Origin of the sequence: uncultured Winogradskyella sp. (assembly GCF_937958655.1) — a bacterium.
In the GTDB taxonomy this organism is placed as follows: domain Bacteria; phylum Bacteroidota; class Bacteroidia; order Flavobacteriales; family Flavobacteriaceae; genus Winogradskyella.
The window spans coordinates 1-42,167 of the sequence record NZ_CALGNH010000060.1 but is presented as its reverse complement, the minus strand read 5'-3'; the positions used below and the strand labels follow the sequence as shown (position 1 = coordinate 42,167).

General features: G+C 34.6%; 51 protein-coding genes and 1 pseudogene. 11 read left to right on the top strand and 41 right to left on the bottom strand.

Annotation, left to right across the window (positions count from 1 at the left end; all coding sequences use genetic code 11):
• Positions 1-9: 9 nt before the first annotated feature.
• The 33 genes from carA to rpsL form a co-directional block, all read right to left on the bottom strand.
• Complete coding sequence (carA, locus tag Q0800_RS11275; protein ID WP_299129644.1) at positions 10-1,113, bottom strand: glutamine-hydrolyzing carbamoyl-phosphate synthase small subunit; 1,104 nt, start codon at positions 1,111-1,113, stop codon at positions 10-12.
• Positions 1,114-1,357: 244 nt separating this feature from the next.
• Entirely contained in the window at positions 1,358-1,831 is a 474-nt protein-coding gene (rplQ, locus tag Q0800_RS11270; RefSeq protein ID WP_299129640.1) for a 50S ribosomal protein L17, read from the bottom strand.
• A gap of 149 nt (positions 1,832-1,980) precedes the next feature.
• Positions 1,981-2,973: a DNA-directed RNA polymerase subunit alpha gene (locus Q0800_RS11265; protein ID WP_299129638.1), complete on the bottom strand. Its 993-nt coding sequence runs from the start codon at positions 2,971-2,973 to the stop codon at positions 1,981-1,983.
• A 101-nt stretch (positions 2,974-3,074) separates the two neighbouring features.
• Positions 3,075-3,680 (bottom strand): 30S ribosomal protein S4, encoded by a 606-nt coding sequence (gene rpsD, locus Q0800_RS11260; RefSeq protein ID WP_299129635.1) that lies wholly within the window; start codon positions 3,678-3,680, stop codon positions 3,075-3,077.
• A 199-nt stretch (positions 3,681-3,879) separates the two neighbouring features.
• Complete coding sequence (gene rpsK / locus Q0800_RS11255) at positions 3,880-4,263, bottom strand: 30S ribosomal protein S11 (RefSeq protein ID WP_299129632.1); 384 nt, start codon at positions 4,261-4,263, stop codon at positions 3,880-3,882.
• Between the two features lie 104 nt (positions 4,264-4,367).
• Positions 4,368-4,742: a 30S ribosomal protein S13 gene (gene rpsM / locus Q0800_RS11250; protein WP_218546990.1), complete on the bottom strand. Its 375-nt coding sequence runs from the start codon at positions 4,740-4,742 to the stop codon at positions 4,368-4,370.
• A 100-nt stretch (positions 4,743-4,842) separates the two neighbouring features.
• The gene (gene ykgO / locus Q0800_RS11245) at positions 4,843-4,959 is read right to left on the bottom strand and encodes a type B 50S ribosomal protein L36 (protein WP_008269159.1); all 117 of its coding nucleotides are present in this window, start codon (positions 4,957-4,959) and stop codon (positions 4,843-4,845) included.
• Positions 4,960-5,014: 55 nt separating this feature from the next.
• Positions 5,015-5,230: a translation initiation factor IF-1 gene (infA, locus tag Q0800_RS11240; protein WP_007094967.1), complete on the bottom strand. Its 216-nt coding sequence runs from the start codon at positions 5,228-5,230 to the stop codon at positions 5,015-5,017.
• An 83-nt stretch (positions 5,231-5,313) separates the two neighbouring features.
• Positions 5,314-6,678 carry a preprotein translocase subunit SecY gene (gene secY / locus Q0800_RS11235; RefSeq protein WP_299129629.1) on the bottom strand — a complete coding sequence of 455 codons (1,365 nt, stop codon included), beginning with the start codon at positions 6,676-6,678 and terminating at the stop codon, positions 5,314-5,316.
• A gap of 10 nt (positions 6,679-6,688) precedes the next feature.
• Positions 6,689-7,141, bottom strand: a complete 453-nt coding sequence (rplO, locus tag Q0800_RS11230) for a 50S ribosomal protein L15 (RefSeq protein WP_299129627.1) — start codon at positions 7,139-7,141, stop codon at positions 6,689-6,691.
• 16 nt (positions 7,142-7,157) lie between these two features.
• A complete protein-coding gene (gene rpmD / locus Q0800_RS11225) occupies positions 7,158-7,337 on the bottom strand; it encodes a 50S ribosomal protein L30 (RefSeq protein WP_114300031.1) in 180 nt (59 codons plus the stop codon).
• A gap of 96 nt (positions 7,338-7,433) precedes the next feature.
• Positions 7,434-7,958 carry a 30S ribosomal protein S5 gene (gene rpsE, locus Q0800_RS11220; protein ID WP_299129625.1) on the bottom strand — a complete coding sequence of 175 codons (525 nt, stop codon included), beginning with the start codon at positions 7,956-7,958 and terminating at the stop codon, positions 7,434-7,436.
• Positions 7,959-7,964: 6 nt separating this feature from the next.
• Positions 7,965-8,321 carry a 50S ribosomal protein L18 gene (rplR, locus tag Q0800_RS11215; RefSeq protein WP_299129623.1) on the bottom strand — a complete coding sequence of 119 codons (357 nt, stop codon included), beginning with the start codon at positions 8,319-8,321 and terminating at the stop codon, positions 7,965-7,967.
• A 10-nt stretch (positions 8,322-8,331) separates the two neighbouring features.
• Positions 8,332-8,874: a 50S ribosomal protein L6 gene (gene rplF, locus Q0800_RS11210; protein ID WP_299129622.1), complete on the bottom strand. Its 543-nt coding sequence runs from the start codon at positions 8,872-8,874 to the stop codon at positions 8,332-8,334.
• A gap of 12 nt (positions 8,875-8,886) precedes the next feature.
• Positions 8,887-9,285: a 30S ribosomal protein S8 gene (gene rpsH / locus Q0800_RS11205; protein ID WP_299129620.1), complete on the bottom strand. Its 399-nt coding sequence runs from the start codon at positions 9,283-9,285 to the stop codon at positions 8,887-8,889.
• Positions 9,286-9,387: 102 nt separating this feature from the next.
• Positions 9,388-9,657, bottom strand: coding sequence for a 30S ribosomal protein S14 (gene rpsN / locus Q0800_RS11200; RefSeq protein ID WP_076620346.1), 270 nt, complete (start codon positions 9,655-9,657; stop codon positions 9,388-9,390).
• A gap of 2 nt (positions 9,658-9,659) precedes the next feature.
• Positions 9,660-10,211: a 50S ribosomal protein L5 gene (gene rplE / locus Q0800_RS11195; protein ID WP_299129617.1), complete on the bottom strand. Its 552-nt coding sequence runs from the start codon at positions 10,209-10,211 to the stop codon at positions 9,660-9,662.
• A gap of 2 nt (positions 10,212-10,213) precedes the next feature.
• Positions 10,214-10,525, bottom strand: a complete 312-nt coding sequence (gene rplX, locus Q0800_RS11190) for a 50S ribosomal protein L24 (protein ID WP_299129615.1) — start codon at positions 10,523-10,525, stop codon at positions 10,214-10,216.
• A 13-nt stretch (positions 10,526-10,538) separates the two neighbouring features.
• Positions 10,539-10,907, bottom strand: coding sequence for a 50S ribosomal protein L14 (gene rplN, locus Q0800_RS11185; protein WP_155089961.1), 369 nt, complete (start codon positions 10,905-10,907; stop codon positions 10,539-10,541).
• A 2-nt stretch (positions 10,908-10,909) separates the two neighbouring features.
• Positions 10,910-11,167 carry a 30S ribosomal protein S17 gene (gene rpsQ / locus Q0800_RS11180; RefSeq protein WP_008269174.1) on the bottom strand — a complete coding sequence of 86 codons (258 nt, stop codon included), beginning with the start codon at positions 11,165-11,167 and terminating at the stop codon, positions 10,910-10,912.
• A 12-nt stretch (positions 11,168-11,179) separates the two neighbouring features.
• Positions 11,180-11,371 carry a 50S ribosomal protein L29 gene (gene rpmC / locus Q0800_RS11175; protein ID WP_299129611.1) on the bottom strand — a complete coding sequence of 64 codons (192 nt, stop codon included), beginning with the start codon at positions 11,369-11,371 and terminating at the stop codon, positions 11,180-11,182.
• Positions 11,372-11,383: 12 nt separating this feature from the next.
• Positions 11,384-11,803 (bottom strand): 50S ribosomal protein L16, encoded by a 420-nt coding sequence (rplP, locus tag Q0800_RS11170; protein WP_299129609.1) that lies wholly within the window; start codon positions 11,801-11,803, stop codon positions 11,384-11,386.
• Between the two features lie 111 nt (positions 11,804-11,914).
• On the bottom strand, positions 11,915-12,628 hold the full coding sequence (gene rpsC / locus Q0800_RS11165; protein WP_299129607.1) for a 30S ribosomal protein S3: 714 nt from the start codon (positions 12,626-12,628) through the stop codon (positions 11,915-11,917).
• Positions 12,629-12,637: 9 nt separating this feature from the next.
• Positions 12,638-13,045, bottom strand: coding sequence for a 50S ribosomal protein L22 (rplV, locus tag Q0800_RS11160; RefSeq protein WP_299129605.1), 408 nt, complete (start codon positions 13,043-13,045; stop codon positions 12,638-12,640).
• Positions 13,046-13,050: 5 nt separating this feature from the next.
• Positions 13,051-13,329, bottom strand: a complete 279-nt coding sequence (rpsS, locus tag Q0800_RS11155; RefSeq protein ID WP_008269180.1) for a 30S ribosomal protein S19 — start codon at positions 13,327-13,329, stop codon at positions 13,051-13,053.
• A 10-nt stretch (positions 13,330-13,339) separates the two neighbouring features.
• Complete coding sequence (gene rplB / locus Q0800_RS11150) at positions 13,340-14,167, bottom strand: 50S ribosomal protein L2 (RefSeq protein WP_299129603.1); 828 nt, start codon at positions 14,165-14,167, stop codon at positions 13,340-13,342.
• 79 nt (positions 14,168-14,246) lie between these two features.
• Positions 14,247-14,537: a 50S ribosomal protein L23 gene (gene rplW, locus Q0800_RS11145; RefSeq protein WP_073085351.1), complete on the bottom strand. Its 291-nt coding sequence runs from the start codon at positions 14,535-14,537 to the stop codon at positions 14,247-14,249.
• A gap of 7 nt (positions 14,538-14,544) precedes the next feature.
• Positions 14,545-15,174, bottom strand: coding sequence for a 50S ribosomal protein L4 (rplD, locus tag Q0800_RS11140; RefSeq protein WP_299129598.1), 630 nt, complete (start codon positions 15,172-15,174; stop codon positions 14,545-14,547).
• Positions 15,174-15,791 (bottom strand): 50S ribosomal protein L3, encoded by a 618-nt coding sequence (gene rplC / locus Q0800_RS11135; RefSeq protein WP_299129595.1) that lies wholly within the window; start codon positions 15,789-15,791, stop codon positions 15,174-15,176. The genes rplD and rplC overlap by 1 nt, the downstream gene beginning before the upstream one ends.
• Before the next feature lie 199 nt (positions 15,792-15,990).
• Positions 15,991-16,296, bottom strand: coding sequence for a 30S ribosomal protein S10 (gene rpsJ, locus Q0800_RS11130; protein WP_007650482.1), 306 nt, complete (start codon positions 16,294-16,296; stop codon positions 15,991-15,993).
• A gap of 11 nt (positions 16,297-16,307) precedes the next feature.
• On the bottom strand, positions 16,308-18,434 hold the full coding sequence (gene fusA / locus Q0800_RS11125; RefSeq protein ID WP_299129592.1) for an elongation factor G: 2,127 nt from the start codon (positions 18,432-18,434) through the stop codon (positions 16,308-16,310).
• A 6-nt stretch (positions 18,435-18,440) separates the two neighbouring features.
• On the bottom strand, positions 18,441-18,917 hold the full coding sequence (rpsG, locus tag Q0800_RS11120; protein ID WP_299129588.1) for a 30S ribosomal protein S7: 477 nt from the start codon (positions 18,915-18,917) through the stop codon (positions 18,441-18,443).
• Between the two features lie 91 nt (positions 18,918-19,008).
• Positions 19,009-19,383: a 30S ribosomal protein S12 gene (rpsL, locus tag Q0800_RS11115; RefSeq protein WP_296355478.1), complete on the bottom strand. Its 375-nt coding sequence runs from the start codon at positions 19,381-19,383 to the stop codon at positions 19,009-19,011.
• Between the two features lie 274 nt (positions 19,384-19,657).
• Here rpsL and Q0800_RS11110 point away from each other — a divergent pair, with 274 nt between their 5' ends.
• From Q0800_RS11110 to Q0800_RS11085, 6 genes are all read left to right on the top strand, one after another.
• Positions 19,658-21,247: a hypothetical protein gene (locus tag Q0800_RS11110; RefSeq protein ID WP_299129584.1), complete on the top strand. Its 1,590-nt coding sequence runs from the start codon at positions 19,658-19,660 to the stop codon at positions 21,245-21,247.
• A gap of 48 nt (positions 21,248-21,295) precedes the next feature.
• Positions 21,296-22,936, top strand: a complete 1,641-nt coding sequence (locus tag Q0800_RS11105) for an aryl-sulfate sulfotransferase (protein WP_299129581.1) — start codon at positions 21,296-21,298, stop codon at positions 22,934-22,936.
• 64 nt (positions 22,937-23,000) lie between these two features.
• The gene (gene rlmB, locus Q0800_RS11100) at positions 23,001-23,744 is read left to right on the top strand and encodes a 23S rRNA (guanosine(2251)-2'-O)-methyltransferase RlmB (RefSeq protein ID WP_299129578.1); all 744 of its coding nucleotides are present in this window, start codon (positions 23,001-23,003) and stop codon (positions 23,742-23,744) included.
• Between the two features lie 140 nt (positions 23,745-23,884).
• A complete protein-coding gene (locus Q0800_RS11095; protein ID WP_299129575.1) occupies positions 23,885-27,127 on the top strand; it encodes a SusC/RagA family TonB-linked outer membrane protein in 3,243 nt (1,080 codons plus the stop codon).
• 9 nt (positions 27,128-27,136) lie between these two features.
• The gene (locus tag Q0800_RS11090) at positions 27,137-28,822 is read left to right on the top strand and encodes a SusD/RagB family nutrient-binding outer membrane lipoprotein (RefSeq protein WP_299129573.1); all 1,686 of its coding nucleotides are present in this window, start codon (positions 27,137-27,139) and stop codon (positions 28,820-28,822) included.
• A 12-nt stretch (positions 28,823-28,834) separates the two neighbouring features.
• Positions 28,835-29,689, top strand: coding sequence for a hypothetical protein (locus Q0800_RS11085; protein WP_299129571.1), 855 nt, complete (start codon positions 28,835-28,837; stop codon positions 29,687-29,689).
• Positions 29,690-29,833: 144 nt separating this feature from the next.
• Here the strand turns inward: Q0800_RS11085 and Q0800_RS11080 are convergent, their stop codons facing one another.
• Positions 29,834-30,526, bottom strand: a complete 693-nt coding sequence (locus Q0800_RS11080) for a rhomboid family intramembrane serine protease (RefSeq protein WP_299129568.1) — start codon at positions 30,524-30,526, stop codon at positions 29,834-29,836.
• A 109-nt stretch (positions 30,527-30,635) separates the two neighbouring features.
• On the opposite strand from Q0800_RS11080, the gene Q0800_RS11075 reads away from it, so the two are divergent.
• The gene (locus tag Q0800_RS11075; RefSeq protein WP_299129565.1) at positions 30,636-31,913 is read left to right on the top strand and encodes a replication-associated recombination protein A; all 1,278 of its coding nucleotides are present in this window, start codon (positions 30,636-30,638) and stop codon (positions 31,911-31,913) included.
• Here Q0800_RS11075 and Q0800_RS11070 read toward each other — a convergent pair.
• The 4 genes from Q0800_RS11070 to radC all read right to left on the bottom strand — a co-directional run bounded on the left by Q0800_RS11070 (position 31,910) and on the right by radC (position 35,505).
• On the bottom strand, positions 31,910-32,683 hold the full coding sequence (locus Q0800_RS11070) for a hypothetical protein (RefSeq protein WP_299129562.1): 774 nt from the start codon (positions 32,681-32,683) through the stop codon (positions 31,910-31,912). The genes Q0800_RS11075 and Q0800_RS11070 overlap by 4 nt on opposite strands.
• A gap of 9 nt (positions 32,684-32,692) precedes the next feature.
• Complete coding sequence (locus Q0800_RS11065) at positions 32,693-33,379, bottom strand: YjjG family noncanonical pyrimidine nucleotidase (RefSeq protein WP_299129558.1); 687 nt, start codon at positions 33,377-33,379, stop codon at positions 32,693-32,695.
• Positions 33,376-34,671, bottom strand: a complete 1,296-nt coding sequence (locus tag Q0800_RS11060; RefSeq protein WP_299129555.1) for a polysaccharide deacetylase family protein — start codon at positions 34,669-34,671, stop codon at positions 33,376-33,378. The genes Q0800_RS11065 and Q0800_RS11060 overlap by 4 nt, the downstream gene beginning before the upstream one ends.
• A gap of 135 nt (positions 34,672-34,806) precedes the next feature.
• Positions 34,807-35,505 carry a DNA repair protein RadC gene (radC, locus tag Q0800_RS11055; RefSeq protein WP_299129552.1) on the bottom strand — a complete coding sequence of 233 codons (699 nt, stop codon included), beginning with the start codon at positions 35,503-35,505 and terminating at the stop codon, positions 34,807-34,809.
• Positions 35,506-35,556: 51 nt separating this feature from the next.
• Between radC and Q0800_RS11050 the strand changes: the two genes are divergently transcribed.
• From Q0800_RS11050 to Q0800_RS11035, 4 genes are all read left to right on the top strand, one after another.
• Positions 35,557-36,000 (top strand): DUF1569 domain-containing protein, encoded by a 444-nt coding sequence (locus Q0800_RS11050; protein WP_299129550.1) that lies wholly within the window; start codon positions 35,557-35,559, stop codon positions 35,998-36,000.
• 55 nt (positions 36,001-36,055) lie between these two features.
• On the top strand, positions 36,056-36,646 hold the full coding sequence (locus Q0800_RS11045; protein WP_299129548.1) for an FMN-binding negative transcriptional regulator: 591 nt from the start codon (positions 36,056-36,058) through the stop codon (positions 36,644-36,646).
• Positions 36,647-36,716: 70 nt separating this feature from the next.
• On the top strand, positions 36,717-38,558 hold the full coding sequence (locus Q0800_RS11040; RefSeq protein WP_299129545.1) for a PLP-dependent transferase: 1,842 nt from the start codon (positions 36,717-36,719) through the stop codon (positions 38,556-38,558).
• A gap of 50 nt (positions 38,559-38,608) precedes the next feature.
• Positions 38,609-38,929: a hypothetical protein gene (locus Q0800_RS11035; protein ID WP_299129542.1), complete on the top strand. Its 321-nt coding sequence runs from the start codon at positions 38,609-38,611 to the stop codon at positions 38,927-38,929.
• A 103-nt stretch (positions 38,930-39,032) separates the two neighbouring features.
• Here Q0800_RS11035 and Q0800_RS11030 read toward each other — a convergent pair whose 3' ends face one another.
• The 3 genes and pseudogenes from Q0800_RS11030 to Q0800_RS11020 all read right to left on the bottom strand — a co-directional run.
• Entirely contained in the window at positions 39,033-40,385 is a 1,353-nt protein-coding gene (locus tag Q0800_RS11030) for a Mur ligase family protein (protein ID WP_299129539.1), read from the bottom strand.
• Positions 40,386-40,536: 151 nt separating this feature from the next.
• Positions 40,537-41,940 carry a TolC family protein gene (locus tag Q0800_RS11025; RefSeq protein WP_299129537.1) on the bottom strand — a complete coding sequence of 468 codons (1,404 nt, stop codon included), beginning with the start codon at positions 41,938-41,940 and terminating at the stop codon, positions 40,537-40,539.
• A gap of 2 nt (positions 41,941-41,942) precedes the next feature.
• Positions 41,943-42,167: pseudogene (locus Q0800_RS11020) on the bottom strand (biotin attachment protein); the annotation flags it as partial.

Genomic DNA, 42,167 nt, shown 5'->3' with positions numbered 1-42,167 from the left:
ATTTTTCAATTAGTTATTTTTAATATTCTCTATAAATTGATCAAATAGATACACCGAATCATTAGGCCCAGGACTTGCCTCTGGGTGATATTGTACTGAGAAACAATTCTTATTCTTTATCTTAATACCTGCAACGGTATTGTCATTAAGGTGCACATGTGTAATCTCAACATTGGCATTTGCCTCAGTTTCTTCTCTATTTATAGCAAAACCATGATTTTGTGATGTAATCTCACCTTTTCCTGTTATTAAATTTTTTACAGGATGGTTAATACCTCTATGTCCGTTGTGCATTTTGTAAGTAGAAATACCATTAGCCAAAGCAATGACTTGGTGGCCTAAGCATATACCAAATAAAGGTTTATTTCTTGAAATAATTTCTTTTGCAACGGCTTGAGCTTCTACGAGTGGTTCTGGATCACCAGGTCCATTAGAAATAAAATAACCATCTGGATTAAATGCTTCTAAATCTTCAAACTTAGAATTATGAGGAAAGACTTTTATATAAGCATCACGATTTGCTAAGTTCTCAAGGATATTCTTTTTAATACCTATATCTAAAGCAGAAATCTTATGTGTGGCATTTTCATTACCATAGAAATATGGCGCTTTAGTTGATACTTTTGAAGCCAACTCTAAACCTTCCATATTTGGTTGTTCTGCTAATTGCTTCTTTAAGCTTTCTATGTTATCTACTTCAGTAGATATTACTGCATTCATTGCTCCATTATCTCTTATATAGCTCACCAATGCTCTCGTGTCTACATCAGAAATGGCCAATGTATTATGCTTTTCAAAATAGTCTTCTAAAGAAGCATCACCAGCTGGTCTAGAGTATTCGAAACTGAAGTTCTTACAAATTAATCCAGCAATCTTTACAGTATTTGATTGATTTTCTTCTTCCTTAGTACCATAATTACCGATATGTGCATTTGTTGTGACCATAAGTTGTCCATAATACGATGGATCTGTAAATATTTCTTGGTAACCTGTAGTACCTGTATTAAAACAAACCTCACCAAATGATGTACCCTCTTTACCTATAGATTTACCATAGAATATTGTACCATCCGCTAATAAAATCAGTGCTTTTTTTCTTTGTTTGTATTTCATAGTTTAAAATTTCTCATTTTTTTAAAACACCCCTAAAATCCCCTCAAGGGGACAATCTAATCAATAATAATTCATTTAAGTTTTCGCAAAAATCCAAAAAAAAAGGATAAACTTAAAAAGTCTATCCTCTATATTTATTAATCGTTATTAACACTCGATAATCGCGATTTAAATAACGCAATGGAAAGTATCAAATTTTTATCATTAGTGATTTCAAAATCTGTTGGCTTTCCTAGTTTCATTATTATTCTTCTTCGTTAGTAGCTTTAGTTTCTACTGGTGGTACAGCTGTTGTACTTTTCTTACCACCTCTTCTACTTCTACGTGTCTTCTTCTCAGGTCTTCCTGCAGTATAGAGCTCATTATAATCTACAAGCTCTATCATTGCCATATCAGCGTTATCACCTAATCGGTTTCCTAACTTAATGATACGTGTATAACCACCAGGACGATCAGCAACCTTAGCGGCGACATCTCTAAACAATTCTGCTACAACATCTTTTTGCTTTAATCTAGACATCACAACTCTTCTATTGTGTGTTGTATCTTCTTTAGATTTAGTAATTAAAGGCTCAACAAATTGCTTAAGTGCTTTAGCTTTTGCAGTTGTTGTGTTAATACGCTTATGTTCAATTAAAGAGCATGCCATATTAGCTAACATTGCTTTTCTATGCGCTGATTTTCTACCTAAGTGATTGAATTTTTTTCCGTGTCTCATGACTCTTGTTTTATCATCTTGCTACCAAATTCTAACTGTGTATGTCAGAAGAGCAAAATATGATTATTATTAATTTTCGATTTAAAATTCTAGGATTACGCTTAAACAATTTAAAAAATCATCATTCGTAAATCTACAATCTTCAATCGTTAGTCTTTGTCTAATTTATATTTGCTTAAATCCATTCCGAAGTTAAGCCCCTTTACATTCACTAATTCTTCTAGCTCAGTTAAAGACTTCTTACCAAAGTTTCTGAATTTCATTAAATCGTTTTTGTTAAATGATACTAAATCCCCTAAGGTATCTACTTCTGCTGCTTTTAAACAGTTTAATGCACGTACTGAAAGATCCATATCAACTAATTTAGTTTTTAATAGTTGTCTCATGTGAAGTGATTCTTCATCATAAGTCTCTGTCTGTGCAATTTCATCCGCTTCTAAAGTGATACGCTCATCTGAGAATAACATAAAGTGGTGAATTAATATTTTAGCTGCTTCTGTTAAAGCATCTTTAGGATGTATAGATCCATCTGTTAAGATTTCGAAAACTAATTTTTCGTAATCCGTTTTTTGCTCAACACGGAAGTTTTCAATACTATACTTTACATTCTTTATTGGAGTGTAAATGGAATCTGTGAATATAGTTCCTATTGGAGCTGAAGCTTTTTTGTTTTCTTCAGCAGGTACATATCCTCTACCTTTCTCTATAGTTAATTCCATATTAATGTTTACTTTAGGATCTAAGTTACAGATCACTAAATCTGTATTTAATACTTGGAATCCTGAAATAAACTTCTGAAAATCACCAGCCGTGATTTGATCTTGTCCAGAGATTGAAATCGTAACTGTTTCGTTGTCTACTTCATCAATCTGACGTTTAAAGTTTACTTGCTTTAAGTTAAGGACTATTTCAGTAACATCTTCTACGACTCCTGAGATTGTAGAAAATTCGTGATCTACACCTTCTATTCTTAAAGATGTAATTGCAAAACCTTCTAATGAAGATAATAACACACGTCTTAATGCGTTACCAACTGTTAAACCATAACCTGGTTCTAATGGTCTGAATTCGAATTTACCTTCGAAATCAGTAGAATCAATCATGATTACTTTGTCTGGTTTTTGGAAATTTAATATTGCCATATCGTTGTCTTCGTTTTAATTGTTATTTGGTTGCGCAGTCTAAAGGTTTGAAGCGATCCTATAAACCCTTTGGCCAAATACCAATGTTGATTATTAAACTATTATTTAGAGTAAAGTTCTACAATGAACTGCTCGTTGATTTGTTCTGGAATCTGAATTCTTGCAGGAACAGATACATACGTTCCTTCCATTGTATCATTATTCCAAGTTATCCATTCGTAAACATTGCTAGAATTAGCTAAGGAACTCTGAATAGCCTCTAATGATTTAGATTTTTCTCTAACGCTTACAACATCACCTGCTTTTAGTTGGTAAGAAGGAATATTTACCTTTTCACCATTTACTGTAATGTGCCTGTGAGATACTAACTGTCTTGCACCACTACGTGATGGAGAAATACCCATTCTAAAAACCACATTATCTAAACGCGATTCACACAATTGTAGTAAAACTTCACCTGTAATACCTTGAGCGGCTGTTGCTCTTTTAAACATGTTTCTGAATTGACGTTCTAAAATACCATAGGTATATTTAGCTTTTTGCTTCTCCATTAACTGGATTGCATATTCAGATTTTTTTCCACGACGACGGTTATTACCGTGCTGTCCTGGAGGATAGTTTCTTTTTTCGAAAGCTTTATCATCTCCGAAAATAGCTTGCCCGAATTTACGAGCGATTTTAGTTTTAGGACCAGTATATCTTGCCATTTTTAATTGTTTTTGAGAGTAGTTAAAGAATTAAGGTCTTAATCTTATCCTTCTGTAACCGGTTATCTCTCGTTGATACTTGTTATTTAAAAGTTTGCAAATTTACGCAAAATAAACTAACATCAAACATTTAGAATGATATTAGTTTATTATAATTTAGCATGGTATAGTGAGATCCTGAACCAAGTTCAGGATGACATTACACACGACGTCTCTTTGGCGGACGACAACCATTATGTGGCATTGGAGTTACGTCGATTATCTCTGTTACTTCAATTCCGGAATTATGTAAAGATCTAATAGCAGATTCTCTACCATTACCAGGACCTTTTACATAAGCTTTAACTTTCTTTAGACCTGCTTCTTTAGCTACACCTGCTGCGTCTTCAGCGGCTAATTGTGCGGCATATGGTGTGTTCTTTTTAGAACCTCTAAAACCCATTTTACCTGCAGATGACCATGAAATTACATCACCTTTTTTATTTGTTAAAGAAATGATGATGTTGTTAAATGAAGCTGTGATGTGTGCCTCACCAATTGCATCAACAATTACTTTACGCTTTTTTGAACTTGACTTTGCCATATTTTATAGTTTCTAGTTGTTAGCTTTTAGTTGTTAGAATCCTAAACCTTCCGATTTCGAACAGATTCATCTAACGTCTAATTACTAATGACTGATGTCTGTTATTATTTAGTTACTTTTTTCTTGTTAGCAACTGTTTTTCTTCTACCTTTTCTTGTACGTGAGTTGTTCTTAGTACGTTGCCCTCTTAAAGGAAGACCAGCCCTATGACGAATACCTCTGTAACATCCAATATCCATTAAACGCTTAATGTTTAATTGAGTTTCAGAACGTAATTCACCTTCAATTTTAAAATTACCAACAGCCTCACGGATTGCTCCAATTTCGTCGTCTGTCCAATCTTGTACTTTAGTGCTCTCATCTACCTTAGCCGTCTCTAAGATTTCTTTAGCTCTACTTCTACCTATACCATAGATATAAGTTAAGGATATTACTCCTCTTTTTTGTTTTGGTATGTCTACACCTGCAATTCTTGCCATATTAATTTAGTGTTTAGTGTTAGCTTTTAGTTGTTAGAATCCTAAACCTTTCGATTTCGAACAGATTCATCTAACGTCTAATTACTAATGACTTTTTCTTTTATCCTTGTCTTTGTTTGAATCTAGGATTCTTTTTGTTAATAACGTAAAGTCTACCTTTACGACGCACTAATTTACAATCAGCACTTCTCTTTTTAACTGATGCTCTTACTTTCATCTGTTTCTTTTTATTTGTTTATAACGGTCAGATATAATCTTTCGATTTTATCTTACTAGTATCTATATGTTATACGAGCCTTAGTTAAATCGTAAGGACTCATTTCTAATTTTACTTTATCACCTGGTAACAGTTTGATATAATGCATACGCATTTTACCAGAGATGTGAGCCGTTACTATGTGACCATTTTCTAATTCTACACGGAACATAGCATTAGATAATGCTTCTATAATTGTACCGTCTTGTTCTATTGCTGCTTGTTTTGCCATAAATTATTTTTAGTGTTCATTGCTCAATTAACAAATATCTTGCCGAATTTTTTACCAATGAACTTTCTAAACTGTGTTTATAATTATGCGGTAACAGATTTTCTGTTTTTACCTGTCTTCATCAAGCCATCATAATGCTTATTTAGTAAATAAGAATTGATCTGTTGCATTGTATCAATAGCCACACCTACCATAATTAAAAGTGATGTTCCTCCAAAAAACAATGCCCATCCTTGCTGTACATTTACCAATTGGTAAACAAAGGCAGGGAAAATAGCTACTAATGCCAAGAAGATAGATCCTGGTAATGTAATTTGGGACATTATTTTATCTAAATACTCAGCCGTTTCAGTACCTGGACGAATGCCTGGTATAAATCCACCACTGCGTTTTAAATCATCTGCCATTTTATTTGTTGGTACTGTAATTGCCGTATAGAAATATGTAAATATTATTATTAATAATGCAAATACGAGATTATACCAAAATCCAAAGATATCTTGGAAATTAGCTTGCATCCATTGTCCTACACTACTTTCTGGACCAAATAACTTTCCTACATAAGCAGGTGCGAACATTATAGCTTGTGCAAAAATGATTGGCATTACACCAGAAGCATTTAACTTAAGTGGTAAAAATTGACGAGATCCAAACACATTTTTTTCATAACCGCCAGAAGCTGTTCTTCTAGCATATTGAACTGCTACTTTACGTACAGCCATTACTAAAAATACAGACGCTAGTATGATTACGAACCAAATTACTAATTCTATAAGAATCATCATAAAACCACCATTACCACCGTCTAATCTAGACGCAGCATTCTGTAAGAATGATTGCGGTAAAGTTGCAATGATACCAACCATAATTAATAATGATATACCATTACCAATACCTTTATCCGTAATTTTCTCACCTAACCACATTGCAAATACACAGCCTGTGACTAATATTATTACCGAAGATATATAAAATGTTGTCTCCGGAAACCCAGGTACTAACATTTGGCTAACGGATTGCAACCCTGATAAAGATGGAATTGTACCTAAGTAGGCTGGCGCTTGAACCAAACAAATACCTATAGTTAACCAACGTGTTATTTGGGTAATTTTCTTTTGCCCACTAGCTCCTTCTTTCTGAAGTTTCTGTAAATAAGGAATCGCAATACCCATTAATTGAACCACAATGGATGCAGAAATGTAAGGCATAATACCCAAAGCAAATACTGACGCATTAGAAAAACCACCACCTGTAAAGGCATTAATTAATCCTAATAATCCTCCTTGAGCTGCCGAGCTCTGTAGTTCCGCCAATTTAGCAAAATCTACACCTGGCAAAGTTACTTGAGCACCAAAACGGTACACGAGTAACAGCCCTAAGGTTAGTATAATTCTATCCTTAAGTTCAGTGATTTTCCAGACGTTTTTTAGTGTTTCTATTATCTTCATCCTTACAATCTTATAAAGTTACAGCTTCACCACCAGCAGCTTCTATCGCAGCTTTTGCTGTAGCAGTAAATTTATGAGCAGTTACGGTTAGTTTAGTTTTTAACTCTCCTCTACCTAAGATTTTAACTAGATCGTTTTTTCCAGCTTTACCCAATGCTACAAGAGCATCAAAATCTACAGTATCCTTAATTTTCTTTTCGTCAACTAATTGTTGTAGGGTATCTAAGTTTACACCTTGATACTCTACTCTATTAATATTAGTAAAGCCAAATTTAGGCACACGTCTTTGTAAAGGCATCTGCCCTCCTTCAAACCCTAGTTTCTTAGAATAACCAGAACGTGACTTAGCACCTTTGTGTCCTCTACGTGCAGTACCACCTTTACCAGATCCCTGACCACGTCCAACACGTTTTCCTTGATTTTTTACTGAACCTTCTGCAGGTTTTAAATTACTTAAATCCATTTTTAAGTCTATATTTTTAAGCTTCTTCTACAGAAACTAAGTGTTCAACTTTTTTTACCATACCAAGGATATTTGGTGTGGCATCGTGCTCTACTACTTGACCAATCTTTTTTAATCCTAAAGCTTCTAATGTTAGCTTTTGTCTTTTAGTACGATTGATTGCACTTTTTACTTTAGTTACTTTAATCTTTGCCATTTTATGCTAGTATTAAGTATATAGTATTAAGTATTTAGTATAATGTGATGTAGTTAAACTACAAGTAACTAACTACTTTGTACTTCATACTATTTTTTATCCTTTAAATACTTTTTCTAGTGAAATTCCTCGCTCCTTAGCTATTGCTTTTGCGTCTCTTAATTGTAGTAAAGCATCAAACGTTGCTTTTACTACATTATGTGGGTTAGAAGATCCTTGAGATTTTGATAATACGTCATGTATACCAACGGCTTCAAGTACTGTTCTTACAGCACCACCAGCAATAACACCTGTACCAGGGGCAGCAGGTATTATATTTACTCTTGCACCACCATACTTACCTTTTTGCTCGTGCGGTAATGTTCCCTTTATAATAGGAATTTTAACTAAATTTTTCTTAGCGTCCTCCACGGCTTTGGCAATAGCAGTTGCAACATCTTTAGATTTCCCTAAACCATGTCCTACAACTCCGGCTTCGTCACCTACTACTACTATAGCAGAAAAACCAAATGCTCTACCACCTTTTGTAACTTTAGTTACACGCTGTACACCAACTAAGCGATCTTTTAATTCTAGTCCACCTGGTTTTACTAATTCTGCGTTTTTATATTTTTGATACATAATGTCTTAAAATTTAAGTCCTGCTTCTCTAGCACCTTCTGCTAATGATTTTACTCTTCCGTGATATAAGTAACCACCTCTATCAAAAGAAATAGTTTCAACACCAGCCTTCATAGCTTTTTCTGCAACAGCCTTACCAACTAAAGCCGCAACTTCAGTCTTATTACCTTTAGACTTTGCTATATCTTTATCTCTTGAAGACGCAGCAGCTATAGTTACACCAGTTACATCATTTACGACTTGAGCATAAATTTCTTTATTACTTCTAAAAACAGCTAATCTTGGTCTACTTTCAGTACCAGATACTACCTTACGGATTCTGTTTTTTATTCTTATTCTTCTTTCGTTCTTTGTCAATGCCATAACTTAATTATTAAGCTGATTTACCTGCTTTTCTTCTAATTTCTTCACCAACAAACTTAATACCTTTTCCTTTGTAAGGCTCTGGCTTACGGAAACCACGTATCTTAGCGGCTACTTGTCCTACTAATTGCTTATCGTGCGAAGTTAATTTAACGATTGGGTTTTTACCTTTTTCTGATATTGTCTCAACTTTCACTTCTGGTGCAATATCTAAAACAATGTTGTGAGAGAAACCAATAGCTAAATCTAATTTTTGTCCTTGATTTGATGCTCTATAACCTACACCAACTAATTCTAGTTCTTTGGTCCAGCCTTTAGAAACACCTTCTATCATATTAGCAATTAACGCTCTGTATAAACCGTGCTTTGCTCTGTGATCTTTTTTCTCAGAAGGACGAGACAATGTAATTGTACCGTCTTCTAATTTTATTTCAACTTCTGAATACTCTTGAGTTAATTCTCCTAATTTGCCTTTTGCAGTGATTAAGTTATCTGTAATCTCAAGTGATACACCTTCAGGAACTGTTATTGGGTTTTTACCTATTCTTGACATAATTTCCTGTTTTTAGTATACGTAACATAATACTTCGCCACCAACGTTTTCTCTTTGCGCTTGTTTACCCGTCATCACACCGTGAGACGTTGAAACAATTGCAATACCTAAACCATTTAAGATTCTTGGCATTTCGTTAGCACCAGCATATTTACGTAAACCTGGTTTACTGATTCTTTGAATTTTTTTAATAACCGACTCTTTAGTGTCTTTGTTATACTTTAAGGCAATTTTAATTGAACCTTGCGTACTTGAGTCATCAAACTTATAACTTAAAATATAGCCTTGATCGAATAATATTTTAGTCATCTCTTTTTTTAAGTTAGATGCCGGTATTTCTACCACTCTGTGATTTGCTTTAACAGCATTTCTAACTCGCGTTAAATAATCCGCTATTGGATCTGTGTACATAAAATTAGTTTTTGGAAAATGGTTTTCGACTATTGCGAACCTTTATTCCGATTATACAATACTTATATTGTTAATAGTACAGAAGCTAATTCGCTTCCTTATTTACCAACTTGCTTTCTTTACCCCAGGAATTAATCCTTTGTTAGCCATTTCTCTAAACATTACACGCGAGATACCAAATTGTCTCATATAACCTTTTGGTCTTCCTGTAAGTTTACAACGGTTATGCATACGTATTGGAGAAGCATTTTTTGGTAACTTTTGTAATGCTTCGTAATCTCCAGCTTCTTTTAAAGCTTTACGTTTTTCTGCATATTTAGCTACCGTTTTAGCACGCTTCACCTCACGAGCTTTCATTGATTCTTTAGCCATAATTAATTCTTTTTAAATGGTAATCCTAGTTCTGTTAATAATGACTTTGCTTCTTTGTCTGTATCAGCAGAAGTCACAAATGTAATATCCATACCAGATATTTTATTGATTTTATCAATGTTAATTTCTGGAAAAATGATTTGTTCTGTAACACCTAAGTTATAGTTTCCACGGCCATCAAAACCAGTAGCTTTGATACCGTTAAAATCTCTTACTCGTGGTAACGCTGAAGTTACTAAACGATCTAAGAACTCATACATTTGTTCTCCTCTTAATGTTACTTTGGCACCAATTGGCATGCCCTTACGTAATTTAAAAGATGCAACGTCTTTCTTAGAAATTGTAGCTACAGCTTTCTGTCCAGTAATTTTAGTTAATTCATCAACGGCATGATCAATTAATTTTTTATCTGCAACAGCAGCACCTACACCTCGAGATAAAACTATTTTCTCTAGCTTAGGTACTTGCATTACATTCTTATATCCAAATTCTTCGGTAAGAGCAGCAACAACTTTGTCCTTATACTCTTGTTTTAATCTTGCAACGTAAGCCATAATTAAATTACTTCATTAGATTTCTTAGAAAATCTTACTTTATTATCGCCATCCATTCTATAACCTACTCTTGTAGTTTCGCCCTTACTTGTTAATAAAGATAAGTTTGATATATGAATTGATGCTTCTTTCTCTACAATACCACCTTGAGGGTTTTGCGCACTTGGTTTAGTATGTTTCTTAACCATGTTTACACCTTCTACTATGGCTTTGTTTTTATCTTTTAATACTTTAAGTACTTTACCTTCTGAACCCTTGTGGTCACCAGCAATTACTTGTACTGTATCGCCAGATTTTATTTTAAGCTTTGTCATCTTTCTTAATCAATTATAGCACCTCTGGTGCTAATGATACAATTTTCATGAATTGTTTATCACGAAGTTCTCTAGCTACAGGACCAAAGACACGAGTTCCTCTCATTTCTCCTGTAGGGTTTAAAAGTACACATGCGTTATCATCAAATCTAATGTAAGAGCCATCTGGCCGTCTTACTTCTTTTGCTGTACGTACAACAACTGCTGTAGATACTGCACCTTTTTTGATGTTTCCATTTGGAGTAGCATCTTTAACAGACACCACTATTTTATCTCCAACAGACGCATATCGTCTTTTTGTTCCTCCTAGTACACGGATAGTTAAAACTTCCTTAGCACCAGTATTGTCAGCTACTTTTAATCTTGATTCTTGTTGTACCATAATTACTTAGCTCTTTCAATTATTTCTACTAATCTCCAACACTTAGATTTACTCATAGGTCTTGTTTCCATGATCTTTACAGTATCTCCTTCGTTGCAGTCGTTTGTTTCATCGTGTGCGACATATTTTTTTGTCTTTAACACGAACTTTCCATACATAGGGTGCTTTACTTTTTTAACTTCTGCAACAACTATAGATTTCTCCATTTTGTTACTAGTAACTATCCCTATACGTTCTTTTCTTAAATTTCTTTTTTCCATCTTTCAGCAGAATTATTGATCGTCTCTTTTAGTTAATTCAGTCGCAACTCTAGCTACTGCACGACGTGCATGACGTAACTGAATTGGGTTTTCTAAAGGAGATATTGCATGTGCCATTTTTAGGTCTACATAACTCTTTTTAGTCTCACTAAGTTTTTCTTGTAACTCAGCTGTTGAAAGCTGTTTAATTTCTGATTGCTTCATAATATCTTTTTATTAAGCTTCGTAATCTCTAGCTATGATAAACTTAGTTTTTACCGGAAGTTTTTGTGCTGCTAAACGTAATGCTTCTTGAGCTACGTCTAATGGCACTCCACTTATTTCAAATAAAACGCGTCCTGGTTTTACAACTGCTGCCCAATATTCTACGGCACCTTTACCTTTACCCATACGTACTTCAAGAGGTTTCTTTGTAATAGGCTTGTCTGGAAATATTTTTATCCATAACGATCCTTCTCTTTTCATGTAACGAGTAGCGGCAATACGCGCAGCTTCTATTTGACGTGCAGTTATAAAAGACGAATCTAATGACTTAATACCGAAAGTACCATTTGATAACAAATGACCTCTTCCTGCATTTCCTTTCATACGACCCTTTTGCTGCTTACGAAATTTTGTTCTTTTAGGCTGTAACATTTTTTCCTTTCTTTAAAAAATTACTCGATAATCGAGATTAAATTAGTTTTTAGTTTAGCTCTTTTTATGAGTTCCTTACTAGAAACTAATCTCAATCATGCTAGAGCTTATTTACTTTCTACGACGTTGATTACCTTTGTTACCACGTCCACCTTTTCCTTTTTGCTTAGAAAGACCAACTAATGGAGAAAGTTCTCTTTTTCCATAAACTTCACCTTTCATAATCCACACTTTAATACCCAATCTACCATAAGTAGTATGTGCTTCAACAAGAGCATAATCAATATCTGCTCTAAATGTAGACAATGGAATACGTCCTTCTTTATAGTGCTCAGAACGTGCCATTTCAGCACCATTCAAACGACCACTAATTTGAATTTTAATTCCTTCAGCATTCATACGCATTGCAGCAGCGATAGCCATTTTAATAGCACGTCTGTAAGAAATTCTACTTTCAATTTGACGCGCAACACTTGCTGCTACTAAATGTGCATCTAGTTCAGGTCTTTTAATTTCAAAGATGTTCAATTGAACTTCTTTTCCAGTAATTTTTTTAAGCTCTTCTTTTAACTTATCTACCTCTTGTCCTCCTTTACCGATAATAATGCCAGGTCTAGCAGTAGTGATAGTAACGGTTACAAGTTTAAGCGTACGCTCAATTATTACTCTACTTACACTAGCTTTAGATAAACGCGCATGGATATACTTACGGATTTTATCATCCTCAGCAAGTTTATCTCCATAATCATTTCCGCCATACCAGTTAGATTCCCATCCTCTGATAATTCCTAAGCGATTTCCGATTGGATTTGTCTTTTGTCCCATATCTCTATCTTAGCTTTGTGTTTTATTTAATGCATCTATTACCACGGTTACGTGATTAGAACGCTTTCTAATTCTATGTGCTCTACCTTGCGGTGCAGGGCGTAAACGCTTAAGCATTGTGCCACCATCTACTCTTATCTCCTTAATGTAAAGCTTTGCTTCTTCTACGTCAGCATCTTCATTTTTAGCTTGCCAGTTTGCAATTGCAGACATTACTAATTTCTCTAAACGACGCGACGCTTCCTTAGGGCTAAATCTAAGAATCTGAAGTGCTTTATCAGCCTTTTCACCTCTTACTAAATCCGCTACTAAACGCATTTTTCTTGGAGATGTAGGACAGTTATTTAGCTTAGCAAAAGCAATCTGCTTTTTTTCAGCCTTAATAGCTTCCGCCATTTGTTTTTTACGACTTCCCATGATTCTTATTTTTTACCTTTATTCTTAGCACCTGCATGACCTCTAAATGATCTTGTTGGTGAAAATTCTCCTAATTTATGACCTACCATATTTTCAGTAACATAAACTGGTACAAACTGACGACCATTATGAACGGCAATTGTCTGACCAACGAAATCTGGTGAAATCATTGATGCTCTTGACCAAGTTTTTATTACTGTCTTTTTGTTAGAAGCTACATTTTCTGCAACTTTCTTTTCTAATTTATAATGGATATAAGGTCCTTTTTTTAATGAACGTGCCATACTTTCTTAATTATTTCTTTCTACGTTCTACAATATACTTGTTACTCGCTTTGGACTTAGAACGTGTTCTGTAACCCTTAGCAGGAATACCGTTTCTAGATCTTGGGTGTCCACCAGAAGATTTACCTTCACCACCACCCATTGGATGATCTACTGGATTCATTACTACTGGTCTTGTACGTGGACGTCTTCCTAACCATCTTGTTCTACCCGCTTTACCAGAAACTAATAATTGATGATCTGAGTTAGAAATAACACCTATCGTTGCCATACACGTTACTAATACCATTCTAGTCTCACCAGATGGTAATTTTACAGTAGCGAACTTACCATCTCTTGCCATTAGTTGAGCAAAAGCCCCTGCGCTACGCGCCATAACGGCACCTTGACCAGGTCTTAACTCAATACAAGAAATAATTGTACCTAAAGGTATTTCACTCAACGGCATTGCATTTCCAATTTCTGGAGCAATTCCACTTTCACCAGATACGATTTTTTGCCCTACCTGTAAACCATTTTGAGCAATAACATAACGTTTCTCACCGTCTTGGTAATTTAATAGTGCAATAAATGCTGTTCTGTTTGGATCGTACTCTATAGACTTAACTTCTGCTGGAACTCCAGTTTTGTTTCGTTTAAAATCTATGATACGATACTTCTTCTTATGACCGCCACCTTTGTAGCGCATGGTCATTTTTCCTTGACTGTTTCTACCACCAGTTCTTTTTTTCGGAGCAAGCAAGCTTTTCTCCGGCTTATCAGTAGTAATGGCGTCAAATCCATTTACTACTCTAAATCGCTGAGCTGATGTGATCGGTTTTAATTTTCTTACTGACATTTGTCTTGTTTTTGGTTTTTAGCTTTTAGGTTTATTCTCTAATAAAAATTATTAGTAACCTAACACCTTTAACCTTTTTTTACATGTTAGCGTATAAATCTATTGTTTCACCTTCCGCCAGTTGTACAATTGCTTTTTTAACAGCATTTGTTTTACCATGTTGAATTCCCGTTTTTGTATAACGTGTTCTTCTATCTGGACGGACATTAATAGTACGAACTTTTTCTACAGAAACACCATAAGCAGCTTCCACCGCTTTTTTGATTTCTACCTTGTTCGCCTTTGTGTTCACTTCAAACGCATACGCATTAAGCACCTCGCTTTGCATGGTTGCTTTTTCTGTGATGATAGGTTTAATTAAGATACTCATCTGTGTTCTATTTACTTAAATTTGATTCAATTCCTTCTAACGCACCTTCTAAAAGAACTACTTTATTAGCGTTCATAATTTTATAAGTACTTAATTCTGAGCTAGTTATAACTTCAGAACCTTTTAAATTGCGCGACGACAAATATACATTATTATTCGAGTCACCCAATACAAATAGAGACTTTTTGTTGTCAATCTCTAATGCCTTTAAGACTTCAACAAAATTTTTGGTCTTTGGAGCATCGAAATTAAAATCTTCTAATACTACAATTGACTTATCGTTTGCCTTAATACTTAATGCAGATTTACGTGCTAATCGCTTTACGTTTTTGTTTAATTTAAAACCGTAATTTCTTGGTCTTGGACCAAACATACGCCCTCCACCTTTAAATACACCAGACTTAATAGAACCTGCACGTGCTGTACCTGTTCCTTTTTGTTTTTTTATCTTACGTGTACTTCCAGTAATTTCTGCTCTTTCTTTAGCCTTATGCGTTCCTTGTCTTTGGTTAGCTAAGTATTGCTTAACGTCCAAATAGACTGCATGATTATTAGGCTCTATAGCAAATACGTCTTTAGAAAGCTCAGCTTTTCTTCCCGTATCTTTTCCGTTTATATCTAAAACTGCTACCTTCATTACTTCTCAATAATTACATAAGAATTTTTGTGGCCAGGAATACATCCTTTTACAACAAGTAGGTTCTTTTCTGGAACTACTTTATAAATTCTTAAATTTTGAACTTTAACTGTTTCGCCACCCATTCTTCCGGCCATCTTCATTCCTTTGAATACTCTCGCAGGATAAGAAGCTGCACCAATAGAACCTGGAGCTCTTAAACGGTTGTGCTGACCATGCGTTGCTTGACCTACACCACCAAAATTGTGACGTTTTACTACACCTTGGAAACCTTTACCTTTGGACGTTCCGGAAATATCCACGAACTCACCTTCAATAAACTGCTCTACTGTAATAGCATCACCTAATTTGTACTCCTCACCAAAACCTTTAAATTCTACGACTTTGCGTTTTACAGAAGTACCCGCTTTTTTAGCATGCCCTTGAGCTGCTTTAGTAGCGTTTTTTTCTGTCGCGTCATCGAAACCTAATTGAAGTGCATTATAACCATCCACTTCTTCAGTTCTGACTTGGGTAACGATACATGGACCTGCTTCGATTACTGTACATGGAATGTTTTTTCCATTTTCGTCGAAGATGCTGGTCATACCGATTTTTTTTCCAATTAACCCAGACATTTTAATTTACGATTTACGATTGTTGGTTTTTCGATTTCTCAATCTACCTTCAATCTATTGTTATTATTAATTTACTTATTCAAAATTTAAGGCTGAAAAATACGTTTCAGCCTTGAATTGTATTTTTTACCGTTTTTCCCGCGACCGCATCGGTGGGACATGTTCACTTCGACTTCGCTCAGCGACCGAAGTTCAATAATTACACCTTAATCTCTACTTCTACTCCACTTGGTAATTCAAGCTTCATTAAAGCGTCAATTGTTTTTGAAGACGACGAGTAGATATCTAATAATCTCTTATAAGAGCTTAATTGAAATTGTTCTCTAGACTTCTTATTTACGTGTGGTGAACGTAATACTGTGAAAATTTTCTTGTGCGTTGGTAATGGAATCGGACCCGTTACAACAGCACCTGTACTTTTTACTGTCTTTACAATCTTATCAGCAGACTTATCTACTAAGTTGTGATCGTAAGATTTTAATTTTATTCTGATTTTTTGACTCATTTTATTAAGATTTACGATTCAACTCCTTTAGCAGCTTTTATAACTTCTTCTGATATATTAGAAGGTGTTTCAGCATAGTGTGAAAATTCCATCGTTGATGTTGCTCTACCTGAAGATAATGTTCTTAACGTAGTTACGTAACCAAACATCTCAGATAACGGTACTGTAGCTTTTACAGTTTTAGCACCAGCTCTATCACCCATTTCACTTACCTGACCACGACGACGGTTTAAGTCACCTACGATATCACCCATATTTTCTTCTGGTGTAATCACTTCAAGCTTCATGATTGGCTCCATGATCACAGCTTTTGCTGCTTTTGCTGCATTTTTGAATCCAAGCTTTGCTGCCAATTCGAATGATAACTGATCAGAATCTACATCGTGGTAAGAACCATCAGTTAACGTTACTTTCATAGCATCTACTTCATAGCCTGCTAATGGTCCATTTACCATGGCCATTTTGAATCCTTTTTCTACAGATGGAACAAATTCTTTAGGAACGTTACCACCTTTAATTGCAGACTCAAACTGAAGTCCTACTTCTCCTTCTTCTGCAGGTTCTAATGTAAATACGATATCCGCAAATTTACCACGTCCACCAGATTGCTTTTTATAAACCTCTCTGTGTTCTGCACGCTGTGTAATAGCTTCTTTGTACTCTACTTGAGGTTGCCCTTGGTTAACTTCAACTTTAAACTCACGCTTTAACCGGTCTACAATAATATCTAAGTGAAGCTCACCCATACCAGAAATAATGGTCTGACCAGACGCTTCGTCTGTTCTTGCTGTAAATGTTGGATCTTCTTCAGATAATTTTGCTAACGCCATACCTAATTTATCAACATCTGCTTTGGTCTTAGGTTCCACAGCAATACCAATTACTGGATCTGGGAAGTCCATAGATTCTAAAACGATAGGATTCTTTTCATCAGACATAGTATCTCCAGTCTTAATATCTTTAAATCCTACTGCCGCACCAATATCACCTGCTTCTATAAAATCGATAGCATTTTGTTTATTAGAATGCATTTGATAGATACGAGATATACGCTCTTTTTTACCTGAACGGTTATTTAAGATATAAGAACCAGCATCTAAACGACCAGAATATGCTCTAAAGAATGCTAAACGTCCTACGAAAGGATCTGTTGCTATCTTAAATGCTAATGCAGCAAATGGTTCTTTAACGTCTGGCTTACGAATAATCTCTTCACCAGTGTTAGGATCTGTACCTGTAATACCTTCTTTATCTGTTGGAGAAGGTAGGTAACGACACACAGCATCTAATAAGAACTGTACACCTTTATTTTTAAATGCAGAACCACAAACCATAGGTATAATAGCCATATCCATTACAGCAGCTCTAAGTGCAGCATGCACTTCTTCTTCTGTAATAGAGTTTTCATCCTCCATGAATTTCTCTAAAAGATTTTCATCGTAACTTGCTACTTCCTCTATAAGATTGGCTCTTAATTCTGCTGCTTCTTCTTTTAATTCTTCTGGTATGTCAATAACATCAAAAGTTGCTCCTTGAGTTTCATCGTGCCATACAATAGCACGGTTCTTTACTAAATCTACAATACCCTTAAAGTCTGCTTCGTCACCAATATTCATTACAATTGGCACAGCATTAGACTTCAACATATCTTTTACTTGCTGGCATACTGCCATAAAGTTAGAGCCTTGACGGTCCATTTTATTAACAAAACCAATACGAGGTACTTTATAATTATCAGCTAATCTCCAGTTAGTTTCAGACTGTGGCTCAACACCATCAACGGCACTAAATAAGAATACTAAACCATCTAGTACACGTAAAGAACGGTTTACCTCAACCGTAAAATCAACGTGACCTGGTGTGTCTATAATATTAAAGTGATATCCTTTTGTATCTGCGGTAGCCTTACCGTTTTCCATTGGAAAATTCCATGTACAAGTTGTTGCTGCAGACGTAATTGTAATACCTCTTTCTTGCTCTTGCTCCATCCAGTCCATTGTAGCTGCTCCATCATGCACCTCACCGATCTTGTGAGATACACCTGTGTAATAAAGGATACGCTCTGTAGTGGTAGTTTTTCCTGCATCAATATGTGCAGCAATACCTATATTTCTTGTGAATTTTAAATCTCTTGCCATTTCTAATTAAAATCTAAAGTGTGAGAATGCTTTATTTGCTTCTGCCATTTTATGAGTATCCACTCTTTTCTTAACGGCAGCACCTTCTTCTTTAGCGGCAGCTAATACTTCTGCTGCTAAACGCTGTGCCATAGATTTTTCGTTTCTTTTACGTGCGTAGCTTATTAACCACTTCATCGCTGTCGAAACTTTACGGTCTGGACGAATTTGCATTGGTATTTGGAATGTAGCACCACCAACACGACGACTACGCACTTCTACGTGAGGCATCACATTAGATAACGCGTCTTTCCAGATTTCTAAAGCTGTTTTTTCGTCATCATTTTTTTTCTCTTCAACAATATCAATTGCATCATAGAATACTTTAAAAGCTACAGACTTTTTACCATCCCACATCATGTTGTTAACAAAACGTGTTACCAACTGATCGTTAAATCTTGGGTCTGGTAAAAGCGGTCTCTTTTTTGCTGCTCTTTTTCTCATGTCTTCTTTTAAGTTGTTTAGTTCTTAGTTGTTAGTCGTTAGTTGCTTGATGTTACGTTCATCAATCATAACTTTCAACTTATAACTTGTTTTACTTTTTAGGGCGTTTTGCACCATACTTAGATCTACGTTGTGTGCGATCAGCAACACCTGCTGTATCTAGTGCACCACGAACGATGTGATATCTAACACCTGGCAAATCTTTTACCCTTCCACCTCTAACCAATACTATCGAGTGCTCTTGTAAGTTGTGACCTTCTCCACCGATGTATGCATTTACTTCGTTTCCGTTTGTTAAACGAACCCTTGCTACCTTACGCATTGCTGAGTTAGGTTTTTTAGGAGTCGTTGTATAAACACGAGTACATACACCACGTCTTTGAGGACACGAATCCAAAGCAGCCGATTTACTCTTCTTGGTTATTTTGGCTCTTCCTTTTCGTACTAATTGTGAAATTGTTGGCATATATTTCTATATAAAAATTTTATTAACCCTCACTTTTGAGGGCTGCAAAGGTAGAAATATATATTTATTATTCAAATACTTGAGAATTTATTTTTTAAAGAAACAGAAGGTTTCGTTTTATACGTGTATTATATGGTCTATTTTTACGTTATCATTTGAGTTATTCCAATAAAATGTAATGGTTTTTATTAAACGACTTTCAATTCTCTTTTTTTTGATTTTTTTAAATCATGTTAAAAGTCAATCTATTTACCTAAAAGCATTGGGTGAAAATGTGTCAAACACCAAAGTTATAGACTCAATTGGCTACATAAATTCTTTTGACAATTACTTAAGTCTCGAAACAGAATTAAACACAATAAAAACTAAACTCACTAGGTCTGGTTATATAGACACCGTTATAGATAGTATCTCTAAACAAAATGATTCTTTAGTTACAGCTCATTTTTTTTTAGGACAAAAAATTAAACGAATTAAAATAACACACAGCACTGATTTTAATATTGAATTACTCAATTTTATAGACCACAAAAAAGACCATAATACTTTTGAATTAGATATTACTCAGTTAGAAAGCGCTCTTAATACTTTAAATTCTAAAATTGCTGAACAAGGCGACCCGTTTACTACGCTTCAATTGGTTAACATTACTAAACAGGATTCTGATTTAATATCAGCCGACTTAAAAATTGTTTCTAATCAAAAAAGAAGAATTGATAAAATCATTGTAAAAGGATATGAAAATTTCCCACAGTCTTTCATTAAGCGATTTCTGAAATTAAGAACAAACAAAACATTTAACCTTAACGACATAAAAGACAAAATTGAATTAATTGAAGACCTGCGCTTTGCAAAAAAAATTAAAGATCCCGAGGTATTATTTACTAAAGACTCTACAACACTTTATATATATGTAGAAAAAACACGTACTAATAACTTTGATGGCTTTCTTGGTTTTGGAACCAATGAAAACACAAATAAAATAGAATTTGACGGGTATTTAGATTTAAGATTAATTAATAATCTTAATTATGGAGAGACTTTAAATCTATTCTATAAAAGCGATGAAATAGACCAACAAACTTTTAGAGTAGACACAGACCTACCTTATTTATTTGGCTCACCTTTAGGGTTGCAGGTTGGTTTAAATATTTTTAGAAAAGACACTACTTTTTCTAATGCTAAGCAATATGCTAAATTAAATTATCAAATAAATGCTCAACATAGAATTGCTGCTGGAATAAACACAATAAGCTCCACAAATCTATTAGAAGACGACACAGTTATCTTAAATGATTTTACCTCTAATTATTACACTCTAAACTACACGTTTACAAAACCACAATTCTACGATCCTTTATTTCCCATCAATTTTTGGTTTCAATTATCGTCTGGTTTTGGCAATAGAGAAAACAACCTAGGAACTCAAAATCAGTCTGTGTATAATTTAGACACGTATAAGATATTTAATTTTAATCCAAAAAATAGTGTCTATACGCGTTTAAACGGAGCTGTTCTAAACTCTAATGATTATTTAGATAATGAACTTTTTAGATTTGGTGGGATTAATTCTATAAGAGGATTTGAAGAAAACAGTTTAGTTGCTAACTTATACGGTGTATTAAACACAGAATATCGCTATAGACTTAGCAATGGTATTTACATTCACTCTGTTTTGGATGCCGCTTATTTTGAAAATAAAATAACAGATACAAAACAAAAATTATTTGGGTTTGGTTTTGGATTAGGTTTGCTTACCAACGCAGGTCTTTTTAGATTAAACTACTCTAGTGGTAAATCTGAGAATAGACCATTTAGATTATCAGACTCTAAAGTTCATGTGAGTTTAACAGCAACCTTTTGATTTATTTCCAATAAAGTAATAGATTTGATTTCTGTGAAAAGAAAATCTATGATTAAAAAATTACTCCTCGTCTTATTTATTATTACGAGTTTTTCGTATTCTCAAAATACTGTAGGTACAGTTTCAGTTACAAGTGAGGCTTATGACGCATTCACTTTATTCACTGTACACGAAAAAACATTCTTAATTAATAATTGCGGCCAAATCATTAATGAATGGTCCAGCAATTATTTACCCGGATCTTCTGTATACCTTCTACCAAATGGCAATTTACTAAGACCTGGCAGACTAGAAGACGGCAGCACAGATATTGTAATAGGTGGTGCTGGTGGTATTGTAGAGCTTTATGATTGGGATAACAATTTATTATGGTCCTACACTTATAGCACGGACAATGTTAGGCAGCACCATGATGTTTACCCTCTACCCAACGGAAATATACTAATACTTGCCATATCAGTTATGTCCGAAGCAGACGCCATACAAGCAGGAAGAAACCCTTCAAATATACAAGATGGGGAAATCTACAGTGAAACCATATTAGAGTTAGAACCCGTGGGTACCAACCAAGCCAATATAGTATGGGAATGGGATATTAAAGATCATTTAATACAAGATTTTGATAACACTAAAGATAATTTTGGCGATGTAGCTACCAGCCCTCAGTTACTTGATATTAATTTTTTAAACGATAATAGTCCTGTAAATAATTGGTTACACTTTAATTCTATTCAGTATGATGAATTGAGAGATCAAATTGTAATCAGCTCAAGAAAACTAAGTGAAATTTATATAATTGACCATTCTACAACGACCTCTGAAGCTGCATCAAATTCTGGCGGATTATATGGTAAAGGCGGTGATTTATTGTACCGATGGGGAAACCCAATAGCTTATAGAAATGGTACCACGGACGACAGAAAGTTATTTGGTCAGCATACCCCTTATTTTATACCAACTGGTTTTCCAAATGAAAACAAAATAATGCTCTTTAACAACGGTATTAACAGAACACCAGCTTTTTCGCAAGTCGATATATTAAGTTTACCCGAAACTAGTCTCGGAGTTTACGATTATACACCAAACACCGCTTATCTTCCCCAAAATACAGATTTTACTTATGACGAAATGGTATCAGGGGAATCTTCAGAATTTTTCTCTGGTATAGTAAGTAATGCACAACAATTAGAAAATGACAATATACTTGTTTGCGAAGGTCGTGAAGGTTATTTTTTTGAATTGAATAACGCTAATGAAAAAGTTTGGGAATATATTGTCCCTATAAATAGTAACACGGGAGCTTCTACAACCCAAGGAAATACGCCTCCTACAACAAATTTAACATTTAGAGCCATTAAATACCCTTTAGATTACGATGGTTTTATAGGTAGAGATTTAACACCTAATGGGACTGTTGAGCTAAATCCAGATTTAACACCCTGCAGCAGCTTGTCTATTAACGATTATAAAGATATTGCCCTTAGGATTTACCCAAACCCCTCTAATGGAGTATTTAATATAACCACCCATGCTTCCATACAAAGTATCAGCGTATACAATGCCTTAGGAAAAGAGATTTATAAAACCACTTTAAATACAATAGATTTAACTCAAATGCCTGATGGTATTTACTACTTAAGAATTACGTCTAATAACCAAACTATAAGTAAAAAAATTATAAAGCATTAAAAATAGTAGACAATTAATTTAAACAAGAATTTTCAAATCTTTAATATGGGTTTACCTTTGTAGTATGAAAAAAGAAACCATAGTATTTGGTATTAGAGCCATTATTGAAGCCATAAATTCCGATAAGTCCATAGATAAAGTATTTTTACAAAAGGGCTCTAGAGGTGAATTGTTTCAAGAGCTAGAACACCTTCTAAGACAACAAGGCATTGGCTCATCTTATGTTCCTATTGAAAAATTAAACCGGTTAACTCATCAAAATCACCAAGGTGCAGTAGCTTACATTTCTCCAATCACCTTTTACGCTATAGAAGATTTAGTCTCAGAGGTTTTAGATTCTAAAAAACCTCCATTATTTTTATTGCTAGACCAAATAAGCGATGTACGTAACTTTGGCGCAATCATTAGAACAGCAGAATGTACAGGTGTTTCTGGAATAATAATTCAGAAAAAAGGCGGAGCACCGGTTAATGGAGACACTATTAAAACAAGTGCTGGTGCTATTTTTAAAATTCCTATTTGCAAAGTTGATCATATAAAAGACGCTATTTTTTATTTACAATCGTCCGATATTAAGATTATTGCAGCCACAGAAAAAGCAGAAAAATCCATTTACGACATTTCACTAGCTGAACCTACTGCAATTATTATGGGTTCTGAAGGCAGAGGTATTAATCCTTCGGTATTAAAAATTGTAGATGAACAAGCTAAACTTCCTATTTTAGGAGATATTGAATCTTTAAATGTTTCTGTGGCATGTGGTGCTTTTTTATATGAAGCCTTAAGGCAGCGATTGAAGGATTCATAATCTTATATCGCTATTTTCAGTATATAAAAATAATTCACCCTATTATTTCAGACTTTAGAAATTTGTTAAAGTTTTTAACACTTTCTTTGTTTCTTAACTATTTTATCTCCAAGTTTGTGTTAAATTTTTAACACATTAATATGAAGACAACATTAAAAATTAGATTAACACTGCTCGTTGCTTTGTTGATGCAAATTGGATTTGCACAACAAAAAACAGTGACGGGAGTAGTTTCTGATGAAAGTGGATTACCCTTACCGGGAGCCACAGTTTTACAAAAAAACACCAGTAATGGTGTGGCAACGGACTTTGATGGTAAATATTCCATAAACGTAGGTAGCGGTGATGTATTGGTTTTTAGCTATGTAGGCTATGCCAACAAAGAAGTAATTGTCGCTGAGGCTAATACCATTAACATTTCCTTGGAACCAGACAATTCTTTAGAAGAGGTGATTGTTACTGCACAAGGTATTAAGAAAGAGAAAAAAGCGCTTGGGTATGCCGTATCTACTGTAGAAAGTAAAGATATTGAGCAAAAACCAGATACCGATATTGGTAGAATACTTAGAGGTAAGGCTTCTGGTGTTAGAATTACAGGTACAGGTGGTGTTTCTGGAAGTGGATCTAATATTATAATTCGTGGATTTTCTTCAATTACAGGTGGTAACCAACCCTTATTTGTAGTTGATGGTGTTTTAATTGACGGCTCTACAGGTGGTTCAAACCAAGCTGCGAGTTCTGCAAGTTTCCAATCCGGTAATGTTAGAAGTGGTTTTGCAGACATTGATCCAAACAACATTGAAAGCGTAAGTATTTTAAAAGGGTTAAGTGCAACAGCATTATATGGTGGACAAGGTAGAAATGGTGTGATTTTAATTACAACAAAATCTGGTGGTGAGGCAAGCAAGAAAATGGAGATAAGTGTAACACAATCTTTATTTACAAATAATATTATCCTACCAGACTACCAAGATACTTGGGGTAATGGTTTCCAAAATCAATACGGCGCATTTTTTAGTAATTGGGGTTCTCGTTTTGACAGCCAAGACACTATTGATAATGCATTTAGAACAATGTTACTTAATAACTTTGGTGTTGAGCCGTCTGAGCTTTTCCCTGGAAGAACAGATCTAGATGCGCCAGAGGTTGCCTACAGACCTTTTAACAGCCAAGACGCTTTTTTTAGAACAGGTATCGTATCTACTACGTCTGTTAATGCTTCTGGTAGTATGGGTGATAAAGGAAATTTTAACGTAAGTTACAGTCATGTTGATGACGAATCTTTTATACCTGGAAACCAATTGGTGAGAAATAACTTCTCTTTGGCTTCTTCTTATAAATTTAATAACAAATTTAGCATTAATGGAAAAGTAAATTTTGCTAAAACAGATATTACCTCACCATTTACAGATGCCTCAACAGGTAGTGATGTAACAATATCAACAGCTGGTACTGGTGGTATAGCTTCGGTTTGGAATATACTATACTTACCAAGGAGTGTTGATATAACGGGCTCACCATACCAACACCCTGTAACTGGTGAAAGTTTATGGTACAGAGGTGGTAATGACCGTATGAACCCACTATGGGTTGTTGACAATACAAAAGACGAAAATAACACGAATAGGGTTTTTGGTAATTTTATAACATCCTACGAATTAAATGATTGGATGACCTTAAGCTACAGAGCTGGTTTTGATATTACAAATACCATGACAGAACGCAGCATTAATAGAGGTGCTAACGACGGAATCCACCCAACGGGTTATCTACAAACTACAAGCGCTAGAAGATCTGTTTGGGACCATTCGTTACTACTTAATATTGACAAACAATTAAATGAAGATTTTAGTGTACAAGCTACCTTTGGTGCTAACTCACAACGACAAGAATTATTTACTGACGGTGCAGAGAGTAGAGATCAAATTATTTTTGGTTTACAAAATCACATTAATTACCAAAACTCAAGTACTATAATAGAAGGTACGTTATTTGCAGGTAATAATTCAACCTATCAATTCCAAGATGAGAGAAATATTGTAGCATTATATGGTGCAACTACCCTATCTTATAAAAACTATTTATATTTAAACGCATCTGTAAGAAATGAATGGACCTCTAACCTAGAGCCAGAATTCAGATCGCAAATAGCACCAGGTGTTAGTGCATCGTTTATTCCTACAAGTGCGTTTCCTGAAATTAGAAGTCAAAATGGAATCAACTTCTTAAAGGTAAGAGCGGGTTATGGTACAGCACCAGGGTTTCCAAGTGCAAATTATATTACGAGACCAACAGCTAATTTAATTCCAAATGTTTTTGAGGCCAACGGTAGAGGAACAATAACTACGAGTATTCCAAACCTACTTCCAAATCCTAATTTACGTCCAGAATTATCGAAAGAATTTGAAGTTGGTGTAGATGCAAGATTTTTAGATAATAGAGTAGGTTTTGAATTTACATATTATAACAGAGACACCGAAGATCAAATTATAGCAAGACCACTTCCACCAGAAACTGGTTTTACTAGTCAATTTACAAATGTGGGTAACGTTATTAACAAAGGTTTAGAAATTGTTGCCGATGTCACACCTGTAAGAACAGAAAACTGGAATTGGAAACTTTCTGGAAGTTTTAGTCGCAATGTAAGTGAAGTACAAGGACTAGATGATGGTGAGCAGATTCTGTACGGAGGTATATTTTCTACACCAGCCAACGCCGCTATAAACGGTGAACAATTAGGAGTTATTTTTGGAACACGCGTTTTAAGAGATGACGCTGGTAATCGTTTGGTTGATGAAAATGGATACTGGATTCAAGATAACACAAACGGAATCATTGGTGATCCAAACCCAGACTGGTTCTCAACAATAAACAATGTTGTATCTTGGAAAAACTTTAGTTTTAATATGCAGTGGGAATATCAACAAGGAGGTGATATCTTAGCAACTACCGTTGGTGCTTTAGTAGGTAGAGGTCTTGTAGAAGACACTGATTTTGACCGTACACAAAGTATCATATTACCAGGTGTAAGACAATCTACTGGGCAACCCAACAATATTCAACTAACAGCTACCGAAGCTTATTTTGACAATATAGGTTTTGGCACCGATGAATTACTTATATACGATGCCAGCCATGTGCGCCTTAGAGAAGCTTCTATATCTTATAATATGCCTAAAAAATGGTTAGATAATACACCATTTGGTGCAGTTTCATTAACTTTATCTGGTCAAAATCTTTTTGTTAAGGCATTTAATGTGCCAAAGAGTGTTAATTACGATCCTGAATTAAATAGTTTAGGTGTTGGTAACTCACAAGGATTTGACTATTTAACGTCTTGGAATTCGAGAAGATATGGTGCAAGTGTTAAAGTAACATTTTAATTAAAAGCTATGAGAAAAATAATAAAGACCAAATTAACGTGGTTATTGCTAATACTATTAGCCATTACCATATCTTGTGAGACTACGGAATTAGATCTTTTACAAGACCCTAATGTACCAACACCTGATGCATTAGACCCAGATACGAACTTAAATTTTGTACTGTCAAATTTTAATCAGTTTTTTGCAGAAGCCACTGAGGCAGGTGCAGAAGCTGTACGTTTAGAGTATATGTTTAACACTTATGAGGTTAATTTCATTAATTCTAATGGAAATTTAGCTAATATGTGGAGTATAGCTTACGCAGATATTTTGAATGAAATAAAATTAATTGAGCCTATCTTAGTAGAATCTAATCGTTTTCGTCACTTAGGGGTAAACAAAATAATTAGGGCTTATACCTTAATGACCTTAGTGGACTATTTTGGGGATGTACCATTATCTGAAGCCCTCCAAGGTGGAGATGTTTTTCCTACGTTAGATCCTGCCGCTGATGTTTACGCTGCAGCCTTAGCAGATCTAAATGATGCCTTAAACGATTTTGACCAAATTGATGATACAACACCGGATTTTAGTGATTTGTTTGGTGATTTATTTTACGGTGATGATATTGACAAGTGGAGTAAACTAGCTAATACACTAAAATTAAAGTATTATTTAAATATAAGTTTAGTAGATCCTAATGCAGCTGGTGAAATTACTAGCTTAATTAATACAGAGGATATTATTACAGATAATAGTGACGATTTCTTTTGGCAAGCCGGTACAAGTGACAATCCTCAAAGTAAGCATCAATATTATTTTGAAGAATATGAGGCCGCTAATACAGGAGAATACATCCCAAACTATTTGGCTTGGGCACTGACTATAGAAAAAGGAATTGACGACCCAAGATTACGTTATTATATCTACAGACAGGTAGATGAATTTCCTACAGACCCAGCGACATTAAATAACGAAATTGATTGTTGGAACGATCCGAGACCAAGTTCTTATGCTTCTGTTGACGCTATTTCTGCGGCACCATTACCATTTTGCTCACTTTTTGATAGAGGTGATGGTTATTGGGGAAGAGATCATGCTGAAGCGGATGGAATCCCACCAGATAACGCCAAACGTATGACATTTGGCACTTACCCTATAGGTGGTCGTTTTGACGATAACGATGCAGAAGATATAAGTGCAGGTGATGGTCTTGACGGTGCAGGGATATGGCCTATTATGATGGATTCTTTTGTTTACTTTATGAGAGCAGAGGCTGCGCTTAACTTAGGCACCGGAGAGGATCCTAGAGCAATGTTAGAGCAAGGAGTGAGATCATCTATCGCTACTGTAATGAGTAAACTACCAAACCCAGATAGTTTTAGTAATGTACCCACTATGGCTGATGTTGAGAATTATGTGGACGAAGTTCTTGCCTTATACGATGGTGCAACCGACGATGGAGGAAGAATGGCTGTTATTGGTAAAGAATATTGGATTGCCTTATTCGGTAACGGTGTAGAAGGCTATAACTTATATAGACGAACTGGAACACCTATTAACCTTCAACCTACTTTATTAGGAACAGGTAATTTCCCAAGATCCTTCCTATACCCTAATGTGACTGTAGATAGAAATCCTAACATAGACCAAAAAGCTGGTATAACCGTAAAAACCTTTTGGGATAATAATCCTGATGGATTTATACAATAAAAATAAAGCAATATGAAACAGATTTTTAAATTTTTATTAGCATCCGTATTGATTTTCAATATAGGATGTTCGGACGACGATACACTTCCTGTGGACATCGAAGACCTCAATGTAAGTGGTGGCCCATTTGCCCAACAGATTCTTTCAGAAGGGCTTAGTGACATCAATTTATTAGACCCTTCTGGTTCTAATTTTACTAAAACATATCAGTTGATATCTTTAGATAATGGAAATGATATTAGTTTATTTGAAGTGTTTGTTAACGCAACCAGATTGTCAGATGAACTTGCAGGCGAACAATTATTACTATCAATACCTGCATCCGAATTTGACACAAGCTCAGGTCCATTTCCTCAGGTTATGGTTGATTTTGCCGCTGAGGATATTTTAAACTTGTTAGGCCTAACCACAACAGATTTAGAAGGGGGAGATCAGTTTAACTTTCGTTTGGCGCTGACTAACCCAGAAGGCACATTCTCTGATGTTAGTGCCAACTTTGCCAACCAATCTGCACAACATACGTTTATTTCTAATGTTATTTGTTTAAATGTTCCTGTGCCTGGTGATTGGACGCTTGAGATGACCGACCTTTACGGTGATGGCTGGAACGGTGGCCAAATAACTGTAAACATTAGTGGTGAATCAACAACGTATTCAGCAGCTGGTTTTGGAACAACAGTAACCATTACTATACCAGAAGGTACAACGATATTTACATTTACCTACACATCTGGTGATTGGGAAGGAGAGAATTTATACACCCTCACCGATCCTAATGGCATGGTTGTACTTAATGAAGGTGTTGGTGACGGTAGCCAAACCAATGGCCCACCAACAGGTGAATTATTGAACAATTGCCCAGAATAAACTTAAACAAGTTTAGTTTGTATAAAACCATCTCAGAAGTGAGATGGTTTTTCTATTCAGTACTACTTAATAACTATAAAAAATATAGCCTTAAACGCTATGGGTTTTTAAGATTAGCCTAATAGTTATTTCTAAATACGTTTATCAATCATTAGGCTCTAAGCTTTCGTCCTCTGGTAAAATTTCAATAAAATTTCCATCTTCATCAAAATGACGCATAAAGGGATCTTCTTCCTCATTGTAATCTGGCTCTTGCCATTTATAACGTTTTGGTTTAGCTATTTTTTTTCTATAAACAAGCGCAAAAAATAAACCCGTAATAAGACCGCTTAAATGCCCTTCCCAAGACATCCCTTCCTTTATAGGAAAAATATACCAAATCATACTTCCGTACAAAAATATAACCAACAAAGACAGTGCAATTAGCCTAAAATTTTTAGCTATAATTCCTTTAAAAAACACGAAACTAAAAAGGACATAGATTAACCCGCTAGCACCTATGTGATTACCTGAAGCGCCAATGAGCCATGTTAAAAACCCAGAACATAGTATACCATACAAAATAACGTTCCATGCAATTTTATTATAGAAATAAAACAGTGCTAAGGACAATACTAAAAGCGGAATTGAATTATTATAAATGTGATTAAGATCACTGTGTAAAAAAGGACTCGTAAATATACCTATAAGCCCATTAATTTTTTGTGGTCTTATTCCCAAGGATTTAATACCATAATCAATATTAATTTGGTACCAAAACACCAACCATACTAAAAACAGTATCAATAAAGGATAAATGATTATAGTATTAGAGTACTTAAACTGTTGGGAGGACATACTTAATTTTAAAACTAGTATTTCAAATTTATGACCAAAGTATGATTGTATGAAATATTGTCATAACCATTTTTTTAACTCTGAAAAATATTAGTTGTAATTTTAAACCATGAATATTCCTTTAGCCGAACGTCTCCGTCCTAAAGTATTAAACGACTACTTAAGCCAGCAACATCTTGTTGGTAAGGATGGTATGTTATATCAGCAAATTAAAAGCGGTGTTATTCCTTCGTTAATACTTTGGGGACCACCTGGTATTGGAAAAACCACATTAGCCAATATTATTGCTAACGAGTCTAAGCGTCCTTTCTTTAAGTTAAGTGCTATAAATTCTGGTGTAAAAGATATAAGAGAGGTTATTGATAAAGCTAAAAAAAGTGGTGGCCTATTTACGGCAAAAAACCCAATATTATTTATTGATGAAATTCATCGTTTTAGTAAATCGCAACAAGACTCATTATTAGAAGCTGTAGAAAAAGGTTGGGTAACTTTAATTGGAGCTACAACAGAAAACCCTAGTTTTGAGGTTATTTCTGCCCTGTTATCGCGTTGCCAAGTCTATACGTTAAATGCGTTTGGCAAAGCCGATTTAGAAGCGTTATTACAACGTGCTATTGAAGAAGACACCGTTATTTCTAAACTAAACATTGAACTAAAACAAACCGAAGCACTCATTAAATTTTCTGGCGGTGATGCCAGAAAACTTTTAAATATATTTGAATTACTCGTTACCTCTTTTGATAAGGAACCTATAGTAATCACTAACGATTTGGTCACAAGACAAGTGCAAAACAAAGCCGCACGTTATGATAAAACAGGCGAGCAACATTATGATATAATATCTGCTTTTATTAAATCAATTAGAGGTAGTGATCCTAATGCTGCTGTGTATTACTTAGCAAGAATGATAGAAGGAGGAGAAGACGTAAAGTTTATAGCGAGAAGACTTCTTATTTTGGCTAGTGAAGATGTTGGAAATGCAAATCCCACAGCTTTGGTTATTGCAAACAATACTTTTCAAGCGGTGTCGGTAATAGGACATCCAGAATCTAGAATTATTCTAAGCCAATGCGCAACATATTTAGCAAGTTCACCAAAAAGTAATGCAGCCTATGAAGCCATTAACAAAGCACAGCAACTTGTTAGAGAAACTGGAGATTTGGCTGTGCCTTTATCTATAAGAAATGCACCTACAAAATTAATGAAAGAATTAGGTTATGGTGAAGCTTACAAATATGCCCATAGCTATGATAACAATTTTGCCGAGCACGAATTTTTACCCGAAGCCATTAAAAATACAACGCTTTATAATCCAGGAAATAACGCCAGAGAAAATGCACAACGCCAATTTTTAAAAGCACGTTGGAAAGAAAAATACGGCTATTAAAATTTAATATTTAAGCGCTTCTCTATTAATTTATCACCCTGGTTTTCTGTAAACAACCATTGATTGTTTTTCTTAATAACCATAGCATTTTTATCCTTTACCATAAATATATCTGGCGCGCTGGTTTTTAATAAAATCATAATTATTTTAGGTTCTGAGTCTATAAGTTGATACCCATTTTCTATAGGTTGTGCATAGTATATAGTTTCAGAATTAAAATTTGCCACAAGCTCTTGCTGGTCTATTTTAGGATTGGTTGCACGTTCAAGAGGCTCTGAAATAGTTTCATTTTCACTTGGTGAAACAGCCGTTAGTTCTATATCAGCGTCATTAACTGGTGTATATTTGTAGTTGCTATTTTTAAATGTAATAAAAGCATCTCTTAAGGCCTGGTTGTAGGCTTTTCCATAATTTTTCAATTTAGATTCACCAACCTTAGATGTTACTACAATTTTATCATTACAATTCTTTAGAGCTATCTCTAATTTAGTTTTAAGAAAACCTCCTTTAACCTCGTAGACATCAGCCTCTAAAGCAAGACAACTATTCAACCTTAAATCTTTGGGATAGTCCTCTCCTTCAAAATAAGCTATGAAGCCATACTTATTAAACAAAAACTTTGCTATAGAATTTAATTGATATTGGTCTTCGCCTTTAGTAAAATCAAAACTTTTAGGCACTATTACATATTTGTAATTATTTACCTCGTTTTGCCCAAAGGTTATTAAACCTATGGAAAGTAGTATGAATGTAATTACGTTTTTAAACATATTGCTTTTTTAAAGATAGTTTTTTATTGATTTTAGTTCTGTGATTTTCTTGTATCCTTTAGAATTATTTAAATCCTTATAGTCAAAATAAATGGTGTCCATACCTATTTGATCTGCACCTTCAATATCTGCTTCTAAACTATCTCCAATCATTATACTTTCTGTTGGTAAGGCTTTGGCCAAATCTAAAGCAAAATTAAAGATTTTTGGATTGGGTTTTTTAACACCAACCATGTCTGAGTTAGTGACTGTTTTAAAATAATCTCTAATGTTAGAATTTTTCATTTTTCGTTCTTGAGCTTCTTCAAAACCATTGGTAATAATATGCAACACGTACTTATCTTTTAAATAATTTAAGATCTCTAATGTCCCTTCAAACAAATGATTAAACGTTGTTAAATGCTCTATATACGCAATAGATAAGTGATTTATGAGCTCATCCTTAACCTCAATCCCTACAGCATCAAAAGCGTCTTTTAAACGACCGTATCTTAAATTAGATTTAGAAATTTGTTCTTCTCTATAGAGTTTCCAGTAACGTAAATTAATGGGCTCATAAACTTCTAAAAAGGCATTAAGATTAACATCTATGTTGTTGCGTTTAAAAATCTTATCAAAAGTTAGGCCAGAATTTTTATCAAAATCCCAAAGCGTATGGTCTAGGTCAAAAAATACGTGTTTTATATCGGTTGTCATTCAGCAGATTCTAGTATTAAATTAAAAAGCGATTTATAACCCTTCCATCGCTCTAAATTACTAAATGCATAATTATGAAATACAGGTGTAAAAGTGCCATTTACCGCCTTAATTTGATCCATGAGTTTTTGCAGATGTTCTTTTTTATCGAGTTGAGATTGGTACTTTAATAAGCCAAAATCTAAGCAATGGTAAGGATTAATTTGCAATGGTGTCTCTACCTCGTAATCTAAGTCGTAAAATTGAAACGGTGTACAGGTACCAGCTCTAAAACCAAGCTTATCTATGTAGCCCATTGTAAATTCTTGATTAATTTCTAACTCAATTAAATGCCTATATGATTTAGGTAAGTTTAATTTTGAAAATGAATGTCTTACAGCCGCCAATTCCGTATTAATAATAGACTCCATCTTTAGTTTTTCTTTCTTCAAAATAGATAAGTCTTCTAAAGCAAAGTAGGAGGCTTTAATACCAACGTTACAATAATCTGCTACCGATTTTATTAGAGAAACAAATTCTTTTTTATTGGTGCTTATATTTTTGTCGTAGGTAGAGTAATCGCCTATTAAAAATAGCACCATAAATTTAAACTGACACTGCTTTTGTTTGGTAATAATCCATTTAAAGGTATCGTAAGGATCGCGCTTAAAACCCATTAAAACCAAATACCGTTGATAGAGTTGCCTAAACTTAAATCTGCCTATGTCCGCTAATGTACCTCCAATAGTTCTAAGTAGACCCTTTTTTCTAAAATAATAAGCCATAGGCACATCTATCACAGGTTGAAGCTTATAATGTCTTTGAGGAAATTTAAAATCTGGAAAACGCTCTTGCAGTATTTTCTGCAGTTTATAAGCCCAAATATCTACCACGGGCTGGTTTAAAAAATGTTGCTTGTATGCCAAACTGTTTTTTGCCGTAAATCTTCCATAATCATCTTTAACATGAGGCAAATATTCCTCATAACGACTCAGTAAATAAAAGGAAGCTGCAAAAATGTCAAACGCTAAATCACTACGCTCACCAGCAGCAAAAAAACCTTTGGTTGTTTCCCATGGCTGTACATTAATATCTAAATCGGACAGGCCTTGCTCAAACAACAGCGTATGACTTCGTACAAATAATTCATTACTCAATGGCTGTTTTGTATAAGACATCTTAAGGCTACTGTGCGCAATAAAATCTTCTACTTTAGATGTAAATTTTACCTCTAGTCCCAAAATACGTTTGCAAATATGCTTAAATGTATATTGTAATCGAGATGTAATTTTATGTGAGTAGACTAGTAACATTTTCAGTTTGCTGTATTCAGTTGCAGTTGGTCGTAAAAAATTAAAAATAACAAATTCTAAACGCAATATTATACATTTAGAAGACTAAAAATTTAAACCTTAAAATTTGAGATTTTTAAATTGAAATTAAACGCTTTACATAAGGTTTTCATCTGCAAAACTAAAGTATGCTTTCTCTGTTATGATTAGGTGATCTAATACGTTTATATCTAAACTTTTTGCTGCTGTTTTTAGTTTATTGGTAATAGCGATATCTGCTTTACTAGCTTTTAATGTTCCTGATGGATGATTATGACACAATACTAAAGCCGTTGCTCCTACTTCTAAAGCACTTTTAAGCACCAAACGCACATCGACTAAAGTACCAGTAATACCACCTTTACTTAGTTGATTTTTTTGAATGACTTTATTAGAATTATTAAGATATAAAACCCAGAACTCTTCATGTGGTAAATCGCCCAAAAGGGGTTGCATAATATTATAAACAGATCGGCTAGATTCTATTTTATCTAATCGCATGTTAGCTTCTAATCGTCTTCGTCTACCCAACTCTAAAGCTGCAGTAATAGTAATTGCTTTGGCCTCACCTATACCCTTAAATTCCATTAATTGCTTAATAGACAATTTTCCTAAAGCATTAAGATTATTATCTACACTAGCCAAAATACGTTTACACAAATCCACAGCACTTTCAGCTCTACTTCCAGAACCTATGAGTATAGCCACGAGTTCTGCATCACTCAAGTTAGCTTTTCCTTTATCTCTTAGTTTCTCTCTTGGCTGATCATCTTGAGACCAATTTTTTATGGAAAAAGACGTTGGTTTTTCTGACATGCTTTAAAGATAAAAAATTGTAATTTTAAGCCACTAAATAAATCAATTATTATGCAATCTATATTTGAGGAAAAGGCTTATAATGAAATAAAAGCACGTATATCTAAACTTAATGAAAGTGCTACAGCTAATTGGGGCAAAATGAATACGGGTCAAATGGTATGGCATTGCCAAGGCCCATTTAATATTCTACTAGAAAAAAATGACTACGGCATGAAACCCAATTGGTTGGTTAAACTTTTATTCAAAAAATCGATGTATAATGACAAACCTTGGAAAAAAGGATTACCAACAGCCAAATTTTTAAAAACTGAAGACACTAAAGATTTTGAACAGGAGAAAATAAAATTAGAAGCCTTAATTGATGAAGCCTACTCGCAACGCACCAAAACAGAATTTGCTCCTCACCCTGCTTTTGGTCACTTTACGTCACAACAATGGGGACAAATACAATACAAACATTTAGACCATCACTTTAAGCAATTTGGTGTGTGAATTTAGTAGGCAGTAATCAGTAATCGAAAATCTCAAATCGTAAATCGTAAATCTATTGTATCCACCAAAACATCATCAGGACGACAACATCAATCACATGATTGAGGTGATTAAAACCTATCCCTTAGCCACGGTTATTTCGGTAGACAACAACCAACCTTTAGTTACTCATTTACCTTTGGTTTACGAGGATAAAAAACTTATTGGTCATATTGATATATATAATCCTCAAACCAAACTTCTTAAAGATAATAATGATGTTACCATCATTTTTGGTGGACCACAATGTTACATTTCACCAACCGTATATTCTACAACACAATTACCAACTTGGAATTATATAAAAGTGCATTTAAAAGGAACAGTAAAAGCTATTGAAAGTAAAGCGGCTTTAAAGCAATCCTTAATTACCATGACGGAGTTTTTAGAAGCACCAGACCACAAGTATGTTTTAGAACCAGACAACCCAAGATTAGATGCTAACTTAGATTATATAAAAATGTTTGAAATCTCTATTACCCATTGGGAAGGTAAATTTAAACTCTCGCAAGACAAAAAAGCTAAGGATAAAAAATTAGCACGTGAGGAATTACTTAGAGCCAATAAAGAAAGTATTAAACAATTTTTGGATAACGTTTTTTCATAAAGGAACAGCTGTAAGGTTTTACAGTATTCTCAACTAATATATCTTTACAAACGATATCAAAGGATACGATATGCAAGACAATAACATACGACATTATATAAAAGCGGTATTAGAAAACATGCCTAAAGATTGGCTAAATCTAACCACACATCGTTTAGATATTTATAATGAGCCCTTGGCTAAAACTCAATTCTTAGAACACTTTGAAACCTTATTTAATACTCATAATGCTGAAGCATCAGCACTAAAAGTATTACCAACGGCCTATGATTACATACGCTTAGGCCACCCACTCTCTTGTGTGTTAGAATGGACCCTTGCCAAATTACATCATATAACAGCAGAGCAGGTGATTAGTTTTTCATCAGAAACCACACCAATTTTAGCGGTGCTAAGAACTAACTTATTAAACCAAAAGAACACACAGATTTTATATACCCACGATTTACCGAAGTCTTTTGATGCCGCTATTATAAAACATGTGTATGGTTATAATTTTGAACTTAAAAAAATTGAAGATCTAAATGCTATTCCCAAGTTTGACGGTAGTACTATTTTAATCTCAACACAAGATAAAATAAGCACTTTAAACCATAACCCTAATATTGATTTCTATCTCCATTTATATAATAATTTAGGCAGCGTTATTAGTATTAATGGAGAGCATAACACCAATTACATTTCAAACATACAGCATGTGCGTCGTAGAGAAACCATAGCTATGACACCAGCCAATTGTGCAATAGCATTACGTGCATTAACCCAAGAAACTGCGACTCAGTCTATAACGTCTAACGAGGCTACAAAAACAAAGGTATTAGACACTATAAAAACCATTACAGATACAACAACAAAACCTGTAGTGGGCTCTAGTGGTTTATCTATTCAGTATGCCATAATGATGGGTTTAATTAATGATGCACTAGATCATTACAAAGAAAAACCCGTTAAGTTTATTGTACCAACTAATTGTTATGGTGGCACTAATGACCAAGCCAGACGTGTCGCTGCTTGTTTAGATTATGTAGAGGTAGTAGACCTGCAAGTTGATGGTGATAATGACATGATTAAAAGTCTAGAAAAGGTTTTAGCAGAAGTTGCTAAGGAAGACGCAGTCCCTTATATCATTGCTGAAATACCTACCAACCCACGTGTAGAAGTCCCAGAAATGGAACAACTAAAGGCAGTTTTAACTAAAGTAAGACACACCAAAACTGGACAAACAGCTATTGCACCCGTATTTATTTTAGACCAAACCTTTTGCCCAAATATTCAGTTTTTAAGTGATGATGCTATACTAGCACCTGTAAAAACCATTGCATATATCAGTGGATCTAAGTTTCCTAGTGGTGGAAAATGTACAGCAGGTTATGCTGCGGCAAACACATCTGCAAAACCATTAATGCAAGCTATAGAACAACATTTATTACTTTGCGATAATGAAGCTACAGCATTGCAATATCAACTATTAGCAGAACAAATGCCAACGATGTTACAACGCATTGCAGAGGCTTACAAGAATACGTGTGAGTTTGTTAACTTTATTGAAACCACATTACCCCAAGCTAAAATCAATTTTGTATCCGAAGCCTTAGCAGAACAAGGCTTTACACCTTCAGTATTTTCGCTAGACCTACCAACTAAGGGAAATTCACCTGAAGAACGCGAAGCTTATAAGCGAAAACTAAACCATAAGCTCATTAACTTAATGATTACGGAGATCCCAAATGAGAGTAAGTATTGCGTAAGCTATGGACAATTAAAAGGCTGTTATTGGACGATACCAGCCACCTCAACACAAGGCACTACTAAAGAGGGCGATAAAGATTATATTGCTAGAGTTGCTGTGTCACCAGATTTAGATTTAGAAAAGCATAAAGCGGTTTTTAAAGATTTTGTGGAAAATTTATAACATTAACTATTTTAAGTATTTTTATGTGAAATAATACTGATTAAATAAAAGTGAATAAATTAGATTATTGCGTTTCATTAAGAAAAAAAGGATTATCTAAAACTGAGATAATCAAAGAAATAAAAGCTCATAATTTTGACCAGTCTGATATTGAATTTTACTTAAAAAAATCTGATGAGATTTATTTAAATCAATTATTAAACAGTAAAACATCTCATCACAAAAAAAAGCCTAATCGTATTTTTAAAACCATAGTTCTTATAATAAGTTTTCTACTACTCATAGCCGTATTTTATGGTTATGCAAGTATTGGACTCATTGGTCTTTTTATATTTTGGAGTTTAGTTAAGTATGGATCTTACAGCAGATGAGCATGGTACATCGGCATTCTCGCCTCGAGACACCTTTATTCCGCTATTTAAGATAAGCTCCTAAAACAATACCGAAAGCCTTCGGGACAGGATCCACAAAACTCTAAAACAGTTTTGTCACCTCATCAAAATCTAAACCTCCATAGTTACCAGAGCTCATTAAAAGCAATGACTTGTTTTCAAAGTTCTGTGAGAATAGAAAGTCTTTAAAATCTTTTGGATTGGTATAAATGATTAAGTCATCTCGTTCAAAGGCGGTTGCAATCTGCTTATGAGTGACTTCTTCTAACTTTTTAATCTCAACAGCATGCGGTGAATAAAAGACCACTGCAACATCTGCAGCATCTAATGCACCTTTATACTCTTTTAAAAATTCCGCATTTAGACTACTATACGTATGCAACTCTAAACAAGCTACTAAAGTTCTGTCTTTGTACTGTTCTTTTACTGCTTTGGTTGTTGCTTCTACCTTACTTGGGCTATGTGCAAAATCTTTATAAGCCACACTTTTAGAATTTTCAGCAATTTTCTCTAAACGCTTACTTGCTCCTTTAAATGTAGATATAGCTTCGTAAAAACCCTCTTCATCTATACCCATGTGTTGGCAAATCCATTTAGCACCAGCTAAATTATTGAGATTATGAGCACCAAATACCTCAATTGGCATAGGACCTTCGGACGTTTCTAATAAGGTTTCGCCAGCTTCAACAGTATACTCTGGTGTACGATAGGCTAGCTTCCTAATTTGATTTTCAGAAGCTTCTACAACACGTTTGACTTCGGAATCTTCTTCATTGTAATTGATGCTTCCTCCTCTTACAATAGAATCTACAAAAATGCTAAACTGCTCTACATAATTTTTATACGTTGGAAACACATTAATATGATCCCAAGCAATGCCACTCAATAAGGCTATATTAGGTTTGTACAAATGAAACTTTGGACGTCTGTCTATTGGTGAACTTAGATATTCGTCACCCTCTAGAACGATAAAGTCATTATCTTCGGTAAGTTTCACCATTACATCAAAACCTTCGAGCTGCGCACCTACCATATAATCCACGTCTCTATCGTGATAATGCATTACATGCAAAATCATAGAGGTAATTGTAGTTTTACCATGGCTTCCACCTATAACAACTCGGGTCTTGTCTTTGGCTTGCTCATATAAAAATTCAGGATAACTATAAATTTTTAAACTTAAGTCTTGGGCTTTTAATAATTCTGGATTATCGGCTTTGGCATGCATTCCAAGAACTATAGCATCTAAATCTGAAGTGATTTTTTCTGGAAACCAACCCATAGATTCTGGCAACAAGCCTTTGGCATCTAATCTTGACTTTGACGGATCAAAAATGGTATCATCACTTCCTGTGATTTTATATCCTTTATTGTGAAGTGCTATGGCTAAATTGTGCATTGCTGCACCACCAATTGCTATAAAATGTACGTTCATGTAGCAAATATAAATTATAGAAAAGAGATTTTAGAAATAAGACATGATAAAAAACGAACAACATATCTTCTTCAAACTAGTCTAATATCTCATGTCTATGGTCTCATGTCTATTATCTCAAGTCTATTATCTCAAGTCTATTATCTTAAATCTAAAAATTAGGATTAACCGCCAAACTTTTAAATAACTTTGCTTTGGTACTAAAAAATTTATACTGTACTTCTATGGCCTTTAGTTGTCCATCGATAAGTTTGGATTCTCGAGAGTTGACCAAGAATAATGAACTTTCTCCGAGTGTAAATTTGCGCTCTTCGGCCTCTAACATCCTCAAATAATCAGTTACCATTTGCCCTACCAATTCGTTCTGTAAAACATAAGAATCTAGCTCTTGCCTTAGTGCATTAATTTTATTCTGAAGGTTAACTCTTGTGGCGTCCATTTCAAACTCAGTGTCTTGCATTTTTAGTTTTGCCAATCTGAGATCTCCGCGTTCTTTTCTTAAAAATAAAGGAAAACTTATATTTAAACCACCTTTATATTCGGCAGTATTTAAAGTTCTGGCTACTTCTGGTACTTCTGTAATAAAATTATATTCTACATCTACTTTTGGTAATAATTTATTGGCTTTTAAGCGTGTATCTACTTCTAAGCTTTGTAATTTATAATCTAAAGATACCATTTTTGGATGCGTTTCTATAATCACATCATCTTGTCGTAATTGATTAATGTTAAACGTTGCATCTACTATTGGTTCTGAGGAAACGTCTGGTATTACGTTAGGTTGTAATTCTACTGGTACATTATCTTCTAACCATAAAAAGGTTGATAGCTCTAATGCAGCTTTCATCAATTTTACTTTAGCTTGCTCTAAACTGAGCTTGCGCTGATTAATAGCAATACGCGCTTCAACAACGTCTATTTCGGCACGTTCACCCACTTCTGCGCCACGTTCTATACCTCTATATCGTAATTCTGCATTGGTTAAAAAGTTTTGAAACAGCTGTAATTCATTGTAGGCTTGCAACCATTTAAAGTAAGCCAACGAGGCTTCAAAAAGAATAGTATTGACAAAAATATCGCGATCTGCCCTTGCTTGTTCCCTAAACAATCTTGCCTGCTTAAGCGCTGCCATACGGTCGTTAATTAAAAAACCTTGGGCTACAGACATCTTTATACCAGCAGAATATAAACCGTCTTCTGGCACAAAGGCTTCAGGATTTAGAAACTCACCAGAATTTTCTTCAAAAGTTGCTTTAAGCTCTATACCATACCATGTCGGTATTTTAAACATACCATTGAGACGATCAAAATACTCAAGCCCTTTAAACTTTTTTCGGTCATAATCTACTTCAAACTTAGGATCAAAAGCACCTCTAGATTTTAAGAGTTTTGCCTGGCTTTGATCTATTACCAATTCGGCTTGCTTCACAATAGGATGAAACTCTTTAACGTAGGCTAAATACTCATTGAAACGTAAGACTTCTGAAATAGAGTCTGATTGTCCATAACTAAATAAACTAACAACTATAAAAAGTAATGTACTTAGATACTTCATGCTTATTTCTTCGCTTTTTTAGCTCCACTTCCATCTTGTGGTTGGTAGTAATTTGGTGGAAAACCATTTAATCGTCGCCACAATTCATAACCGATTGGCACATCGTCTAATAGCGCCATTGTAAAGGCACCTGAGCCTGCTCTTACATCTTCTGGCCATGGATGGCTATCTGGGTCTGGCGCTAACAAAATTCTAAACTTACCATTATCGCTTATAAAACGTTCTAC

Bases quoted from the DNA above. Each gene is read 5' to 3' on its own strand.
- carA (WP_299129644.1), bottom strand. From the start codon at position 1,113: ATGAAATACAAACAAAGAAAAAAAGCACTGATTTTATTAGCGGATGGT.
- rplQ (WP_299129640.1), bottom strand. From the start codon at position 1,831: ATGAGACACGGAAAAAAATTCAATCACTTAGGTAGAAAATCAGCGCAT.
- Q0800_RS11265 (WP_299129638.1), bottom strand. From the start codon at position 2,973: ATGGCAATATTAAATTTCCAAAAACCAGACAAAGTAATCATGATTGAT.
- rpsD (WP_299129635.1), bottom strand. From the start codon at position 3,680: ATGGCAAGATATACTGGTCCTAAAACTAAAATCGCTCGTAAATTCGGG.
- rpsK (WP_299129632.1), bottom strand. From the start codon at position 4,263: ATGGCAAAGTCAAGTTCAAAAAAGCGTAAAGTAATTGTTGATGCAATT.
- rpsM (WP_218546990.1), bottom strand. From the start codon at position 4,742: ATGGCAAGAATTGCAGGTGTAGACATACCAAAACAAAAAAGAGGAGTA.
- ykgO (WP_008269159.1), bottom strand. From the start codon at position 4,959: ATGAAAGTAAGAGCATCAGTTAAAAAGAGAAGTGCTGATTGTAAATTA.
- infA (WP_007094967.1), bottom strand. From the start codon at position 5,230: ATGGCAAAACAAGCAGCAATAGAACAAGACGGTACAATTATAGAAGCA.
- secY (WP_299129629.1), bottom strand. From the start codon at position 6,678: ATGAAGATAATAGAAACACTAAAAAACGTCTGGAAAATCACTGAACTT.
- rplO (WP_299129627.1), bottom strand. From the start codon at position 7,141: ATGGATTTAAGTAATTTAAAACCTGCAGAAGGTTCAGTAAAAAATCAA.
- rpmD (WP_114300031.1), bottom strand. From the start codon at position 7,337: ATGGCAAAGATTAAAGTAACTAAAGTAAAAAGTGCAATCAATCGTACT.
- rpsE (WP_299129625.1), bottom strand. From the start codon at position 7,958: ATGTATCAAAAATATAAAAACGCAGAATTAGTAAAACCAGGTGGACTA.
- rplR (WP_299129623.1), bottom strand. From the start codon at position 8,321: ATGGCATTGACAAAGAACGAAAGAAGAATAAGAATAAAAAACAGAATC.
- rplF (WP_299129622.1), bottom strand. From the start codon at position 8,874: ATGTCAAGAATAGGTAAAAACCCAATAACAGTTCCTGAAGGTGTATCA.
- rpsH (WP_299129620.1), bottom strand. From the start codon at position 9,285: ATGTACACAGATCCAATAGCGGATTATTTAACGCGAGTTAGAAATGCT.
- rpsN (WP_076620346.1), bottom strand. From the start codon at position 9,657: ATGGCTAAAGAATCAATGAAAGCTCGTGAGGTGAAGCGTGCTAAAACG.
- rplE (WP_299129617.1), bottom strand. From the start codon at position 10,211: ATGGCTTACGTTGCAAGATTAAAACAAGAGTATAAGGACAAAGTTGTT.
- rplX (WP_299129615.1), bottom strand. From the start codon at position 10,525: ATGACAAAGCTTAAAATAAAATCTGGCGATACAGTACAAGTAATTGCT.
- rplN (WP_155089961.1), bottom strand. From the start codon at position 10,907: ATGGTACAACAAGAATCAAGATTAAAAGTAGCTGACAATACTGGTGCT.
- rpsQ (WP_008269174.1), bottom strand. From the start codon at position 11,167: ATGGAAAAAAGAAATTTAAGAAAAGAACGTATAGGGATAGTTACTAGT.
- rpmC (WP_299129611.1), bottom strand. From the start codon at position 11,371: ATGAAGCAATCAGAAATTAAACAGCTTTCAACAGCTGAGTTACAAGAA.
- rplP (WP_299129609.1), bottom strand. From the start codon at position 11,803: ATGTTACAGCCTAAAAGAACAAAATTTCGTAAGCAGCAAAAGGGTCGT.
- rpsC (WP_299129607.1), bottom strand. From the start codon at position 12,628: ATGGGACAAAAGACAAATCCAATCGGAAATCGCTTAGGAATTATCAGA.
- rplV (WP_299129605.1), bottom strand. From the start codon at position 13,045: ATGGGAAGTCGTAAAAAACAAATGGCGGAAGCTATTAAGGCTGAAAAA.
- rpsS (WP_008269180.1), bottom strand. From the start codon at position 13,329: ATGGCACGTTCATTAAAAAAAGGACCTTATATCCATTATAAATTAGAA.
- rplB (WP_299129603.1), bottom strand. From the start codon at position 14,167: ATGTCAGTAAGAAAATTAAAACCGATCACATCAGCTCAGCGATTTAGA.
- rplW (WP_073085351.1), bottom strand. From the start codon at position 14,537: ATGAGTATCTTAATTAAACCTATCATCACAGAAAAAGCAACCATGCAA.
- rplD (WP_299129598.1), bottom strand. From the start codon at position 15,174: ATGAAGGTAGCAGTTTTAGATATAAACGGAAAAGATACGGGAAGAAAA.
- rplC (WP_299129595.1), bottom strand. From the start codon at position 15,791: ATGTCTGGGTTAATTGGAAAAAAAATCGGTATGACCAGCATCTTCGAC.
- rpsJ (WP_007650482.1), bottom strand. From the start codon at position 16,296: ATGAGTCAAAAAATCAGAATAAAATTAAAATCTTACGATCACAACTTA.
- fusA (WP_299129592.1), bottom strand. From the start codon at position 18,434: ATGGCAAGAGATTTAAAATTCACAAGAAATATAGGTATTGCTGCACAT.
- rpsG (WP_299129588.1), bottom strand. From the start codon at position 18,917: ATGAGAAAAAGAGCAGCAAAAAAGAGACCGCTTTTACCAGACCCAAGA.
- rpsL (WP_296355478.1), bottom strand. From the start codon at position 19,383: ATGCCAACAATTTCACAATTAGTACGAAAAGGAAGAGCCAAAATAACC.
- Q0800_RS11105 (WP_299129581.1), top strand. From the start codon at position 21,296: ATGATTAAAAAATTACTCCTCGTCTTATTTATTATTACGAGTTTTTCG.
- rlmB (WP_299129578.1), top strand. From the start codon at position 23,001: ATGAAAAAAGAAACCATAGTATTTGGTATTAGAGCCATTATTGAAGCC.
- Q0800_RS11095 (WP_299129575.1), top strand. From the start codon at position 23,885: ATGAAGACAACATTAAAAATTAGATTAACACTGCTCGTTGCTTTGTTG.
- Q0800_RS11090 (WP_299129573.1), top strand. From the start codon at position 27,137: ATGAGAAAAATAATAAAGACCAAATTAACGTGGTTATTGCTAATACTA.
- Q0800_RS11085 (WP_299129571.1), top strand. From the start codon at position 28,835: ATGAAACAGATTTTTAAATTTTTATTAGCATCCGTATTGATTTTCAAT.
- Q0800_RS11080 (WP_299129568.1), bottom strand. From the start codon at position 30,526: ATGTCCTCCCAACAGTTTAAGTACTCTAATACTATAATCATTTATCCT.
- Q0800_RS11075 (WP_299129565.1), top strand. From the start codon at position 30,636: ATGAATATTCCTTTAGCCGAACGTCTCCGTCCTAAAGTATTAAACGAC.
- Q0800_RS11070 (WP_299129562.1), bottom strand. From the start codon at position 32,683: ATGTTTAAAAACGTAATTACATTCATACTACTTTCCATAGGTTTAATA.
- Q0800_RS11065 (WP_299129558.1), bottom strand. From the start codon at position 33,379: ATGACAACCGATATAAAACACGTATTTTTTGACCTAGACCATACGCTT.
- Q0800_RS11060 (WP_299129555.1), bottom strand. From the start codon at position 34,671: ATGTTACTAGTCTACTCACATAAAATTACATCTCGATTACAATATACA.
- radC (WP_299129552.1), bottom strand. From the start codon at position 35,505: ATGTCAGAAAAACCAACGTCTTTTTCCATAAAAAATTGGTCTCAAGAT.
- Q0800_RS11050 (WP_299129550.1), top strand. From the start codon at position 35,557: ATGCAATCTATATTTGAGGAAAAGGCTTATAATGAAATAAAAGCACGT.
- Q0800_RS11040 (WP_299129545.1), top strand. From the start codon at position 36,717: ATGCAAGACAATAACATACGACATTATATAAAAGCGGTATTAGAAAAC.
- Q0800_RS11030 (WP_299129539.1), bottom strand. From the start codon at position 40,385: ATGAACGTACATTTTATAGCAATTGGTGGTGCAGCAATGCACAATTTA.
- Q0800_RS11025 (WP_299129537.1), bottom strand. From the start codon at position 41,940: ATGAAGTATCTAAGTACATTACTTTTTATAGTTGTTAGTTTATTTAGT.